This is a genomic window from Acidobacteriota bacterium (genome assembly GCA_038040445.1).
Lineage (GTDB): Bacteria > Acidobacteriota > Blastocatellia > UBA7656 > UBA7656 > Onstottus_A > Onstottus_A frigus.
This window is the reverse complement of record JBBPIG010000019.1, coordinates 57,672-115,342: the sequence shown is the minus strand read 5'-3', so window position 1 is coordinate 115,342 and position 57,671 is coordinate 57,672. Positions and strand designations below refer to the sequence as shown.

The window sequence follows — 57,671 nt, the reverse complement described above, 5'->3', positions numbered from 1 at the left end:
TTTAAGCGCTCGCAGATCGCGCCAGCTAGTCAGGTAGCGTGAGAACATCAGCACGGCGGTGCCGGTAAACGCCAAGCCCGGCTGCCAGCATAGGCACGAGAGCATGGAGAAGAGCCCGGCCCAAAACGGTCTGTCTTTGGCAATCAATAGGAGGGTCACCATTCCGCATAGAATCATCGGCAGCTTCGGGCGCGTTCCCTCTATCATCATCTCCGCAAAGTGCTCTGACACTAGCGGGATTAAGAATGCGATGACTGCTGCCAGGCGGCTGCGAAGATAAGCTTCGGCGACCAGGTACGTGATCGTACACAACAAGCCGGTGAGCACAACGTAAAACAGCCGCACCGCCAGGATGTCTTGCACTCCAACGGCTTTGCCGATCAACATCACCAACGCGCTCAGATAAAGGCTGCCGGGCCCCTTACTGTCTATTGCATCCCGATAGGGAATCTGACCGCGCACGATGCTTTGCGCCATGTAATCGTAAACGGCGGAATCGCCAGCTTCCATATGGCGCAGCGGGCTGTACATCAGCATCACGCCAGCGCCAGCGAGGAAGGCAACAAGCGCGAGCACGACGCCCAATTTCATCTTCTTGAGCCGCGATCCCAGCTGCTCAAGCCGACTCTTACGGCTTGGTTCGGCGAGCAACGTCTGATGTGATGCTTCTTGTATCATTCCGCCTTATCTTGCCCTCGACGTTCAATAGCGGCCCATTCTATCGATAAGCACGATCGCCGGAGCTCCGAAGCCGGGCGTTCGCTTTCATCGGGACTCTTTCTCGACCAGTGCAATCGCCGATAACCCGAAAGGGAACCCTACGCGGCCCAGCATGCGCGCTTCTAGCCTGAGTGCTGCGCAGAGAACGCTGTTCAACAATTGCGGAACTTGCTTTACATCGGACTCGGTGCTGCCCCGAAGCCGTGACAACAAGCGATGAGGAGCGGCCAGCCAGAACAACAGCGTGTTCGCATAAGTAGATCGCCGCGGCTTGAACCCGTGTGCGCGCAGCAACCGCCGCAAGTCGGTCAGCGTGTAGCGCCGGTGCGTGCCAACCGCGACGTCGTGAGCGCCGCGCATCCACTGGTAAGCCGGCTCGCGAATAAACAGCAACCCGCCGGGCTTAAGCACCCGATGCATCTCGGAGACGGCAGCGCTGGCCCGCTCATCGTTCAGTTGATAAATCACATCGAAGCACGTTACCAGGTCAAACTCGCATTCGCCGAACGGCAGCTTGTCCACAGATGCCAACGCTACAGTGTCAAGCTCGCGCGCCCGCCAGAACGCGGCGGCGTGCGGAGACAGATCGACTCCGTAAACTTCGGCGAGTCTGAAGCGATCACGCAACCAGACAAGCGAGTAACCGGTGCCGCAGCCTACATCCAACAGCCGCAGATCTTCCTTGTCTCCGAGCCCTGGGCCCAGCAACGAAGCGGTGATCGCGCGCATGCCCTCGTACCACCACAGGCGTTCCTCCAGCTCAAACATCGCGCGGTACTCTTCATCTCGCATATGAATTACGGATGACCAGCCAGGAATGAATGTCGTCCTGAAAGAAGAGGCATCCCTGCCTGCCTCTTCTCCCGCAACGCCAAGCAGGCAAGGATGCCTGCGCTCCCAGGACTGATTTACTTTTCCCGGGCTTCTTCAGACGCAGAAATGGCTTGGGCAGTCACTTCTGCGGGATGTACGATCTGCGCTTTTCGCATTATCACCAGCCGCCACCACAGAACGCTCAAGTCTCGAAAGGTCTTGAACAAGCGCCTGAAGTTGAAGAATTGCGACTTGCCGTAGGCTCGATGATAGTGATTAACCGGCGCTTCCGCGAAACGAAGCCCTGCATGCTGAAAACTCTTTATCATCTCGACGCAGATTGTTCCGCTCGTCGATGAGAGCCGAACGCGGTTATAGCTTGCGCGGCGCACCAGCCTGAAATCGCAGTCAACGTCCCGGATCTTTATTCCAAATGCGAACCTGACCAGCCAGCGATAAATACCCCCGATTATGATCCGGTGCAGCGGGTCGGAGCGGCTGATCTTGTAGCCGTTGACCACCTCGACCTCGCCGGTCATAAGCGGCACAAGTTTTTCTAACTCGCGCACGTCGTACTGGGCGTCGCCGTCGGTGTAAAAGATCAACTCCTTGGACGCGCTGGCAAAGCCGGTCCGCAGCGCACTGCCATATCCTCTGTTCGCCGGGTGATGAATCACTCGAAGCCTGGGATACAGCGATTCCATCTCGGACAGCACTTGCGCGGTATGATCACCGCTCCCATCGTTTACCACGATCACTTCATAGTCGTCAGTCAGCTTTCTGAGTGTCCGATCCGCGAGCACCACCATGCTGGCGATCGTTCCAGCATCGTTGTAGGCTGGAAAGAAAACGCTGATGCTTGGATGGTTACTCATTTGTGCTTCCCACGGGAGCGCAGGCATCCTTGCCTGCCTGCATCTTGCGCAACGCCAAGCAGGCAGGGATGCCTGCGCTCCCAGGTTCATTGTTCTGCTGCCGCCGTTGCACCCAACTGCGCCCGCCTTGTCTTCCAGATTATCTGATTCGCGGTGTTGGTCACATCCTCGGTCGCATAGAACGGATCACGCAGGGCTTCGTCGAGAGATATGAATCGCACACCCATTGCCTTGTACGAGCGCAGCAGCTCGGCCAACAAATCGCTCGTAAGCTGGTTCGCCTGTATCATCAATATCTGCTTCACGTCTCGGCCTGCGATATCCCGAGCCGCCGCCCGCGCCTTCATCGTTTTATCAAGCAAACACGACTTGAACGTTGCGGCAATGAAGTTGGCGCACACCTGATCCCCTCGAGCCAGCGCGGCGCAATAAGGTTGACTGAAATAGTCGTCTCGCGAATCGATCGTCGCCGGCACTTCAACGTAGCCGTTCTGGATTAAGAAAGCGCGTATCTCGCGCGGCCTTTGATCGTCCATCCCCAGCTTCAGACCCGGATAACGAAAGTACTTGTGCTTTCTTTCGAACTTGCTCCATAGCGGCGCGAGCGCTTGTTCGTTCCTGGTCAGGGCGGTTATGAACTCCTGCGCGGTCCTCTTCTTAACGCTCCAGCCCGCGTAGGTCATACTGCCGATGAGGTTGCCGCTGGCCAGCCATTCTTCCTGCACGGCCGGATCAAGCGACTCGCCGGCAAGGAAGTCCACCGTCGGCGGGAGATCATTATCTTTGAGCGCGTGCACCAGCTTCTGGAAGTTCTCAACCGTGTTTTCGGTGTAGCACCAGTCATCCTGATCTCGGTCAGGTTCGACTTTGGTTCGGACCATGCGATTTATTGTCAGCGCGATTTCCATGCCTTCAACCGACTCTTCGGCGTCACCCGGCTTCTTGCTTCGCGCTTTCATTAACGCCGCCGCCACCTCTGGAATGGTGCTCAACTCGCTCTGGCAGCGCGTCATTTCCGGCTTTGCCGCGTGAGCACTCTTCGAAGGCGCGCAGCCGCCGGAAAGAAGAACCGGCATCACAATCAGCGCTATTATTGGGAAATATTTCATTATGAATTCAAAAGGCTGAACATACCCTCCAGGAAAAGAACAACGGTTCAGAGTTCCGGGTTCGTAGTTCAGGGTTTGAGGAACCAGGAACCCTGAACTCGGGACCCTGAAATTTCTTGAAGGGCTGTTCAGCGATTTAATCCGAACCTAATACCCAATCTCGTTCTACCACCATCTGTCAAAAGTCCGTAATTCTACAGGCCACCTAGAGCGGCGAGCAAGCGTCATTGGGTGTGGGCGGCTGCGATCAGACCTCGCAAGAACCATTCAACCGCTGAGCACGATGTTGACTCTCGAGTTGCGAAGCGCATACCCGCTTCCCTCGTCCCAAATGCGAGCGATCGCTCTAAAGACCTCTTCGGGCGCGATGGTCATCAGGCAATCGTGATGAGAACACGCATGCACCTGATCATCGCCTTCGAGCTTGAAGCAAGGGCTGCACGGCAGCTCGTGCCGAATCACGGTGTGTTGGTCCCCAAGCGGCGCCGTGCGCCGAATGTCCGTCGGACCGTAGATCGCGACCACCGGCGTTCCCACGGCTACCGCCGCGTGCATCAGTCCGCTGTCGTTGCACACGAGCAAATCGCATTGCTCGATCAAAGCCGCCACCTGCTTTACTGAAGTCTTTCCAGCAGCCAACGAGATTCGGCCCTCCAGTCCCCGGATCAACTCACGGATCATTTCTTCTTCCGAGGCTGAGCCGAAAAGCACGATCTGCGAGTCCGGCTTTTCCGTCACGACTCTCGCGATCACCTGGCGATAGCGTTCGATTGGCCACTGCTTCCATCGCATCGCCGGCGACGTTCCCGGCTGGAATCCGATGATCGTGCGTGCGCCGCTTATGCCGCCGTCCTGCAGAAAGCGCCGCGCGAACTCCCGGTCTTCATTCGTGAGGTGGATGAACGTGTTCGCTTCCGAAGCGGCGATCCTGCGCGTTCCAACCGCCGCGACCAGGTCGAGGTATCGGTCGATCTCGTGCTCGTCCTCGCGCATCGCAACCGGGAGGTTGAAGACGAAACTGTAGCGGCTGAAGCGAGGCGACCATCCTGGGCTGGTGACGTGTCCCAGTCTGTAGGGAGCGCCGCTCGCCGCTATCAACAAGGTCAGCGGCCACGAATGACTGTGAAACTCGCTGACGGTCAAGTCGTACTCCGCGTCGCGAATCTCTGTCGCGCGTCTCAGCCACGAACCGAGACCTGCGTCATAAGGAAGATTGTAGATGTTGTCGAACAGATCAGCTCCGGCGAGCACCTCATCGCTGCCGGTATTATTTCCAACTTGAAGGTCTATGCGCGCGGTTGGATAGCGCTCTCGCAGCAGCCGCAGCGCCGAGGTGAACATTATGAAGTTGCCCAGCCCGTGATACGCGAAGACCAGGATGCGGCTTATCTTCTCCGGATCGAAATCGTTTCCTGTCAGGCTATCGAAGTAGACCTTTAGGACGGACTCCGCGGGAATTCGTATCGCCTCTTTGAGTCGTTGCTTTACTCCCATGTTCGCAATCGTCCGCCGTAAGCCGATGTCAGCCGATGTAGCCCAGTTGCTTTAGCCTCTCGATGACTTCCGCGTTCTCTTCGGGCGAGAATTCCATTTCGCCGGGTTGCCGCTCGCTCGCGCCCTGAGCGCTTAGCCTTACTGGATTGGCATTCAGGTGTTCTTCCGAGATCGCTTCGCGAAGCACGCGCCCGTCCATGTCATCCGGAACATTCTGGTCCATCAAGTAAAGCAGCGTCGGCGCGATGTCGTAGATGCTTGCAGCGTCAAAGCAGAAGCCGGGCCTGATAGCCTGGCCGCGCGCGATCATCACGCCGTTCATTCGGTGACATCCCGATATGCCGAATGCGTCAACCATAAACTTGTTGGAAGTGAAGTCGGCGTTTCCCAAAGGCAAGTGGCGCATATCGGCCGGCAAGAAAGCGATGTCGGGAGCATCGCCTACGAGCGGCCCGTTGTAGATCTCCTCGCGGTTCCAGACTTGCCCGACCCAGCCCTCGCCGGTCAGCGGGTCTTCGAGCGCACGCAGACGGCCGATGATCGCCTCGCGAACAGATTCATAGTCTTCTTCAGCCACCACGCCGTCCGGCTCGCGCCCTTTCAGGTTCACATATATCTGGCCGTAGTTGCCTTTTGAAAAAGCTACCGAGCGGCTCCAGTCCACATCGTTGAAAGACAAGAAGAGTCTGTTTATAAGCGTCGAAGCGCCCGGCTTCGAGCTCACGCCGCGCGCAGGCCGGAGTGCGCCGGGAATCTTCCTTGTCATTGTAAACGCCCACTCAGGGGTCAGCCCGAGCGAGAACATCAGATGCTTTACGCGAGTCAGGGCATCGCGCTTTAGTTTTAGAAAACCTTGCTGAAGCAACCAGATGTTGAGCGAGCAATATTTGTGCACGGGACCGAACCCGTGATCGGACGCGATCAAAACCAGCGGGTCGTCGCCGGCCAGCTCGATCAAACGCCCGACAATCTCATCAACTCGCCTGAAATACTCATACACCCGATCGCGGTAGGCGGCGGCCTCTGCCTTGTTGTGCCTCGGATGAGCCTCATCGATTATGTGCCAGAGCTCGTGTTGAATGCGATCGGTCCCCCAAAAATATTGAAAGAAGCCATCCCAGTCGTAGCAGGTCATCAAGTACGTGGCTACCCTTGCTTTGTACTCGATCTCGTCAAACAGCTCGTCGAGCACCGCGTCGACATTGCCCTCTGCGTAAGTCTGAGACAGATGCAGCCTATAGGGTCCGAACGCCGCTTCGATTTCAGTGAGCAGTGATGCGGGATAGGTGAAGTCTTTCCGGCCGCGCGGCGTCATGAAATCGGCAATCATCAGGCCGTTGATTTCATGCGGTGGATAGGTGCAAGGAAAATTGTGAACGATGACTCGTTTGCCGGCATCGCCCAGCAAATCCCAGATAGCGCGGCCCTGACGAAACGACGCGTTAACGGCGAGCTCGCGCTTCGAGTGATGCTCGCGCCTTACGAACTCGAAGATGCCGTGCTTGCCGGGATTCTTGCCGGTCATGAAGGAGGACCACGCGACTGCGGTGATAGGCGGAAAGGTAGTTTCGAGATCCGAGCGCGAGCCCCGCGCGATCAGGCTCGCGATGTGAGGGAGGTAGCCCTTCTCAATCAGCGGATCGAGCACATCGAAGGAAGCGCCGTCGAGTCCAATGACCAGGAGTTTATTGCTCATACACTTGGTTAACTAAGGTATCAATATACTTTGCGGTGGTGGTTTGTTCAACCAAGCGATTGTTGGGAAGTGTGAATCAGGTTTTCGCGCGAACCCACCTCGTGAGAGGTGGGTTCCTGATGTTACAGCGACAAAACAATCCGCTGCGTCCGAGATGCCCACGTGCGTCAGCAGTGGGAGGTTTCACGTTGTAGCCTCACTGGATCTGACGGGGGCGAGGCTACCGGGAAGGCCACAACGTGAGCGACCCACTGCTGAGTTACCGCTTCCGAAGAGCTAGCAGTTCGTGGTAAAAACGTGACTAAGCCGAGGACGTAGACGATGTCGAGCCAAGCATTAGAGCACATCATCGAAGAAGTGAACACTTTGACGCCCGAGGAGCGGCGGCAACTCCTCGCGCACCTCGAGAGAGTCAATCGAACCGCTGACCTCAGACGCATTCAGGACAAGTACGCAGGAATGAAGACAAGCAGCGAAACTTTCGCTGCGCGCAAGGCGGAGGAGATTGAGATGGAAGGTCGACCGCGCCGATGATCTACATCCTCGATGCGTGCGCGATGCCTGGAATTGGTGTATGACGAAGAAGAAATCCCCAGGAGAATCCCGTGACCAGATTCTCCACGCAGTGCGTGGAGAATTCTACAAATCAATCGCGGACCTCCTGCGGACCGCCCGTTCCAATGCTTACCGCGCCGTCAACTTCGTCATGGTGGAAGCCTACTGGAATGTCGGGCGGATGATCGTAGAAGAGGAGCAGCAGGGTAAGGAACGGGCGGGCTATGGAGAAGCCCTGCTCCGGGGTCTGTCACAGCGCTTGAATGAGGATTTCGGGAAGGGCTTCGGTGTCTCCAACCTGTTCGCGTTCAGGCAGTTCTACCTTGCGATGCCAGTATTCCGCGCACTGCGCGGAATATCTTCCAACCACGAAGACCGCTCTCAGGGGCCGTCATTAATTCCCTCCGCACTGCGTAGAGAATTGACTTGGACACATTACCGCCTCTTGATCCGGGTCGAAAAACCCGAGGCCCGAGAATGGTACATGAACGAGGCCGCTGACCAGAACTGGAGCACGCGAGCACTGGAACGGCAGATCAACTCTCTCTATTACGAGCGCCTGCTGATCAGTCGAGACAAGGCGCCGGTCACGGAGGAGATGCGGAGAAGACCGAGTCCCTCGCGCCGCTCCCGGAGGACTTCATCAAAGACCCCTACGTCCTGGAGTTTCTCGGAATGCCGGATGCACACCAATTCCGCGAGGCCGACCTCGAACAGGCCATCATCGGAAAGCTCCAGGCCTTCATGCTCGAACTTGGCAAGGGCTTTGCGTTTGTAGCCCGTCAGCAGCGCATCAGCACCGAGACGAAGGATTTCTTCATCGATCTGGTCTTTTTACAACTTCATACTCAAATGCTTCTTACTGATCGACCTGAAAACCAGTGAGCTGACGCATGAGGACATCGGGAAAATGGATATGTACGTTCGGGTGTTCGAAGACACGGTGAAGGGCAAGGACGACAACCCCACCGTTGGTCTGATCCTCTGCACCGACAGAGATCATACGGTGGTCAAGTACTCGGTGCTGAACGAGAGTCACCAACTCTTCGCTTCCAAATACCGGCTGTATCTGCCAACCGAAGAAGAACTGCGCATAGAGATCGAACGGGAACGGGCATTAGCGGTGCGGGAACAGCGGGCGATGTACAAAACGGGTGGTTGAAGGACGAAACTGAAGAATCAACCTTTCTAGTTGCCGCGCACACTGCGCCACAAGAACAGCAACAGGAGTGCTCCCAGAACCGAAAAGCAACAACCCACTTGGACGGAAGGCGCCGGTCTCATTCTTCCAGATCAGGCTCGCTATGAATCTGCCAGCAACAGAGCCGGCGATTCCCAGGATGATGGTTATGATGATGCCCATCCGGTCTTTGCCGGGCATCAGCCGCCGCGCAAGCGCGCCGGCAATAAGCCCAATCACGATCGCGACAACCAGGGCGGGCCACTTCAACTTTTGGGTCGTGTCCCACCGCGAGAAGTCTTCGGTTCCGCTTGAAGCTCCCCTGTCTCTCGCACCCTGGAGCAGGAAGAAAGCGAGCTTGTTGCCCGCCAGCCAGGTGTTTGTTAGAAGGAGTAGCACTGTTAGAAACCCTCCAGAGTCAATTTAGGATGAATCACCATTCCGACAATGTGCATGAACTGTCTCTTCTCGCACTCTCTCGATTCCATCATTGAGGCTACCACCGATGCGCATGCCAAGAATCGAATGCTGGGTAAGTCCGGTTTACGCTTCATCATTGACGCTTTCAAGTTGACTTCGGCCTTGGCACGGTTGCTACTCACGCGATAATCTTAGCGACGCATGCTCGGGACGATGGGAGCCATCTGGCGAGAGAGAGAAGAAGAGAATCGCGCCGCCTCAGACCGATCGAACACAAAACCGACCAGACGATGAAGAACGAACCTCAATCCCCAGTGCTCCTCTATCAAGCGAGTGACGGAGCGACCCGGCTCGAAGTCCGCATGGAGGATGAGACGGTCTGGCTGTCGCAGAACCAGATGGCCGAGTTGTTTCAAACCTCCATTCCGAACGTAAGCATGCACATTCGGAATGTATTCGCGGAAGGCGAGTTGCAGCCGGCTTCAGTTGTTAAGGAATTCTTAATAGCTGCCGCCGATGGCAAGAACTACCAGACCAAGTTTTACAACTTGGACGTCATTATCTCCGTAGGCTACCGCGTGAAGTCGCATCGCGGTACCCAGTTTCGCATCTGGGCTACTCAAAGGCTTCGCGAATACATCGTCAAGGGATTTGCGCTGGATGACGAGCGGTTCAAGCGAGCTGGAGGCGGGAATTACTTCGAGGAGCTGCTCTCTCGCATCCGCGACATCAGGTCGACTGAGAAGGTTTCTGGCGTAAGGTGCTGCAAATTTACGCTACGAGTATTGACTACGACTCGCGCGAAGAGGCGTCGCAGCTTTTTTTCGCTACAGTGCAAAACAAGATGCACTGGGCGGCGCACGGACACACAGCGGCTGAGATTGTCCATCGTCGGGCCGACGCCACGAGCCAGAACATGGGATTGACGAGTTGGATCGGCTCTAAGCCGACCAAGTCAGAAGTCGCCATCGCGAAGAACTATTTGACTGCGAGGAACTCGAAGCGCTCAACCGCATCGTCAACGCCTATCTTGAATTCGCTGAACTCCAGGCGCTGAACCGCAAGCCGATGTACATGCGTGACTGGATCGCCAAGCTGGAGGATTTTCTGCGGCTCGGTGATCGTGAGATCCTCACCCATGCCGGAACCATTTCCCACGAACGGGCTCTACGGAAGGCAGAGCTTGAGTTTGAGAAGTTCCGAGCCCGTCAGCTTGCCGAGTCCTCGCAAGTGGAAAAGGACTTCGACGAAGCGGTGAGAAAACTGCCCAAGCCAAGCAAACCACGGAAACCAAGGAAAGCCGACTGATGCCCATTTCCGAATTCGGTATTCATAAGCTGAATCGGCGTGGGAAGCCCCGTGAACTGGGCTAGCCTAATCCATCTCCACACGCAACCCAGGCGTAAACGCGCTGGGCTAGAGAAAAAAATTCGGTAGTCTGCCAGGTCTCGTTTATGAAGCCGGCTTCTTTCGTTTGAATTCGACTGCCGGAGATATCTGGCCAGTCCTTGGTATGTGGATCTCAAACTTCACCCACGTGCGATCAGGGATGCGCTTGGTCAGCTTCTTGTCGACGCTGGAGACCCGCTTGTACGCGCCGTTGCCGGTGAAATACCTGTCCTCGTATTGGAGCTTCCTTAACGCGATGTCGCCTACCCATATCTCGGTTTCACCGGGCCGGAAGTTCCTCCCAGCCAGTTCGACCGAAGGCTTGTCTCCTTCGGTGAAGGTCACGCCGTTGATTATCGGCATCGGCCAGATTTCGAAGTTGGCATTGGATCGCGCCGTCGCCGAATTGCCCGCGCCGTCGTAGATCGTGATTCGCACCTTTGCCTTGCCGACAAAAATGTCCGCCGGCACTTGCCAATCGTAACTCTGCAGGTCTCCGCTGCTGGGCGCCGTCATCGAGACCAAGTGCTGGAACGTGTTGCCGTTGTCTGTCGAGACATCTATCACTCGCGTAAGCACGCCAACGTTGTCGGATTCTCTCCACCTGATCGAGCTCGCCAAACCGCCGCCCACCGCGCCGCCGCCAAGGTGTGAAAGCAACGTCACGGCCGGAGGGGTCGTGTCAGGCGGGCCGTTCACTATCTCGAAGGGCGACGCATTGACGGACGAGACCGGAAGATTGACGCCATCAAGCGCGGTGACTCTGATCCTTGCCGATGTAGTCGGAAAGCCGGGGACTCGCCAGTCGAAGTTGCGAGCCTTGCCTTCAAGCGAGGCAATCTGATTGAAGGAAATGCCATCCGAAGAGAACTCGACTCGCTGGCTTTGAATTCCTTTGTCGTCGTTCGCGGTCCATTGAATTCGAATCGTGCTCCCGACGAGGAAGCGCTCGCCGCCGGCGGGAGCTGTCAGACTTACATTCGGAGGGAGATCGACCGGGCCGCTACCGCCGGTTGGCGATTGCGTGTTGTAGACAACCAGCGCGAAGTCTTGATCGGTGAGGTCGGTATTGCCGGGCACGCCGTCACCGGTGATGTTTGCCGCAACCACGCGAACGGTGAAATCCCCCGTCGCTCCAGTCGGGGCCCAGACGGCTTCGAGGTTGTTGAGGGGGTCAGGGCTGCTGCCTTCGACCGACACCTCGCCTGAAAACCGATTTCCGAGATAAGTCTTGCCCGCGATGTCTACTTGCAGATCGAGGTTGTTAACGACCGGATTAGCGGCAAGACTGCCAGGCGCGTCCGTCCACGCCAGCGTCACTCGGAACGGCTTGGTTGGATCGCCGACTCGTCCTCGCAGGGTGAATACCTGTCCGGTATTCGAGAGCATCTGGTCTTGATCGACAATTGTTCTTGGAACGCCGTCCATTGCGCGAGCGAGGCTCATGAGGCCCCAGCCTTGATTGCGGCCCGGCAAAGCGTCTCCGGCCATGAATCCCGTCAGGTAAGACGCCGAATTCGCGAGATAGGCCTTGATCAACGCGGGGCTGGGTCCGTGCCCCACCGACTGCTGGAATAGCTGGCGAATGATCGCCGCGCCGCCGGCTACGGCCGGGGCTGCGTGGCTGGTTCCCGAAGACCAGGTATAAAGCGACTGGTTAGCGGGAAAGCTATCTGAACACACACCGGCTCCGTTGTAGCCGCGCGCTTGAGACCTTGCACCCTGAACATGAGTTCCGGGCGCAACGATGTCGGGTTTGATGCGCCCGTCGGCCGTCGGCCCGCCTGAGGAAAAAGAGATCATCGAAGTGACGTCATCGGCGCCCAACGTGTCTATCCCGCAGCGATCGACTCCGGGCCTGAGATTTTCGCTGGCCCCGACGTCGATCAAGTTCTTTGCGCTGCCCGGCGAAGTCAGGTTGCCGCCCTGGCCTTTGTTGCCCGATGAGAAGACAATCGTCATCTCTTGATTAGCAGGAACCGCGGGCTGCGCGTCTCTCACCATAGAATCGTAGAGCTGACACTCCGCGGAATAGGCGTTGTTGTACGAGCCCCAACTGTTGCTCGAGATGCGAGCGCCGTCGCGATACATCATCCCAACCATCGCTGCAAAGTCAGGATTGGTATAGTCGGGCGCGAAGATCTGCGAGACCCCGAGCCGCGCGAATGGATGAATGCCAAGACCGTACCTGTAGCCGTCGGCGTCGACATAGGGAACGCTCGAGTCAACGTTGTAGCCGCCCACGATCGATGCGTTGATGGTTCCGTGTCCGGTGGAGTCCAGAGGGATACCGCCTTCATCGAAGCTTCCGACATAGCGCGCGTAGGCGATCCGCGCCAACCCCGCGGAGTTCAAGAAGTCCTTGTGCAGCAATTGAGGATCAAGGGAACCCTGATCGATTCCGCTATCGGACACGTCTACTATGAAGTCGGGGGACGAGGTAATTCCTTTTGACTGAAGCCAGGCAAGATAACTCGACGCCGGCTCGACGCCGGTCAGCTTACCCGCGAGGATCAGACCCTGCTTCTCATCGTGCGGCACCGGCTCGATCCAGGGCTCGATCCAGACAACGTTGCTCATTCGCGCGATGTCCGGTAGCTGCCGCCGTCCAACCTTGATGCGAATGTTGGTGTAGTTCAGAACATTTTTGGGTTCATCGACGATTGAAGCTGACGAGCGAGAGATCAAGTCGTGAATCTCCTGAGATGTGGCACTGCTGGACACGAGCTGGACCGTGGAGGTGAGTTCTTCGTCTGAGTCGAGAGAGATTTCGGGCGCGATCTTGTAACCCGGTTTGTAGACACCGGTCCATTGCACAAATTTCCGGCCGTCCGACTGGAGGTTTTTGATCGACGACAATCCGTCGGCGGTCGCGCGAACGAGGTACGCATTGTTCGGAATGTAGGAGACGATTTCGGCAACCGATCTCATCTCGGCGACCCAATGCTTCTTGATCGGTCCGACAAACTGCACAAGATAGAGTTGCTCGCCTGCGGGGTCCGGTTCACCCAGAGAGCTCGCTTCGACGGTCTCGCCCTCAGTCGTGTCAAACGCGCCGGCGCGCAGCAACAGCACATTCATGTCGTCGCGTACACTCGAGCCGGAAACGGATTGACTGCTGACTTGATCGGCAGCGGCGCGAGGCGCGTTCAACAGCGTGAATGCGCCGTAGTCTTCGAGGATCGAACCGCCTTCGGAAAGGATTGCGTCGCGCAGCTCCGGCTCGTTGGCTTGAATTAGCACTTTGTGGGTCGATGAATGACCACGATAGGAAGCGTCGAAAACGGGACGATTGGTGCGTTGGGTTGACGAATCGGAGTGCGCGCCGAATCTCCCCGCGAACGTCAAAGCAAAGACGAAGAGTGCGATAGTAGTTATGCGAAGGAAGTGTCGAGCCATTGTCGCGTGCTCCAGGGTGCGCAGCCTCCGGTTCGATTCGGAAGGTTGGCGATGAACGAGAGACAAAAAAGACCGGCGATGCCCTAGTCCGAATGTGCGAGCCTTTGGTTGCGCTTGATGAGACTCAGACGGAAGGGGCAAAAACTGGTTGAAGATACGAAGGGGCAAGCGTGAAAGTGGGGCGCTAACTTGTTTCGATGGTACGGGAGGGCTAAAGGAGAGTCAATAGTTTTTGCCCGTCGCGCATTGACCGAAACGCCGGTCGAGGCCGTTGAGACTGCCGTCGGCGGATGTTATGGTTAGTCGGCGGCCATTTGTCGTATCGCCCGCGCGCATGGGATCCCAAAACCAATGACAAACTCGTTGTTGACCATTGCATCCTCAATATCGTCTCCGGTAGAGAAGCGGCTGTTTGCCGAATATGGGGCCGTATTCGCTACCACCGCAACGCCCCCGCCTGCGATCATCTTTGCTGAAGCCGGCCAGGTGGAAGCGTTTCAATCTTCATTAGTCTTGGGCCGAGGGTTCTTCGGCGAACATGAGATTTTGCTTCAGGCCGAAGCGCTCGATGCGCTGTCCGCCGCAGCGTCTGAAGCGGCCGTGCGAGGTGGCAGCATCACCGCACGGTCGGCGGACGCGGGAGGCCGGTCTTATGAGGACACGGTTAGCCTGTGGACGCGAAACGTGACGCGCGGACTCGAACACTGGCGGCGCATGGGACGAATAACTTTAGAACGGGAGCGATCCATTCTCGAGATGACTCCCGCCGAACAAGTAGCCGCGATTCTCAATCTTGAAGACACCGAGCAGCTCTTTTTCGGGACTTTCTTTGATAAGTCGATTCTCTATTCCGTGGCGGCCCCTGGCGCATCTCAGCACTTGTCGATGTTGGCATTTGACGTTGCCGAGTACGAGGATCGCGAGGTTGACGGCTTGCTCGGCCGCCACGGCTGGTACCGGACTGTTCCCAATGACCTGCCGCACTTCACTTACCTTGGGCACGACCAGGACGCGCTGGCGGATCTCGGGCTACAACGTATCGACCGTACTCATAGAGAGCGCGTGTACGGTTTTTGGACTCCCGATCTCGACCGGCTTTAGGACGCCGCTGATTGGATACCGTTCATTCGTGTCTCACCGCTGTGATATGAATGTGCCTGATTCGTCTAAGAGCGCAGGGAGGGATCCCGAGCCTTGGAGGGTTCAAACTTCGAGTAAGCAGTAGTTTTCTTAGGCAATATCTCAGATTGAGAACTTGGTGTAGAAAAACGTGCGAGCGTTCTAAGCTTTGGCACAAGGGTTGTTGTTGGCTACCGCGAGTTCGGATATTAAATCTCGAACACTCACAAGCGTCCACAGCTCGCACGCTCGCTTATTGAATAATTTTACAAAAGACGCGTGGCAGCTACAGACGGTTGTTTTAGGAGAGAGGAGGGAGAATTCGTTCTCCCTCCTCTTCGTTTATGCCGGGTAGTCGTTGCAGTGATCAGCCAGTCTGTCCCTTGCGTTGGGCTCGCGAGCAAGCTGATTAGCAGCAGCATCGTCGTCTGTTTGATCAGGCAGTGGAGCGAAAAATGCTAGCTAGAGCAGAAATGAGTGAAACGATCGAGCATCTCTATCGAAGGAAAGAGGATGGCGCAATGAAGAAGGCGGCGGGGATATCCAGACCGGGCAGGATTCTGGTGGTCGAGGATAACGCCGATTCGCGCGATCTTCTGAGCAAGCTGCTGAGCATGAGTGGGTACGAGGTTACGTCCGCGCCCGACGGGGAAAGCGGATATGCTGCGGCGCTCAAACAGCTCCCCGACCTGATCATCACCGACATCAACATGCCGCGAATGGATGGGATCGAGTTATTGAAGAAAGTCCGAGTCGACAAGCAGCTCACCGGAACAGCCGTTCTGGTGGTGACTGCGTTTGGGGGCGAGTCTGCGCGCGTAGCCATCGAGGCAGGAGCGGATGCAGCTACCGCGAAGCCTTTTGACTTTGACGGGTTTATCGACACGGTGAAGGCATTGATTTTCACGCGCCGGCAACCCGTCGGAGGCTGATGCCGTTATCTGGCGTGAAAGGTAGCCGGATCCCGTTGATTTGAAGGAAGCGTGTACTATTGCATGCCAGGTTTGATGCCTGCTTTGGCATTTTGCACCTGCGACAGGATTTTTAGAAGCAGCGCTGAAGGCTCTTTCTTGCTGCCCCGAATGATTTCTCCGGCTTCCGCGGTCAGCTTCCCGTGAAGAGTAATCAGCGAAACGTAGAAGCGGCTCTGGTTGCCCTTCTTCGACACATCGACAAACAAGGACCATTCATGCTGCTCCATTAGCCGTGTAATTATGGGCTCGCCGGACCCAACCTTTTCGTCTGTTAGCGCGAATGCCTTTGCAGCTTCCAGGACCGCTTCGAAGACATCGATCTGTTGAAGGGTGAATGAGCCTGACACTGTCTTGCCGTTCCCGTCCGACAGCAAAACGCTAAACAGTCGATTGTCGCCTTCAAAGGCAGCGATGTAGAAGCTGGGCCCGCGCGTCACTCTTTGCGCACTCTGCTCAGGTACTTGGTGTTCGTTCCGAGTGACTTCCTTCTTCCCGGTCTTAGCCCTTTCTTGTCCAAACCCGGTGCCCGATGCCAACACCGTGAACAACCCTAACGCAATAAGGCTTGTTATGAACTTCCTGTACATCCCGGTCCTCACGCTTCAATCCGGTTCTTGCCGGTTGGCTCGCATCGAGTTTCAGATCGTCGACGCCGGTTCTTCTTCGCGCGACTCATTGATCGGAGCGCCGACCTTGAGAGCTTCGCCAACGCCGTCGTTACTCAAGGGCCGATTCTGTTTATCCTGCCGGCCTTGCGCAAGATAGATGATCCCCCCTGGCAAACTTGTTACCACCATGACGCCCAGCCACAATAGAGACAGCGTTGCGGCCTCGTGCCCCTCGGCGCCGACAGACTTAAACAACAAGATGTAGGATGCCTCGCGCCACCCGGCCCCGTTAACCGACAGCGGTATCATTCCTATAAGCCCAATCGCCGGGATGAACACGAAGTAATCTATCCATCCGTGCTGAGTGCGCATTCCGATTGCGCCGGCCGCAAGCATGTTGACGACCGCGCAGCCGACTTGCACACCCAGCGACATCATCAGTGCAATAGTAGCGAGACCCCATTTTCCCCGGTATGAGTTGACTGATTCGAAGAGGTGCTCAACTCGTTCATCGGCTTTCTTCATCTTGAATACGCGGAGTAATCTGTGAAGCAGGTTGTAAGTCGGCCGATAAAAAAGCGCGAGGTTAACTAAGACGAAAGCGAGTCCGATCAAGGCGAAAATGGGAGCCAGCAGAACACCATTCCCCGGGGGCACCCTTGTCCCGCCCCAGGCCGCCGCCGCGAACGCAATCAATAGCAGTCCGCCCATCCCGATGTCGCGGTCGACGAAAACCGAGGCGGTAGACGCGCTTAGCCTGCCGGTCTCCTTATTGAGGTAGTAGACCTTGAAGAAGTCCCCGCCGATCGAGGATGGCAGGAAGAAGTTGAAATACATTCCCAGATAGAACAGACCGAGAATCCGCGGGAAACTGGTCTCGATGTTCACAGGCTTGAGCAGCAGGTACCATCTGTAAGCGCTCAGAGTCTGAACTGCGAAAAAGACTGCCACCGCCCCAAGGAAATAAGATACCTTCGCCTCTCTTAGGTTCGCCCATAGATCGTCGATCTTCACGACCCTGGTGAACAAGTACACCAATATGCCGAGGCTGACGAAAACCTTTAGCGCTACCAGGCCACCCTTCTTCATTGCGTGACGTTTGTTCCGCCTTTGTTGGATATTAGCACCACCTGAGGAAGCTCGACTCTATTAAGAATAGTTTTCAACTTTACTTGAAAGATCGGACGGCTGGCAAGCACGCGAGTTTGCGGGGGGAGCTGCGATTTTGTCGCTTCATACTCAACCGCGGTCATAATGCAAAAGACCTCCCTGCCGGAAGCGAACGCGGCTTCGATTTCAACTTGTTCGTAGTACTCGAAGATCGGCCTCCGGAGATAAAAGACCATACTCGGATAAGCCGTCCGGTAGTAGCCCACGAGCGCATCCGGGCGCGCCTCGGTGGCTATGGCTTCACAAAGTGAACGCACCGGCTTATAGCGCTCGAAATCCGGAAGCGTCCAAAGCACGAAGACCCAGTTGCACGCCGCTACAGACAGCGCTGTGGTGACGATGGCTGAACGCGTTTTTTTAAGCAGCGCCAAGCCCGTTGCCAACAGGCCGCCAAGAATCGCGGCGTAGCCGATAAAGTTCGCGCCGGCCATCTCGTAGGGTTGGGTCCCCTTACCAAACAAGTACAGGATGACAGCGCCCGCCGCCACGATGACTGCACCTAGCGCAACCGCGAGCCAGCGCATGAAACCGTTCTTCGGGTATCGTTCGCTGCCGAGGAAGCCCGCGAGCCAGCCTCCGACTAACGCGGCAGCCGCTGGATAGATCGGCAGGATGTACAAGTCCTCCTTGCTTCTCGAGAAGGAGAAGAACACCACGATCACGGCGATCCATATGACGAGCAGCGCTGATTTGGCCGGTGAAGCCGGCTGACCCTTGCCGCGCCAAACTTCCCGTGCGGCGAGCACCAGACCGGGAATCAGGAATAGCGACCACGGAAAAAGATCACCGATCATGACGGGGATGTAAAACAAGAAGCCCCGCCGAGGGCCCCAAACCGGCTGGGTGTATCGCGACAGATTGTCCTTGAGGATGAACGTCTCGATATGGGTCCAGCCGTGTTGATAGTAGATCGCGAGGTACCACGGCAAAACTATTGCCGCGACAATAATCAACCCCATCGGCAGCATCATCTCGCTAAGCCTGTTGAGTTGGCGATAAGCCGCCAGGTAGATAACAAGCGTCGCGGCGGGCAACGCGATCGCTACCGGGCCTTTGGTGATGACGCCGAGACCTAACGAGACGTACATCAGAACTAGATATAGCCGGCGCCTCACGGGTGTTCTCTCGGCGAGCATGAACAACAACAGCGCGAGAGCCATGAACGTTGCCAGGCTGACATCGATCATTATCCGCCTCGAAAACATCAGAAACCGCGGGGCTATCGCCATTGCGATCGCCGCTAAAAGGCCTGCGTCTACCGAGAACACTACGCGGCCCAATCCGTAGGCCGTGCCAATCATAGTCATCGCAGCCAGAGCGATGGCCAGCCGCTCGGCTGTTTCCGATACGCCGAGCAGCTTGTAAAAAGGGATGACCAGCCAGTAGCTAAGAGGCGGCTTGTTGAGACGAGCGTGAAAGTTAAACGCCGGGTTGACGTAGTCCCCAGACTCGATCATTTCGCGCGGCGTTTCGGCATAGAACGCTTCGTTAGAGTCCCACAAAGACGACGCACCTAGACGAATGAAATAGGGCGCTGCGGCGAGAGTCAGGACGACGATTAAGACCCACTGCGTGCGGGTTAAAGAAGTTTTCATTGGCGAGTGAAGGTAAGTATCACAGACACGAAGCAAAGGGCAAAGAGCGAAGGGCGAAAGGGCGAAGGGCGAAGGGGAAAGGGCAAAGGGCAAAGGGCGAAGAGCGAAGGGCAAGGAGCAAGGAGCAAAGAGACTCTTCGCCCTTTGCTCCTTGCTCTTCTACTGGAGATTGAGACTCACAATGATCGGCTCCTTGTTTCGCACCACCCTCAGTGTGATTGTCCCGTGCTGTGAGGAGAGAAGAACCTGGAGTTGAGCGGTGCCCAGCAGCACTCGCTCCTGTGTACCCACGATGACGTCGCCGGCTTTGAGTCCCGCGCGCTCTGCCGGGCTGCCTTTTGCAACGCTCGAGACAAGAACCCCTCCCCTCGCCTGCAGGATTGCGGCGAGCTGAGACGTCACATCGCGAGCAGTAAACCCGGCGGGAAAATCGAAGTCCGCAGTGAGCCTCTCGCCGGTCAGGTTGACATCGCCGTAATCCGGGCGAGAAGAAGGCTGCACTGGGCGAGGACGCGGATCGGTGTTGTCGAGCGCCCGGAGGTTGTCCTGGATCTGTCTGATCTCAAGCGCAAGCTCGCGCACTGCCTCGTTGGTCTCTCGCGTCGGCGGGCTCTTCTTATAGGCTCGGAAAATGTCTGCCAGTTCCTTGAGCCGCTTTTCCAGTTGAGCGCGCACGGAAAGCGCCGGCTCGAAGGTCTGATCGAATAGCGCCGCCAGATATCCCGGCTCGTTGTAGGGCCGCGGACCCAGCACTGCCTTGAGCTCTAACGGTTGATGATCTCTGATTGCTTGCAGCTTGACCGCCTGTCCGGCCGGCAACGATGACAGCGAGGCTTTGAGATCAGCCGTCCCCGCGATCTCAGAATCGTCCACTCGCGTGATGATGTCACTGAGCATGAGGCCGGCTTGCGCCGCCGCGCTTTCAGGCGTGATCTGCCGCACGATTACCCCTGCCTTGCGTTGCAGCCCCAACGCTCCGAAGTCGGCGTCCGAAAGCTGGGCCACGCTGTCGCCCATGATTCCGAGCCAGCCGGCGGGCACATTGTCTTTTTTCTCGAGCACCCGCTTCGCAACCGTATCGCGAATGAACTGGATCGGATAGAGGTACGCTCGCCCGTAGCCCGCGTATTGCGCGATCCCAATCAACTGATTTTCAGGCGTCACAACCACGCTGCTATCACTGCGAGCAAGCAAGTTGCCAGATAGCAACGTTAACGCGCCTCGCGCTTTCGAGTAGAGGCTGTCGACCCGAACCTGGCCTTGAGAGACGGTGATCGACGGCGCCAGGTAGACTTTGTCGGTGACCGACTTCGGCACGACGTCGCTGCTCAAAATCTTTACTGTTGCGCCGTTCAATAAACTGGCGGGGCCGGCAACGTTGGGCAGAGCGGTTTTTAGCAATGCTACCTCGAGCACCGCGAACCCAGTCGCGAAGTCAACCCCAATCAACTTCGCCGCCAATGTTGCTCCGTCACTGGTCGTGACTGCGAGCTTATGCTCCTTTTCCTGCGGGTCCAGATTGCTAAGCCGGGTGACGACGTGGCCCTGGTCGTCTACGACAATGCCGGTCGTGATGTTGTAAATGTAGCGCGGGGCGGTTCCAGCTACGCCAACCCTGAGCTTTTGTTGTTCGCGCATCAGATCGACCATTTTTTGAAGGTCGATCGTGTGAACAACAGACACCGCCCACTGCACACGCGACTCGTTCGCCGCTGTTTGCGGTGGCTGAGGCGATTGCGCTCGCGCCGCTGACGCGAGAATCAGAACTACGATTGCTGCTGCACTTCTACTCATGAAACCTAGTTTCCTCACAACGTTGATTCAAAATGAGGTGCCGATATCGCGCACGGCTCTCTGACCGGCGCGCACGAACAAGAGCGGCTGCGCTCCCACGCTCACCGTAGGCATCTGAACGTCCATATCTCCATTCTGCCCGCGTACCAAAACGACTCCGCCGTCTTCGGCTGTCACATAGGCGGACGGTGTGATCCTGCTGACCGCGACGTCGCCCCGTCGAGTTCTAACGTTTCCCCCCGGGCTCGCATAAGCGACTGTCTCCTCACGCCCGCCGTGATTGCTCAAATCGCGATTAGGACCCGTGTTGATTTCGGGCGGTGGCGCCGATGGGGGTAATGCTTTCTCGAGAGTTGGCGAGACGCCAGCGCCGTTTTGAGCTTGTTGTCCGCGGTTAGACTGGTCGGAGAACAGACCGGTGTACTGCGCTGCGAAGATCATGATTACCAGGCCGGCTGTTGCCGCGCCGAGCCTGAGCAAGCCTGGCGAACCAAGCCACCAAAACGAGCGTCGAGCCTTCACTTCAGCGAGCCGCGAATTGAGCATCGCGTCGAAATTTATCGGCGCGTTCACTCGAGCGCCCGATGCCACCAGCTCTCTTAGTGCTGTTCGCTCTCTCGCAAAGCGATCGCAGTCATCGCATTGGGCAATGTGCTCGGTCACCTCGAAGGAAAGCAGATTTGGTTTGTCCGCTTCGTCGATACGTTCCTTTATGTAGTTACAGCCCTTCATAGTTTTCACCTGTTTCACATGTAGGCGGTCAGTTTCTCCTTAAGAAGATTGCGCGCCCGGTTGATGCGTGACTTCACCGTACCCTCGGATAACTTCAACGTCTCGGCTATCTGGTCGTAGCTCAATCCTTCAACGTCGCGCAGGACGATGGCCGTCCGGTATTTCTGAGGCAAAGAAGTTATCGCGCGTGCGACTGCCCGGCGGCGTTCATTCGCAATCAGCGCTTCGTCCTGAAGCATGTTCAGATCAGGCGGATCGATCTCAATTGCTTCTCCGTCATCATTCGTAAAGGGTGAAAAGAGCGAGACCGTCTTCCGCCGTTTTCGCCTTCGAAGCTCGCTGATTGCCAGGTTCGTGGCAATGCGATAGATGTAGGTCGAGAAGCTGTAGTTCGCCTGGTAGCGCGATGCGCTCGTGTACACGCGTATGAAGGTTTCCTGCGCCAGCTCCACGGACCTGTCGTAATCGTCAAGCATCCGATAGACGAAATTGGTTATCGGGTTGCGGTACCGGCGCACGAGCTCCTGAAACGCGAGTTCATCGCCGTCGCGAATCGCGGCCAGCAGTTCGTGATCATTTGATGCTTCTACCGACCGGCTGCCGCTCAGTTCAATCGCTTGCGCCTGGTGAGTGACTGCTGCCATTCGGCCCGTGTCTTCCTTGGGGGTGTATTACGGCTCCATAATTATACCCAGAATGATCACGTCTGAGTAAGCGTAAAGTTCCGAAATGTTCGCATTAATAAGAGTTGAAGGCGTCAGTGCGGCTCGAAGGCAGCGTCTTTACAATGTGTGAGTGTCAGATCTAGCGACCTTAGTCTGCGGCAGCCATAAGCTCGATTTCTTCCAACAGCTTTATGTGATCTTGTGTCTGAACCGGGGCTGTACAGAAAAAGCGATTTGTATCAAAGGCGGCTCCGAGTTTTCTGTCTATGCCGAAGGACGATAGTTGATTTAAGGGCGCCGTAAGATATGTGCGGTCGTAGTTGAAGAAGAGCCCAGCGAAATCGATTTGTTGGTTAGAATTATAACTTCTGTTGAATACGTTTTGGAACATTCCAGAAAGGGCTTCAAGTTTGCGAATTAATTTCCCCATAGGCGCATCAAACTCCACTGTGATCTGACTCAAGAACACTAAGCTCTCAAAGAGAGTTGGTGTGACACGCCACCCCTGAGAACTGGCTCCCCAGTTAAGGAGGTCTTGCATGAACTCTTTAGCAACATCTGTGGGTGTGGCCCAACCCACAACCATCTCGCCCGTGATCACTAGCTTATCTATTGCTCCGTGGCTACCTGATTTAAGTTTGCCGACTTCAAAGACTAATCCATTCTCCCGTGTCGATTGGAGCCCTTCGGAGAAATCGGGCTCATCCGCAAACGAGTATCTTTCAGCTATCGCGTCGCAGATATCGCGCGGATCTACGCCTGTTAAGGGCAGTATCTCCGCAAAGGGAATTACAAGACCGGCCCTTGCGCTGTCGATACTAATTATCCTCATCCTACTTTCCCCATAAGGCCCACAGGTTCTGGAGCATCTCCCCCCATCGCGCCGTGGCCTCGCGTTGTGCCGCGCTTAGGCGCGCCCAGAAGCGTTTCTTCGCCTTGTTCCTGACGCACCAAGGGAAGTGTCGGGAATTCTAAGATGGTGGATATTGTCCGATTCCCAAATTCCTCTTGGAAACTCAGCACTAATCGTGCGTCATGTGATAAGCCGGGGATTCGCTGAGTCCTGCCTTCGGTCCAGTTAACTAAAAAGCTGAAGGGAACAAAGCGGACGAATAGAGCAACATCAAGAGCGGACGCTAACCGAAGAAGAGTTCTAAGGGTCAGCTTTCCGTAGTCGGGGTCTTCTATGCGAGACATGTTCGTCTGAGTTATGCCTGTCCGTTCCGCAAGCTCCTTTTGCGACCAGCCACGCTGCTCGCGCAAAGCTTGAGTCTGGAAAGGCAGGCTTGTCTGAATATGCTCGACAACAAAGAGATCCCTATACTCTTTGTCTTGCAGTTCTACTAGTAGCGTATCGTCGTTGCCGGCTAGAGTGTTGATTTCAGTATTCATAAATCTCCGACCGCCTCCTGTCTGCCAAGACTTTGATTCTCCGCCCATCCGCTACCTCTTCCGCCTGCCTGTTCTCAAACTTGTTACCCCGCTCTTTAACGCCGAGCAACAGCGTATATTCGCCTCCACTGGGTCCAAAGAAACCAATCGGCCTATGCTGAATCTTGTTGGCCTTGAACCTAATTTCGCCTATGTCAGAATACCCAGTCAATACGCGCTAGTGGGGCATCTTCCAGCCAAGACGCGGCGTTACTGCTAGCTCTTTGAGCATCTGTCGAAACTTGACCCTGCCCGCCACTTCCAACTCTTTCCTACACCACTCGGTAATACAGCGTCTTTTTCCTATCTCGGAGACGAACTCCCTAAAGAGCCACAGTTGCTGCGACCCTTGGTCAGAAACACTTTCGCCGAAACTCATCATAGCTCAATCGCGGCGCAGCATCAATTTTGAAGACGAGTAGGCTAATTCTCAGCAACGCAGAATTAAGACACTACCTGTTCGAAGCGTTAGTTGACAACCGAGTTGTCAACTATATAATGAATATCTTTTGCGCAAAGCAGAATTCTTGTGACTATGATAGTAAGGTCGGGTCGAGCGCGAGTCCTGGCTCGATCCAGATTCGGGGATGAACATCGTAGTAGCCCAGATAAGTGAGGATGAGGGACTCAGTGTCCACCATCGTTATCCGGCCGGGGAGCTTGGTCTGTCAGGCGAAGATGGTTATGCAATCGGGCAAACCGAGGTAAGCCTCCGGGCAAACCGCGACGCCAAAAAGGTGGCGCTGGTTGGCAGCGTAAGTGCTTTGGTGGAGTTCGAATGCGACCGGTGTCTCGCTACTTTGTCCGTGCCCGTAGTTGAATCGTTCGACCTTGTTTACGTGCCCCCCCACGGAACGGGAGAGGAACATGAGTTGGGTGAAGACGATCTCTCGCTTGGGTTCTATCAGGACGGGATCATTAGTGTCGATGATCTTACGCGAGAACAAATCGAGTTGGCTTTGCCGATGGCTCGTTTATGCACCGAAGAATGCCGCGGCCTGTGCCCTGAGTGCGGTGCGAATCTGAATCATGCCGAGTGTGCTTGCAACGGGGAAGTGGACACGCGTTGGGCTGCGCTCAAGGAATTGAAATCTAACTGAGTTGATAGAGTCAGGAGTACATTAATGCCAAATCCTAAACGAAAGCATTCAAAATCGCGTACCGGCAAGCGCAGGGCGCACGATCATCTAACGCCGGCCGCGGTGGGGAACTGTCCCCATTGCGGAGAGCCTCGCCCGCCGCACCGCGTGTGCCCCAAGTGTGGTTTCTATCGTGGGCGCATTGCCATCGAGATGAAAGAAGAAGAGTAAGAGAATCGCGGATCGATGATCGAGAATCGAGGATCGCGACTATTCATTTCGATCTTCAATCCTCGATCCTCAATCTTCGATCCCTTTTAGGTCTTTATGCTAAAGATCGCTGTGGACGCAATGGGTGGCGATTTCGCTCCAGCCAGCGAGGTCGAGGGCGCCATAGAAGCTGCGCGCGATCTCGGAGTCGGCGTCATCCTGGTCGGGCGATCCGAGCAGATTCAGGCTGAACTCGATAAGCATCGCAGGACTCGGACGCTGAGCGGCAGTCGCCGCTCCTGGCGGAGCTCGAGCATCGAGATCGTAGACGCGCAAGAGGTCATCACCATGGATGACCCGGTGGCGCTCGCAGTTCGACGCAAGAAGAACAGCTCAATTCGCGTAGCCGCCAAGCTGGTGCGCGACGGACAAGCTCAGGCACTTGTAAGCGCGGGCAACACCGGCGCGGTTATGATGACCTCGAAGCTGGTCATCGGCGCGCTTCCTAAGGTAGATCGCCCCGCTCTGGCGGCAGTGCTTCCCACTCTGACCGGACATGGAACGGTCATTCTCGACGTCGGCGCAAACGCGGAGTGCAAACCCGCCCACCTTTATGATTTTGGCGTGATGGGATCACTCTACTCGAGCGTCGTCGTCGGCGTGGCCAACCCGCGAGTTGGGTTGCTATCGATCGGTGAAGAAGAGATCAAGGGCAACGATCTGACTAAAGAAGCGTTCAAGCTGCTCAAGAACTCAACGCTTAACTTCGTAGGAAACGTAGAAGGACGCGACATGTACACGGGGCAGGTAGACGTGGTCGTCTGTGACGGCTTCACCGGCAACGTCGCGCTCAAGGTCAGCGAGGGTGTCTTCGAGTTCATAATGCGGCTGCTCAAGCACGAGCTTCAAGCTACCATTCAGACGAAGGCCGGCGCGATGCTGACGCGGCCCGCGTTTCAGAAATTCAAAGAGAAGCTGGACTATGCCGAGTACGGCGGAGCGCCGCTGTTGGGCATAAAGGGCGTCGCGGTCATATGTCATGGCCGATCGAACGCCAAGGCTATTCGTAATGCGATCGCTGTCGCGCGCACCTATTGCCTCGGCGAGGTCAACGGGAGAATTGAAGCTGAGTTGGGCGCGGCTATTGTGGCGAGCCGCGACGGACACCGTTAGACGGAAGTCCGTAGTCCGTAGTCACTGGCTATGGGTTCGATTTAACCACGGGCTACGGACCACGGACTACTGACCACTACTATGCGAACAGCCTTCATATTTCCAGGTCAGGGCTCGCAGCAAGTGGGAATGGGGACGGAACTGGCGGAGAAACAGCCGGTGGCCCGTCAGGTGTTCGAAGAAGCAGATCGCGCGCTCGGTATGAGATTGTCGAGCCTGTGCTTCGAAGGGCCCGATGAAGAGTTGAGGCTCACGGTAAACACTCAGCCGGCAATCCTGACTACGTCAATTGCGGTGCTGCGAGTTCTCGAAGCTCGAGGGGCGAAAGCCGACTTTGTCGCCGGCCATTCCCTTGGTGAGTACAGCGCGCTTGTGGCTGCGGGATCTTTGAAGTTTGATGACGCGTTAAGGGCAGTGCGAAAGCGTGGCCTGTATATGCAAGAGGCCGTGCCGCCTGGTGAGGGTGCGATGGCGGCGTTGATCGGCATAGGTATTGAAATCGTCCAGTCTATTTGCGTCGAAGCTTCAAGTCTGGGCGTTTGCGCGCCGGCGAATATCAACTCGCCGAATCAGACGGTGATCGGCGGACACAGACCGGCCGTCGAACGCGCGGTTGAGTTGGCGAAAGCTAAGGGCGCAAAGCGAGCGGTGATGCTTGCAGTCAGCGCGCCCTTTCACTGCGAGTTGATGAAGCCTGCCGCCGAAAGGCTCGAGGTGGTGTTCAACGAAACCGAGTTCGCTGATTTGCGGGTGCCGCTTGTAACAAACGTCGATGGGGCGCTTATAGCAACCGGCGTCCAAGCGCGAGACGCGCTGCTTCGACAGGTCGCATCGCCAGTCCGCTGGAGCGATTCCGTCAACCGGCTGCTCGATGAAGGCGTGACGCGGTTCATCGAGGTGGGACCGGGGAAGGTCCTTTCGGGGCTTGTCAGGCAGATCAACCGGCAGTGTCAGATACTGAACGTCGAGGACGCTCAGTCGCTCGACGCTACGGTGGCTGCTTTAGGACTCTGAAGTACCCTGGGAGCGCAGGCATCCCTGCCTGCCTCTTCTAGCGCAGCGCCAAGCAGGCAGGGGTGCCTGCGCTCCCAGGAATGAGGGGAAAGATGAAAGGTGAGCTTGGGCATTCCCGGTTCATCGTTCATAATCAACTTTGAAAACGATGCGATGTCCGACGAACTTCAGGTTGTCGCTGACTCGTTGATACGCCGCATTGAAACCACGACAAACTGAGGTTTGTCGGACATTTTGATAGGAGGGGCTACGAAATGGCTGAAGGTTCCGTTGAGGAGAGGGTGAAAACGATAATCGTCGATGAGCTCGGTGTTGACGAGGGCGAAGTGACTCCGAACGCGCGCTTCATTGATGATCTTGGCGCCGACTCGCTCGATACAGTTGAGCTGGTGATGAGGTTCGAGGAAGAGTTCAACATCGAGATTCCCGACGAAGACGCCGAGAAGATTCAAAGCGTGCGTGACGCGATCGACTACATAAGTAAGCATTCCAAGTAAGCCGAGCGTCGCTCGCTTCTAAGCCCGGAGGTTGAGGATTGAACCGTCGTGTCGTAATTACAGGCATGGGCCTCATCTGTGGCTCAGGCAATACCAAGGAAGAGGTTTGGTCGAACCTGCTCGCCGGCCGCAATGCGGTTGGTCCCATCACCCGTTTCGACATTTCTGCTTTTCCGGTCCGCATCGCGAGCGAAGTAAAAAACTTCGATCCCCTGAAGTTCATCGAGAAAAAAGAAGTCAAAAAGATGGACCCGTTCATTCACTACGCCGTCGCGGCCTCGCAAGAAGCGATGGACGACTCCGGCCTTCGAGTGAATGGAGACGACGATGCCACGCGGATCGGAGTGTTTATCGGATCGGGGATCGGCGGGTTTGGCGTGATCGAGCGCGAGCACGAGAAGTTTTTAAAGGGCGGACCCGGCAAGATATCGCCTTTCTTTATTCCGGCCGCCATAGTCAATCTCGCGGCGGGGCAAGTGTCGATTCGCTTCGGGCTCAAGGGGCCGAACTCGGCGACGTGCACCGCGTGTTCGACTGGGTCTCATGCTGTTGGCGACAGCTTCAAGATCATTCAGCGTGGGGACGCCGACGCAATGCTGTGCGGAGGCGCTGAAGCCGCAATCACGCCGATGGGTGTGGGCGGCTTTGCTGCGATGCGCGCGTTGTCGACTCGGAACGACGACCCCGGGCACGCGAGCCGCCCGTTCGACGCGGACCGCGATGGCTTCGTGATCGGTGAAGGCGCGGGCGTTCTGCTACTTGAGGAGCTCGAAAGAGCGCGCGCGCGAGGCGCAAAAATCTACGCAGAGTTGGTTGGATATGGCATGTCGAGCGACGCGTTCCACATCACGCAGCCTTCAGAAGACGGAGACGGAGCGGTACGAGTCATGACGAATGCCATCAAAGACGCAGGCATTCAGCCGCACGACATTGACTATATCAACGCGCATGGCACGTCGACTCACTACAATGACAAGCTCGAGACGCTGGCGATCAAGAAGGTGTTCGGGGATTCCGCCTATTCAATTCCCGTCAGTTCGACCAAGTCGATGATGGGCCACCTTCTCGGAGCGGCCGGGGGCGTCGAGGCGGGAGTCTGCGCGCTGGCGCTCCACGACCAGATCGTGCCGCCAACCGCCAACTACGAAAAGCCCGATCCCGAATGCGATCTTGACTATGTACCGAACGCCGCGCGCCGTGCTCCGTTGCGATACGCGCTGTCGAACTCCTTCGGGTTCGGCGGCACAAACGCGGCTCTACTCCTGAAGCGATACGACGGTGACTAGGAATCATGGCCGTACACGGGTTGTTTCGCCTTTGAAAAATGTCCGGCACACGACAGTCTGTCGCGGCGCCCGAGAATGGAGCATCAATGACTCGGCGCCAAACTGATGTTCGCGGGACATTCATCACGCCCAAATCTAGCTGGAAAGTAATAAACCGGAGGGCAGGGAGTCAGATCTGCCCGTGCAATTTACATAAGGGACTCGTATGAACATAGTCGTCTGTTTGAAGCAGGTGCCCAAGAAAGATTCCATCTTGCGAATCGGCGCCGATCAAAAGTGGATCGATGAGCGCGACATCAGCTACGAGATGAGCGAAGCGGATGCATACGCGCTAGAGGAGGCGCTTCGCCAGAAAGAGCAGCACGGCGGCGAGGTCATAGTCGTCTCGCTGGGCCCCGAGCGTGTGCGCCAGTCAATCAAGGAAGCGCTCGCGAAGGGCGCGGACCGAGCCATTCACCTGCACGATCCGATCTTCGACACCGCAACCGACTCGGCCGCGATTGCCCGCTCCTTGGCGGCGGCGCTCAAGGACGAGAAGTGCGATCTGATATTCACCGGGTTGCAGTCGGATGATTACGGATTCGCACAGGTCGGATTGATCCTTGCCGAGCATCTGGCTTTGCCGAGCGCGACCATCGTAATGGAAGTCCAGCCCGAGGACGGTTCCGTGCGGGTGAAACGCGAGCTTGAGAGCGGATGGTTTCAGTGGGTGCGGCTTCCGATGCCGGCGCTGTTGACCATCCAGTCGGGTATCAATCAGCTTCGGTACGCTACGCTGAAGGGGATCATGGCGGCGAAGAAGAAAGAGATTCGGGAAGTGAAAGCAGCCGACCTCGGCCTGACCGCCGATGACTTGAAGCCAACCCAGGTAATCGAGCGCGCTTATCTGCCCGAGAAGACGAAGCGGACCGAGTTCATCGAAGGCAAACCGGCTGAGGCTGCCGCTAAGCTGGTCGAAAAACTGCGCTTCGACGCAAGAGTGATCTGATTGCCGATTGGTATTCGTTTCTGTATGAATGTGAAATCTGCAATCTGAAATCGACAATCTGAAATCGGCAATCGGCAATCGGCAATCGGAAATCGCAAATCACTTTGGGGGAAGAAATGAGCCAGGGAATACTTCTTTTCATAGAGCAGCGAGACGGGGTGCTCAATCGCACTTCGTTGGAGGCAATGGTCGCGGCGCAAGGCATCGCTTCGGCCACCGGAGAAAAACTATCAGCGGTCGTGCTTGGAAAGTCCATCGCCGGCGTTGCCTCTGAAGTGGCTTCCAGGAAACTGGATGCCGTTCATACCGTCGAGGACGACAAGCTCGCGGAATACACTCCCGACGGTTATGTGCCGGCGCTGAAGCAAGTGATCGAGAAACTCGATCCCCGCCTGGTGATCCTGAGCCACACTTATCAGGTTCGCGACTTCGCGCCGAAGCTGGCAGCGACTCTCGGCAAGACCTTCGTCACCGACTGCGTTGGCTTCCGGGTTGAAGGCAGCGACGTTGTTTTCACTCGGCAAATCTTTCAGGGCAAGATCAATACCGATGTTCGAGTCACGGGCGCGCCGCCGATGCTGGCCTCGTTTCAAGCCGGGTCCTATCGAGCTGATAAGGCCGAAGCCGCCGAATCGCCCGCTCCCATAGCGCCACTTGAAATCAACATGGCGGACGTGCAAATCAGGAGTCAGTCCGAGCCTAAGTTCCAGGAAGCAAAACAAGCAGTCGATCTGAGCCAGGCGCCGCTGATCGTCGCCGTCGGCCGGGGCATCAAGAGTCAAGAGAACATCGAGATGGTCCAGAAGCTCGCCGACGCCATGGGCGCTGAAATCGCTGCCTCGCGGCCGATATGCGACAACGAATGGCTGCCGATGGATCGCCAGATTGGAAGCTCGGGGCAAACTGTTTCGCCAAAGTTATACCTGGCTATCGGAATCTCCGGGGCGATTCAACATGTGGTTGGCATGAAGAACTCGCAGACGATTGTCGCCATCAACAAAGACGCCGAAGCACCGATCTTCGACATCGCCGACTACGGCATCGTCGGCGACCTCTTTGAGATTGTCCCCTTGCTGACCGCGGAGATCACGAGAGTGAAAAGCGAAGGGTAAGAATAGACCGCGGATTCGACGGATGTCCGGGGATCTGATCCGTGTAAATCCGCCAGATCCGCCGGATACGTGGTCTATTCCCGTTGTCCATGGTGATAGAAAGAGAGATTCTCGAAATGGACGTGCTGCTGGTCGGGGCGGGACCGGCCAACCTTGCGTGCGCGCTTCACCTCACCAGGTTGATCTCGGCGCACAATGAACGCGCAAAGCAATCAGGCGCCAACCAACTCGAGGAAATCAATATCGCGGTCATCGAGAAGGCTGCAGAGATCGGGGCGCACCAACTCTCCGGGGCCGTGCTCGACCCAATCAGCCTGCGCGAGCTGATTCCGGATTTCGAGAAAGAAGGCGCGCCGTTCGAAGCGCCCGTTGGTGAAGAGCGCGTCTACTTTCTTTCAGGAAGCGCCAAAATCCCGTTGCCCATACTTCCGCCCCCGCTTCGCAATCATGGCAATTATGTGGTCTCGCTAAACAAGCTGGTGCGATGGCTGGGCGAGAAGTGCGAAGAAGCGGGGGTCAATATCTTCCCGGAGTTCCCCGGCGCGGAAATGCTCTACGACGGTGACGCGGTTATCGGGGTTCGCACCGGTGACAAGGGCATAGACAAGTCGGGCAAGTCGAAAGCGAATTTCGAACCAGGCGTCGATATCTCCGCCAAAGTCACGGTTCTCGGCGAAGGAGTTCGCGGCTCGCTTTCCAAGCAGTTGATCAATTGCTTAAAGCTCGACCGCGATACCGATCCGCAGGTTTATTCGGTCGGCATCAAGGAACTGTGGGAAGTGCCCGATGATCGCTTCGCGCCCGGCTCGGTGATTCACACGATGGGCTGGCCGCTCGACTCACACACGTTCGGCGGATCGTGGGTCTACGGCATGCGCGACCGGATAATCGACATCGGGCTGGCGGTTGGGCTCGACTATCGCGATCCGAATATCGATCCGCATCATGAGTTTCAACGCTTCAAGACGCACCCGCTGATCGGCGACTTGCTCAAGGGCGGCAAGCTGATTCGCTACGGCGCCAAAGCGATGCCCGTCGGCGGATGGTACACGATGCCGCAAATGACGGCAGATGGCGTGATGATAATCGGCGACTCGGCGGGCATGCTCAACGGCGAGCGGCTGAAGGGAATACACACCGCGATCAAGGCCGGGATGCTTGCCGCCGATACCATTCTCGACGCTATTGTAACGAATGATTTCTCACGCAATACACTCGCGTCTTTCGATACCAAGTTGAAGGAGAGTTATGTCGGCCGCGAGCTCTACAAGGCCCGCAATTTCCATCAAGCGTTTGATCGCGGGCGGATGTTCGGGCTGATGACTGAAGGAATCTCGATCCTTACGGGCGGCCGCATTCCGTCGAAGCTGCCGATCAAAGCAGGCCATGAGCACATGCAGAAGCTGAAGGATGACGGCCGCGAGGATCGGTACGCGGGACTGAAGTACGACAATCAGCTCACATTCGATAAACTTACCGATGTCTACCACTCAGGCACTCATCACAATGAAGACCAGCCCTCGCACCTGAAGGTATTGGATTTCAGTATCTGCGCCGGCCGTTGCGTCGAGGAGTACGGCAACCCTTGCCAGAACTTCTGCCCGGCGAATGTCTATGAAGTGGTTGACGCCGGAGAAGGGAAGCGACGCCTTCAGATCAACTTTTCAAACTGCGTGCATTGCAAGACATGCGACATCATGGATCCCTATCAAATCATCAACTGGGTGCCTCCCGAGGGCGGCGGCGGCCCGAACTACCGCAATATGTAAGGCGAGTATCAGCGCCTGATTTCCAGAAACATTCTCTCACTTTCAAGCAACCCAGGGCCGCTGGCGAGGTGTCTGTGTGTTCCGGCATCGGATATTACAAAGAATAATGAGTGAGAAGCAATCGCAGAAAGAAATCTACGCCTGGCTTCCGAACACAAGCTGAAGGCTCAATCTGGCCCCATCGCTCTCGAGCGAATGAAGGCGACTGCTTGCAGGTGACTTTCACCAACTGGCTCGAGCCAGATTCCGAATCACGCGGCGGCCGTTCCGCACAGGCTTTGGTTCAAATTCGCTGAGAATTACGCGGTGAGCGTAGCGTGTTTGGGTGGTTTAACCCACGCTGGTGCGAGAATGTCCGCAGAGCCTGGACCGGCTGGTTGCGCATCCAACTGTTTCTTTACTGTACCGCAACAAGTGCAGATCGTGGTTTGAAAGGAAAATCACCTGTGGGCGTGATCTTGGGCTCACAATATGTGACCGAGGGCACATGGTTTGCTCTTGTGGCTGTTGCGGCTCGACGCCATCAAGTGAGGGCGCCGGGACGCGCTAAAGGTTTGCTTCGTCTGTGATCCATCGCCCCGTACGCCGTTTATCCGCAATCATGACTTCGGGGCCCCGCAGATAGCCACTCTGATGGCTCAGCCAGAGCAAGCCTGCATATCTCGAGTTCAATCACTGCCTGAAGGTTGGCGGAGTTCTGCTTTGCTTCACCGCCGGCCGACGGGATCAGTCAACAATCATTGATTTCGGCGCTCATGGCCCTGGGTGCACAGGAATAGTCTGCCCTTATGGAAGGGAGGAGGAATGCTCATGAGTAGAAAACATCGCTTATTGCGATTCGTGCTGGGTAGCCTTGCCGCCCTGGCACTTCTTGCCATTCCTGATCCTGCCAACGCACAAGAGGGAATTGATGCGGCGCCAGGCGCAGCTGCTTGCAGCCGCACGGTCACGGCGAAAGTCGTTGCATTGGATCAGGTGTTCTTTTGGAATCGTCTCGGAGCGGTGGAGCCGCAAGGGATGATTTTCGCACTGGCTGGGGACGTCGTTGCCGCCAGATCGAGTCAGCCTCTGGGCGCTGGAAACGCCAGGCTCCGAGACGGCAAGCGTCCGCGACCGATAGTGCTTCGAATGAATGTGGGCGATTGCTTGCAAGTCACCCTCTTCAACTATTTGAACCCTACTCCGGTTGATCAGGAACAAGTAGTCACTCGCGTCGTGTCTCTGCGGGCGCACGGACTCCAACTCAGGAACAGCATCGCAGATGACGGTTCGTTTGTCGGCAAAAACGCCAGCAGCCTCGTTGCAGTTGGGGGCAACCGGACCTTTACGTTCTATGCGGAGCGTGAAGGCGGCTACATGCTCTACAGCATGGGCTCGACGACCGGCGGCGAGGGAGATGGCGGGCAGCTCAACGCCGGACTCTTTGGCGCGGTCAACGTTCAGCCCGCCGGAGCAGAATGGTATCGCAGCCAGGTGACTGCCAATGACCTGAAGCTTGCCACAAAGGCCACAACCACTGATGGCCACCCGATCATTAACTACAATGCCTGCTATCCCTACGGGCAGGATTGTGCTCTCACTCCTGATGCCAAGCCCATTTTGAAGATGCTCAGGGGCACTGAGATCGTGCACACTGATTTGACGGCGATCATCTCGGGTCCGAAGGCCGGAAGGTTCCCGACGGGAACTTATCCGGCTGTTCAGGTCGAACCTGATCGCGATCAGCCGTTCCGCGAATTCACCATCATCTACCACGACGAAGTCGGGGCGGTTCAGGCGTTCCCTCAATTCGAGGATCCTCCGAAGCCCGCTCCTGAAAACCCGCTCAAGTTCACCCTCCACAGTGTCAGAGATGCGTTTGCCATCAATTATGGCACTGGAGGAATTGGAGCTGAGATTCTTGCGAACCGCCTCGGGGTAGGTCCGATGGCAAATTGCACCGAGTGCAGGTATGAAGAGTTCTTCCTTACGTCCTGGGCGGTGGGCGATCCGGCGATGGTAGTGGATATTCCGGCCAACGTTCCCTGCACGATCGAAGACATAAGGAAAGGCAATTTGAACTGCGGCCCGAAGCTCGGATTCAAAGCAACAAAGGCCTTTTATCCTGATGACCCGTCAAACGTCTATCACACGTACATTGGAGATCACACCAAGTTCCGTGTTATGCACGGCGGGTCGAAGGAGCATCACATCCATCACCTGCACGCTCACCAGTGGGTTCACACGCCCGACGATCCTAACTCAGCATACTTAGACAGTCAGGCGCTTGGACCGGGCAGCGCGTTCACAACGGAGATAACCTACAACGGCAGCGGCAATCGCAATAAGGTCGTCGGCGATTCGATTTTCCATTGCCACTTCTATCCGCACTTCGCAATGGGGATGTGGTCGCTTTGGCGCAGCCACGATGTATTCGAATCGGGGACGGTTCTCGATGCGGAGGGACGTCCTGCATTCGGGTCGCGCGCATTGCCGGATGCTGAAATACTGGCGGGCACGCCGATCCCGGCGCTTGTGCCGCTTCCGACCAGACCGATGGCACCGCTGCCTGAAGCGCAGGCATCCATCGTCAACGGTCAGGTTAAGATCACGGGAACGGGCAATCCCGGATTCCCATTCTTCATTCCTGCCGTGGCCGGCCATCGTCCTCCGACTCCACCGCTTGACGTAGTGGATGACGGCGGACTGCCGCGTCACATCATTACAGGTGGGACGTTCACCGAAGTCCACAACCGGCTGGACTTCAGCAAGAACCTTATTACCGCCAATGCCGTGGCTCGCAAAGAAGAAGGGGAGCCTGTTGAAAAGGCTGCGATGGCGTATCACGGCCAGCGGTCACACGCGACGTTCACACCCGAAGGCCTGGAGGCCAAGTTCATCACCAACGGCTTGCCCAGGAAAACTCCGGCTAATCCTTCAGGCGCGCAGCAAGGAGCTCCCTATGCAGATCCCTGCATCAATGACGAGGGACAGGCTGTCGGAGTCGAGCGCTTCTACAAGGCGGCCGGTATTCAGTTGGACGTGAGACTGAACAAGGCCGGCTGGCATTTCCCGCAGCAACGCATTCTGGCGCTGTGGGGTGATGTTGCCGACCTCAGAGGAACAGCCGGAGGGTTCGCGAAACCGCCGGAGCCGTTCTTCTTCCGTGCCAATACCAACGACTGCATAACCTTCCACCACACTAACCTGTTGCCTGCCGTGTATGAACTGGACGACTTTCAGGTTAGAACTCCAACCGACATCATCGGGCAGCACATTCACCTGGTGAAGTTCGACGTCACCTCGTCGGACGGTTCTGGAAATGGATGGAACTACGAAGACGGGACCCTTGCTCCCGATGAGGTGATCGAGCGCATAAAGGCGATCAACGCTACGGGCGGATTGATAATTCCTCCCATAGGTGACGGGCCGACAATCCAGCTAATACTCGATCCCAAGGAGCATCCCTTTTTCCACGTCAAGGGCGCTCAGACAACCATTCAGCGCTGGTACGCGGACAATACGCTCAACAACAACAAAGTCGATCGTACGCTGCGCACTGTCTTCACACACGACCACTTCGGTCCATCAACTCACCAGCAGGTCGGCTTGTATGCCGGTCTGGTGATCGAGCCTGAAGGCTCAACGTGGCGCGATCCTGACACCGGCGTGATTCTCGGCGGTCAGGGCGTGACGCCGCCTCGACTCCTCGATGGAGGCCCGACCAGTTGGCGCGTCGACGTTTGGACCAAGGACACGGCCTTCAGCTACCGCGAGTTCATGCTTGAATTCGCAGACTTCCAACATGCATACCTGCCCGGCACTGGCGGCGGTGTTGATAACCCGCATCCGGATCCGGCAGGGGCGATCAATCCACCCGCCAAGGAAGAGGCCCCTCTGCCGATTAATATCCAGAAGCTGGCTATCTGCCATGGCGGCGATCCGGCACCCTGCCCGGAAGCCATCTCGGCTGCTGAGCCTGGCACGTTCGTGGTCAACTATCGCAACGAGCCGATCCCGCTCCGGATTCGCGATCCCCACACGAACAAGCAGGTGGTGGGTGAACAGGGAGACCTTTCGCACGTTTTCCGGTCCATCAAAAGAGTTGATGAGGATCTGAATCAGCACAATGCGTATCCGCCGTTCTACCAGGTGGACAAAGACGTAGACGCATTCGACCCTTTCACGCGGCTATTGAGAGCGTATGAGCACGACAGGGTTCAAATCCGCATTCTCGTAGGCGCGCACGAAGAAGGTCACAACTTCACCGTGCACGGAATCAAGTGGCTGTTTGAGCCGGGCACGCCCGAGGATCCGCTGTCGGTCAATAACTCCGGGTACCGGAATTCTCAGATGATGGGAATATCGGAGCACTTCGAGTTCATAGTTCCCAACATGCCGAATAAGATGACTGAAAAATCAGCCGACTACCTCTACAGACCGGGCGCGGCGGTGGACGGTGGGTGGAATGGACTGTGGGGAATCATGCGCGTGTTCAAAGGAGCAAAGGGCGACCTGCAAGTGCTGCCCAACAACGTCAATGCTCGCGCACCAATCCTCAGCAACCAGGGCGACTTCGACGGGGTGTGCTTGAAGGCGCAGGCACCGAGGCAGTTAAACGTCACGGCTGTGCTGGCCAAGAACATCCTGCCGCAGAAGACTCTGGTCTACAATCCTCGCCTAACCGTTTTGAAAGACCCGAACCACCCGCTCGTCTCTCACAAGGGACCGCTGCACGATCCAACGGCGATCATGTATGTGAGAAGCGAGGACCTCGATCCGCTAACGGGCAAGTTGAAGGCGGGCGTTCCAATTGAGCCTTTGATTCTCAGGGCCAACGTGGGCGACTGCATCGATTTAACGCTCACAAACAAACTGCCCGCGACGGCGCCGGATCTGGCCGGCTGGAATACGATGCCGATGCTGATTGAGAAGTTCAACGCCAATCAGGTGCTGCCGTCGACTAATGTTGGATTGCATCCGCAGTTGTTGTTCTACGATGTGACCAACAGTGACGGCTTCAACGTCGGCTTCAATCCGGTTCAAACCGCGGCGCCGGGATTCAGCGTCAAGTACCGGTGGTACGCCGGCGAGCTCAAGATCGACAAGACGACCTCGTTTGGCAGTCTCGTTCCGATTGAGTTTGGCGGGACCAATCTGATCTCGTCAGACCCGATCAAGCACAGCAACAAGGGAGCATTCGGTTCCCTGATAATCCTGCCGAAGGGCAAGATCCCCCTCGGCGCGAAGAATAACTGGGTGGAAGACACCAATTCCAGGGCGCGTGCCAATGTGTACGATCTGCTTGGCAATGTCGCTTTCCGCGACTTCGTGCTGATGCACCAAACCGATGTCAACCTGAGGTTCGGTGAAGGCTCGACTCTCGGAGACGGCACTGCTGTGCCCAGTGTGGCCGAGAAGGACGATGTGGAGGACACAGCACAGAAAGCGTTCAACTATCGAACTGAGCCGCTCTGGTTCCGACTTGGCTTTATGCCCGACATACCATTCACCGGGGGAGAAGCTGGGCCGGGTGGATTCTCAACCCGCGACATCGACTTCAGCAATGCGGTGTCGAATTCGGTGATTCCTGCGTGCCTTTCAATCAAGCCAATGGATTGCAAAGATCCGGTAACGCCGATCTTCACTGCCACGGCAGGACAACAAGCACGAATCCACGTGCTGAATGCAGGCGGACACGGACGCAACAACGTGTTCGTACTTCACGGTCATGTGTGGCGCGAGGAACCGTACCTCGGCGGCTCGAAGACAATCGGCGCCAACCCGCTATCTGAGTGGTCAGGCGCTCAGTTCGGAGTCGGCGCGACATTCCACTTCGATGCCGTTTTGAGAAATGGAGCGGGCGGAAGGTTCAAGGTGCCGGGTGATTACCTGTACCGCACTTTCCAATCGTTCCAATTCCACAATGGTCTCTGGGGAATCTTCAGAGTCTTCTCACCATTGCTGGTAACCGATCCGGCTCTACTTGATCCGGCGCCGGTCCAATAGCGGTGATTTAACGGCGGGCGCGGCCTGACTCAGGTCAGGCCGCGTTCCGCCCCGTTTGAAAATTAAGCAGGAGTCGACACCCCCAGATGAAGCCTGATGAAGGTCGATGAAGCAAAGGATGAATCGGAGATGAACCCTCCTGAAACAAATCGCCCATACGAGACCTCCGACCTGAATCTGGCCAGCTTCCTGCGCTGTCGCAATCTCCCGATTCTTGACATACGGCGCCAGAACGGCAAGACGACGTTCGCCTTCGCGGATTCATCCGAGCTGCGCCTCGCAATCCTTGATTACGCCAACGACGGACCGGTAGGAGTGCGGTCGTTTTACAACACGGTCAGAGATATGAAGGGCATAACACGGTAAGCAGTAGTATCGGACAACTAAGAAAAAAGGAGCGACGAGATGAAGACAAGTCAAACACGACATACGGCGGGAAACCGGGACCCCTTGGGCAGCGCCGCCCGCACGGTTTGCTCATTGACTTTGTTGTTGGCATACGCGCTGGTGGTGATCGCCGGAACAGCGCAGGTGAGCACGAAGCCGGAGGCTCAAACACAGACCAATGCGGGCGCGGCCGCCCAGAAGAAAGAGCCCGCGGAGGGTGCGAAGAACACCGGCGTCAATGGAGCGAAGCCGGATGCTAAATCGCCCGCGAACGGCTCGTCCACTCGCGCGCCGCAGAAAATCGTCCACGAAGGCATAGAGGTTGAGTTCACCATTGATCCGCTTGGCGACAAAGACGCGAAGTCCAGAGACCTGATGGAAGGCCAGGATGCGGTAGTGAATTTCAAGATAACCGAGTCGCGGAACGGCACGCCGCTGGTAAATCTGCATCCGTCAGCGTGGATGGACCTTCGCGCGCCTGGCAAGCTCACCGAGTCGAAGGATTGCCGTCAGAAGATTCAGTCATTTCTGCAGTCGGCGCTCAGCAGCCGGCCTGAAATCGATTTGAATACTTACTTCATTCTTACGCTAAACCAGGAAGCTAACATCTCGGTGATTGATCCTCTGATGGGATACGGCAGCAGCAAACTGTTTACGCTCGTCTTCCTGAATAGTCCCGGCGAGGATTGGGTCCTGAGCAGCGATAAGAAGAGGCTCTTCGTGACGATGCCTCTGGTGAATCAGGTTGCGGTCATCGATACGGCACTCTGGAGAGTCGCCGCGAATATCGACGTGGGAGCCAAACCAACGCGGGTTGCATTTCAGCCAGACGAGAAATACCTGTGGGTGGGAAGCGACGCCGGCGGCAGCGAGAGCGGAGTAACGGTGATCGACGCTGTAGAACTCAAGGTGGCGGCACGAATCAAGACGGGAGCCGGACATCACGAGATCGCATTGAGGGGCGACAATCGGTACGCGTACGTAACAAACAGGCAGGATGGCACGCTCTCGGTGATCGACGTGCAAAAGCTCACCAAAGTAAAAGACATAAAAACAGGCGGGCTTCCGGTGTCGCTGGCGTTGTCTCCGCTGAGCAAAGCAGCGTACGTAGCCAATGAAGAAGACGGAACGATTGTCGTAATCGGAGGCGTTGACCAGGAGGTGCTCGCGCGGATTACGACCAAACCCGGCGTGAAAGCAATTCGCTTTTTCGCTGATGGAAGGTATGGGTTTGCGGTGAACGGCAAAGAGAATAACGTTCAGGTGATTGATGCGTCGACAAACCGCCTTGTGAACACGATTAAGGTGGGAAAGAATCCCGACAAAATAAGCTTCACGCAAAACTACGCATACGTGCGGGCGCTTGGAAGTGATCAGGTCAGCCTGATCCAGTTGGACGGGATTGGAAAGAAGGCAGACGTGCCGGTGCTCGAATTCCCCGCCGGACAGTTGCCTGCGGAAAAGGCGCCGGGCGCCTCAACGGCCGATGTGATAGTACCCGCACCCGAGGGCGGCTCGGTGCTGGTAGTGAATCCGGCGGACAAGATGATCTATTACTACACTGAGGGGATGGCAGCGCCGATGGGAAGCTTTCAAAACTATCGCAGGGAACCGCGAGCGGTGATGGTGTGGGACAAGAGCCTTCGTGAAGTGAGGGCGGGCGTTTATACGACCAACATCAAGCTGCCGACAAATGGAGAATACGATGTAGCGTTCCTTCTCGACTCCCCGCGAATCGCCCATTGTTTCAGCACGACAGCAAAGACAGATCCGGCGCTCAAGAAACAACCCGCGCTTCCGATTGATGTCGAGCCGCTGATCGAGAATTCCGCAGTTAAAGTGGGCGAGAACGTCAAGCTGCAGTTCCGGGTGACGGATTCGACAACCCGGCTTCCGAGACCCGACCTGAAGGACTTTGGCATTCTTGTGTTCCGGCCCCCAGGCGAATGGCAAGACCGTCAGTGGGGGCAATCACTGGGCAACGGGATATACGAGGTGACCTTCAAGCCGGAGCAGCCCGGGGCGTATTATGTGTTTGTCCACTGTCCTTCGCTAAGGGTTAATTACAACCAGACCCCTCACTTCATCCTGCGCGCCGGCATGGAAAAGGCGGCGATGCCCGCGAAACCGTAGGAAAGCTATGAGTTGGAGAACAAATCGAGGTGACCAGATGAACATGAAAGATGAATTATTCAAGCGACAATCATACGGGCAGGCGGGCAATCGAGCCTTGTTGCTCCTGCTTGCCATTGCCGCGTGCGCCGGCCTCCTGGCCCTGCCCGGCGCGGCGCAATCAAAAGGCACGCAGCCTGACGACAAAGATTCTCCAGCGCGGAATTACTTCACCGACGTTCAACTGATCAATCAGGACGGCAAGCCGATGCGGTTCTACAGCGACCTGCTCAAGGACAAAGTGGTTATCATCAACACTTTTTTTACGACCTGCACGAGCGTGTGTCCTCCGATGAGCAGGAACCTCGAACGAGTTCAAGGCTGGCTGGGCGACCGGCTCGGCAAAGACGTTCACATCATATCGATCAGCGTCGATCCGGCTATGGACACGCCGCCGCGCCTTAAGGACTATGCCCAGAAATACAAAGCAAGGCCGGGGTGGTTCTTCGTCACCGGTAAGAAAGAGAACGCCGAATTCGCTTTGCGCAAGATCGGCTCGTTCGTCGAATCAAGAGACGATCACTCGACGGTGATTATCATTGGGAACCTGCGTACCGGACTCTGGAAGAAAGCGATGGGGATGGCTAAGCCAGAGGATTTGATCAAGGTTGTAGAGAGTGTCGTTGATGACAAGCCCGGAGATGTGAAGTGAGTCCGGCGGGGAGACGAGGATGAACATCAGGCGCATTGTGTTTGTAGTTGGGCTGATGCTGATGCTCTTGCTTATCGGCACTACGACTGCGAGCGGACCCGGAGCCGGTCAGCTCACCGAACAGGAGAAGCGCGGGAAATTCATCTACCTGCGAGGCAGCAGTCCGTCAGGCAAAGAGATAACCTGCTACCTGGGCGACGGGACGATGGAGGTGCCGGCGGCGGCGATGCTCTGCGCAAACTGTCACGGATTTGATGGCCGCGGAAATCCTGAAGGCGGGGTCGTCCCCTCGGACATAACCTGGGAAGCGCTCACCAAGTCTTATGGAGTCACGCACGCGAGTGGGCGCAAGCATCCTGCCTACACGGACCGCGCGCTTGGGATGGCCGTGACCAAAGGAACAGATCCGGCGGGAAACAAACTGCCCGACACGATGCCCAGGTACTGGATGGCGCCGGAAGATCTCGCGGACCTCGTCGCCTACATGAAGCGTCTTGGAAAGGAGAATGATCCGGGACTGACTGAGACAAGCATAAGAGTTGGGACTATCGTTGCGGGACCGGGGCCCATGGCTGAAATGGGCCAGGCCATGAAGGCGGCTCTGACAGCCTATTTCGAGGAGGTCAACGCTCAGGGTGGGATTTACAATCGCAAGATCGAGCTGCGGGTCGCCCAGTCGCCATCCGATCCACGGGCTGCAAGATTAAACGCCGAGCGGTTCATTGATACCGAGCAGGTCTTCGCGATGGCGGGCGCCTTCATTGCGGGAGCGGACAAGGAAATCGCTTCGCTTATCGAGGACAAAGAGGTGGTGCTCGTGGGTCCCTCGACGCTTTATCCCGAGGTCGGGTTTCCTTTCAATCGGCACACATTCTATCTGTTCTCGGGCTTGAAAGAGCAAGCCACCGCCCTGGTCAACTTCATCGGCGACAAGCTGCAAAAACAAAATCCTCGGCTTGCGATTGTCTCGCCTGACAGCGGCGCTCCTGAGGGAGTCAGCGAGGCGATTGAAGAGCACGCCAGGGAGCGCGCATACAAACTGGTTTCTAAGATCACCTATTCGCGCAAGCAATATGACGCCGGCCAACTGGCTAAGAAATTGAGCGAAGGCGGCGCCGATGCCATTTTCTTCCTGGGTTCGGGTGGCGAAGAGGTGGCGATGATGAAAGAGGCCGCGAAGCTCAAATGGACGCCGTACGTCTTGATTCCCGGCTCGCTGGCCAGCAAAGAGATTCTAGACGCTCCGCCCGAGTTCAAGGACAAGATTTTCTTCTCGTTCCCGACTCTCCCGTCGGATCAAACAAAGGACGGGATCGCGGAGTTTATGGCGCTTGCGCAAAAGCACAACCTTCAGCCCAAGCAGATTACAGCCCAGATCTCGGCATACTGCGCGGCCAAGATTTTAGTGGAGGGTTTGAAGCTCACGGGGAAAGAACTGAGCCGCGAGAAGCTGATCAAAACGCTGGAAGGGCTCTACAACTTCAACACCGGATTGAGCCCGCGAATCTCGTACGGCCCGAATCGCCGAATCGGAGCGCTCGGTGCTTACATTGTGTCTGTCGATACGGATAAGAAACAGTTCATTCCCGTAGGCGGATGGATTACGGCGGAGTAATGATGGAATGCAGAATCGAACTCTATTCACAGGAGGAGATCATGAAAACAAGAATGTTTCTGTTGTTCATAGCAATGATAATCAGCGCGGTTGTGGCCAGGGCCCAGTCTGGGTCTCCTGCATCTCCCAGCCCGCGGGAGCCGGCAAAAAGCGGGAAGCAAACTGCATCACAGCCTGCCGCAAAGGCAACCGATATTAAGAACGAGGACTGCGGCTGCGAGGCAAAGAACATCATCCCAGCCGATGTGGCAGGCATCGCAAACGGCATCAAGATCACGGCAAAAGAGATCGCGGACCATATCAAAGATGAAAGAGATGGTCTCCAAAAAAAGGTTATCGAGTCACGCCGCCGCGAGTTGAACCTGCAGATCAATTCACGGTTGCTTGAAGCTGAAGCCATGAAGAAAGGCACCACCCCCACCAAGCTGATCGAGCAAGAGATTGTGGGCAAGGCGCAAGAGCCGACTGACGCGGAAGCGCGGGCCTTCTACGAACAGAACAAGGCCCGGATCCCCGGGGCGTTCAAAGATTTCAAACCGCAGATAGTGGCTTACCTGAAGGCCCAGCGGCAGGAGTCGGCAGCCAAAGCGTACGCCGATAAGCTCAGAGCGGAAGCGGATGTAAAAGTCCTGGTGGAGAAGGTGACTGCTCCGGAGAAGGAGTCAGATCGCGCAAACGTGCTGGCCACCATCAACGGAGCGAAGATCACCTCCGGAGACTTGGAAGAATCGCTTAAGCCTTTGATCTACGATGTGCAACTCCGCGTGTACGCGCTCATGAAGAATGAGCTGGAGCTGAGGGTCAACGACATATTGCTGGAGCAGGAAGCCCAGAAGCGGAAGACAACCGCGAAGGCGCTGGTGGAAGCGGAATTGACGCCGAACGTGAAGAAGATTAGCGAGCAGGACGCCGCGAAGTTCTACGAGGAAAACAAGGACCGGATCGATGGCGGCGACTTTGATATGTTAAAGGATCAGCTAATCGATCACCTTCAAAAGAACGAACAACGAAGAGCGGAGCTTGTGTTTGCGGAACGACTGAGGCAAGGGGCGAAGATCGAAATAAATCTCAAGGAGCCCGAGCCGCCGGTCCTTCAGATAGCGACCGATGAGCAGCCGTCAAAAGGAAACGCCAACGCGCCGGTTACCATTGTCGAGTTCACTGACTTCGAGTGCTCGACTTGCCAACAGTCTCAACCGGTTCTTGAAAGGCTAGCCAAGGAGTATTCGGACAAAGTGCGGCTGGTGGTCAGGGATTACCCGCTGGAGAAACACAAGAATGCCTTCAAAGCGGCGGAGGCCGCGGAAGCAGCGCGCGAGCAAGCCAAGTACTGGGAATACGTGGCAGTGCTGTTTGCAAATCAAAAAGAGCTGGGAGTTGAGAAGCTCAAAGAGTATGCAAGCAAGGTTGGCCTCGACCGCAAGAAGTTCGACGCGGAGTTGCAGGCAAGCAAGTATGCCGGGCGCGTGCAGCGTGATATGCAAGACGGAATGAAAGCGGGTGTGAGCGGGACCCCGACGATCTTCATCAACGGAAAGCGGGCTGCGGATACAACCTACGCAGCCTTGAGAGCGGCCATCGAAGAGGCCTTGACGAAACCGGCAATGAATTGAAACCGGCAACGTTGTATGAAAAGAGCCGGCGTCCGAACCGATATGCCTGCGGCTGCGACAACTACCGCAAGCATGTGCGAGGGGCCCAACCGGGGCCAAGGGTAAGCCCCTCGCGAGATTCTTGGGATTGAAGCCGGATCATCGACAAAACCCGAACAACGGCGAAAAGACCAGGAACAAGGAGCAGGAATATGAAGGTCGGAATCACAGCTACACTCATGCTTTCCATCATGCTGGTAATCGGCGGGCTCGCCGGCACGAGCCTGGCGCTGGCACAAAAACCTCAAGCCAAACAGACGGCAGCCCGCTACTACTGCGTGATGGACCCTGATGTGAAATCCAACAAGCCAGGAAAGTGTCCGAAATGCGGGATGGATTTGAGACTAACTAAGAGCGATAGCGATTCAGCTCGGAAAGATAACAGCTCGCCGACTTCTAATGCGGAGCCCGGCTCGGACATCAAGCTCCAGATTCCGGACGTGACTGTATACGATCAGGATGGCAAGAAGCTGAAGTTCTTCACGGACATAGTGAAAGACAAAACGGTCGCGATCAATTTCATCTTTACGACTTGCACGACGATCTGCCCGCCGCTGGCTGCTACGTTTCGCCGGGTTCAGCAAGAAATGGGTGATCGCGTAGGCCGCGACGTAATATTGATCTCGATAAGCGTCGATCCGGTGATCGACGTGCCGGAGAGGCTGAAGGCATTTGCCGCGAAGTTCAAAGCTGGGCCGGGATGGATCTTCGTCACCGGCAACAAGCACGAGATCGACCTCGTATTGAAAGCGCTCGGCGCGGCAGTCTCAGATAAGACCGATCACACGCCGATGGTGCTCGTGGGTAAGGAGGCGGCCGGCTATTGGACCCGGACCTATGGGCTCGCGCCCGCGTCGGTCCTTGTTAAGGTGATAACCGATGCGGCGAGCAAAAGCGGCGAGCGCTTCTAGTAAGTGAAGTATGGGCTATAGTGTACGGGCGGTCCTGGCCCCCCCCCGACAGCGACTTTGATCAGGATGCGCTTGCGGTCTCGCGGTATCAGTCGAAGATCTACTCAATGCACATGTGAAGATGGCTGTCGCATCTGCCAAAATCAAAGCCATCATCTTGCCGGATCGACAAAGAGGCTGGGCTCGATTGAGCGGAAGCCGGGGTGGGACGAGACGGACTTAGCTCCCTTGATTCTCTTTCAGCTCCACACCCTCCAGGATTATCAGCGCCCCGACCAACTGATCGTCACCTACGCGGTCATCGCCGATTAGTTTCATGATCCTCAGCAGCTTTTCCCTTGTCGTCAGCTTCGCCAGTTCCATAAGCCTGGCCCGTTTCTCTTCGTCTGTCGTTAACCCGGTAGTCATTGCATCCTGAGGATCACCATTCGATTGTTTGGGCATTTTGTTCTTCCACTCTTGCAAACTGAGCACGCGCGCCGGTTGGCTGGCCGGAGACGACTGGACAGCGAAGCTATCGCCTCGCTCGGGCACAGGGAGGCGCACAAGGTTATTAGCTTCGGGTATCTTCTGTCTAAAAACTACCACGGATCGAGGCGCGCGCCATCCCGTGAGTTCTATCTCATCACGAGTCTCGCGGCACTCAGGATACGCACTCGCAAAAGGCGATGCAAGCACAATTTGAGAAACGCTCCTGGCCTCTTCGAGCCTCCCACTTCACAGAGCTCTAAAGACTGCATCGCTCGAGCTCTATATCTCGGCGAGGGCGGGTAAGATCTCAGCAAACCCTACAAACCTGTCGCCTCTAGATCTGCACTAAGAACTGAATTGTCGATGTGTTCTTGACAACGCTAGTCTCGAACGATGAGTTACTCGTGGTCAACTACACTCAGATGAGAGTCACCGGCGTCCGTTTTGACGGCTGCGCGCGGGGGCTGCCAATCCGGGAGTAACATCCAGGCTCTGGGCGGGCTCTGGGCGCTTGCCAGGTAGCTGGCACAACTGCAAAACTCTAAGATCAGCATGACAGTGAACCAGGGGTTATGAGTCAATGGGCTACGGTTCGGTTGGGTTCGTAGCTGTTCTTCAGCCGCCGCGAGTTCAAAGCTATCGTCACCCGTTTATTTGGAGGCTCGATGAGAAGCGTCTCACTATTACTGGCCGTTGGAGCGATGCTCGTTGTGGTTGTGCGACCGAGCGCGGCGTTCCCAGACGCCCGGCAGGCCGCTAGCCAATCAGTTCCCGCCACGCAGTCCAAGCCTGCTGAGAAGAAAGAGGATTGCGGGTGTGAAGTGAAGGCCCCGCCGGACGTGCTCGCCGTAGTCAACGGAGTGAAAGTCGCGGCCAAGGATGTGGATGAGCGACTCAAGGACCGAATTCAGGAGCTACAGAATCAGGTGATCGAAGCGCGAAGGCGGCAGCTTGATCTGGAGATCAATAGCCGCCTGCTGGAGGGAGAAGCGAAGCGACTTGGTATTACGCCTGACGCCCTGCTCGAGCGCGAAGTCTCTCAAAAGATCAAGGAGCCGACAGACGCTGAAGCGCGAGCCTTCTACGAGCAGAACAGGAGCCGGATTCAAGGTGAGTTCAACGAAATCAAAGACCAGGTCATAAGCTACCTTCGAACCCAGCGGCAGCAGGCCGAAGCGAAAAAGCTTGCGGACCGTTTGCGCGCCGGGACGCAGGTGAAGGTGCTCGCCGTTAGCGTTACCCCGCCGGAAACCGATGCCGGCCGCGCGCGTGTATTTGCGACCGTCAACGGCAAACGTATCACATCGGGTGATGTGGAGGACGCGTTGAAACCGCTGATATTCAGCGTTCAGGAACAAGTCTACTACCTGCGCAAGACCGCGCTTGACGTGAAGATCAACGACCTGCTTCTAGCCGAGGAAGCCAAGAAAAGAAATATTACCAGCGAGGCTTTGTTCGAGGCCGATGTGCTGCCCAGGCTCAAGCCGGTGACTGAGGAGGTCGCTCTCAAATTCTACGAAGAGAATAAGAGCAGGTTGGAAGGCGGCTTCGACAAATTGCGGCCGCAGATCATGGAGTACTTGCAGAACCGCGAGCAGGCCAGGGCGGCGGACGCTTATGCTGAACTGCTAAGAAAGGGAGCTACGCTACAAGTATATCTGAAGCTGCCCGAGTCTCCGGTGTTCGACATTGCGATCGAGGATCGGCCGTGGAGGGGAGGAGTCAATGCCGCGGTCACGATAGTAGAGTTCACGGATTACGAATGCCCAAGTTGCGCGGCAACACAAGCAGTGTTGGAAGAAGTGGCGAAGGAGTACGGCGACAAGGTAAAACTTGTGGCGCGCCACTTCCCTCTTGATATGCACAAACATGCCTTCAAAGCTGCCGAGGCCGCTGAGGCTGCGAGAGAACAGGGCAAGTACTGGGAGTACGTGACAATCCTGTTTACGAATCAGAGGGCCCTCGAAGTCGAGAAGCTCAAGGAGTACGCCAGCCAGTCAGGGCTCGATCGAAAAAAGTTTGATGCCGCGCTGGATTCGGGGAAGTTCTCCGACCGGGTGAAGCGCGATATGGCCGACGGGGACAAGATCGGAGTGGATTCGACACCTACTGTGTTCATCAACGGGAAGCTTGCACGGGAGAAAACCCGCGAAGCCTTGAAACAAGCCATAGAGGCCGCTCTCAAGGATGCGGTCAAAAAGTAAAGGTTCAGAGTTCAGGGTTCAGAGTTCAGGGTTCAGGGTTCAGGGTTCAGAGTTCAGGGTTCAGAGTTTCTGGTTTCTCATTTCTCGGTTCAGGTTCGGCTTCAGTTTCGCGATTGGGCTATTGGTAGTACAGAGCCCTGAAATCTAATCGGACCAAGACCAGAAACCAGAAACCCTGAACCCTGAACCCTGAGCCCGAAACTCTTAACCCGTTCAGCTTTGCGGCGATTGGGTTTGCAACCGCGCGCGCATATCTTGAACATCCTTACTCACCTTTAAGGCGTCGGGCGCGTTCGGCTGACGCTGCAAATAGATGCTTAGCTCATCAATCGCTTCTTTGATCTGTCCCCTGGCTTCGTAGATGTGTGCCAGGAACTTATGGGCGTCGATGATGTTGGGCTCCAGCTCGAGCGCAGTTTTCAGAAACCTCATACCCTCGTTGTCGTTGCCTTTCTTGACGAGCGTCGCGCCGAGGTGAAAGTTAATCATAGCGTTGTTTGCGTTGTAGCTCAGCCCACGCTGAAAGCACGCGATGGCTCGGTCGTAGTTCTTCAGCCCGGTGTCGAAGGTATGTATGCTGCCGAGCGTGTCCCACAACGGCGGAAAGTCCTTATTGATAAGCAAGCCCTTCTCACAAAGCGCCAGCGCTCGGTCGAGGGGAGCGCGGTCAACAGCGGTCGGGCTTGCCGACGCCTGTTGCTGGCACAACAGCACGTAGACTGCCGCGAGGTTGCCTATGACGATCAGGTTTTCGGGATTCAGCTTCATATAAGCTTCGAGTTCCTCTCTGGCCTTTGCGTAATCGCCCCGGGCGATGAGCTTGTGGGCAAGAATGTAGTGCGGCATCTCCTGCTCCGGAGCTGTCTCGACTCCACTAAACCAGATCGTCAGATCATCCTTCCAAGCCGTGTTTTGGGCCAGGCTTTTTCCACCAAGCAAGGCAATCAATAGAGCCGCCCCAGCGGTTTGCGCCGTCCGGCGATTTCCGAGCGGAAGCCATTTCTCGATGGGGATCTTTGTCAGCGCCATAGCCACGAGCAGCGAAAATCCGATTGACGGAAGGTAAACGTAGCGCTCCTGCACCAAAAAGTCTTCGACAAACGCGCTCAGGTTCAGCACCGGGAGCAGATTGATGCCGAACCACAGAATGCCGAATCGCGCGACCGTTGACCTTCGCAATTGCCATAGCCCAAATGCCAGACCGATCAGCCCCACGAAAGGCAAGATAAACTTAAGCTCGAGCGGGCTGTTGACCATATAGGTCGCGTGGAAGAGCGTCAGATCAACGGGCCAGATCAGAAGCCCGATGTATTTCCAAATGACCAACGGGATCGTCAGCAGGATCTGGTAAACGGGATATGACTTGAAACCGCTGTTATTGAGCGCAAACCCCAGCGCGTAGTATCTCGCCCCGAAGTAAGCCGCCGAGACAACGAGAAAACACACCGTGTATTTGGCGGCAGGTTTGATCCTGGCGCGCACGCTCTGGTCCTGATTGATTATGAACAGCTCATAGGCGCCGATGAAGATCGGCAGCGCGACCGCGGGCTCCTTGGTGAATGCTGCAAGAAGAAAGAGCCCAAGCGAACCCGCAAGAAGCTTCGTGTTCCGCTCCTCGCGGTAACGCATGTAGAGATACAAGGACGGCAAGACAAAGACAGCCAGCAGCGGGTCAGTCACTCCGCTCACCCAGGCTACAGATTCACTGCGAAACGGGTGCACCGCAAACAGCAACGAGGCGATCGCTGAAAGCCGCAAGTCCCTGGTGACTTTTTCGAACAACAAAAACACGAAGTACGCGGCCAGTGTATGCAGCATTATGCTAAACAAATGCCATCCTGGGGCTGAGGTCCCGAAGAGCTTCCACAGAATCATCAGGTAGACCATTACAACCGGGCGATAGTATGGGGTCGACGGTTTGTCTTGCTGGTTTGGATCCTGGTCTTGCTGCGATCGCCAATACCAGGCTTCGGTGACCAGGGCTTTCGGAACGTTTCCGAGGTCGCGAATGAAGGGGTTGTTCAATATCTGAGTGGTGTCGTCGTAGGCGAAGCCATTCAATATCGAATTGGAAAAGGCTAAGAAGGTTACTCCCAGGATCAACCCGATAATCCAATTGCGGGTCAACGTCGTCGCTGATTTGGACTGCTGCCGTTCGGCTTTCTTAGGGCGAGTGCGATTCTTCTTGCTCATTGAGGAAGCTCGAGATTCCTTGCATTGTGATCGGGTGAATTTGACTAGCAATGATCTAAAGTGCAGAAAATGTTATCGTGCGCAGTATTCACTGTCAACCAACGCCTACCTCAGAAAGAACGCCGGCGAAATAGTTTGGCTCGTCCAGCCAACACCTTTGAGTGCCGGGGCGCCAGGCTTGACGAACTCGCCACCTCCCAATAAGGTTCCAGCGATGCCTAAAGATTCCGGCTCACCGCGCGAAGCGTTCATCCCACTGGACCCTCAGCACAACCACGATCGCAGTAGTTTCGAATCGAGCCCTGTCCGGTAGCCGGCGAGGGCTTGTAACAGAACTCTTACGGGAGCATCGGAGAATAATCGATAGATGAACATCGCCGAATACGCTGAGATGCATAAGATCGAGAGCTTCTACTGGTGGTTCGTCGCCCGGAGGCGCTTGCTTGAATCGCTCGTCGAGGAGCTCTCACGCGAGTTCAAGCAGAGCACTATCCTCGACGTCGGATGTGGAACCGGCATGAATTTTTCAGTGCTGGCGAAGTACGGCGACACGTTCAGCAGCGATGCTTCAGAAGAGGCGCTCGGTTTCAGCAAAAGCCGTGGGATCGACGGGCTGGTCCGGTCTCACGTTGAATCGCTGCCGTTTGTGGCTTCGACTTTCGATCTGGTCACTGCCCTGGACATGTTGGAGCACGTAGACGACGATCTTCGAGCGCTCGATGAGCTGTTGCGGGTCATGAAAGAAGGCGGCGTGCTGGTAATCACGGTCCCCGCTTATGGCTTTCTCTGGAGCGAGCATGACGAAGCGCTGCATCATCGCCGCCGTTACGCCGCTTCAGAGCTGCGCAACAAACTCACGAACGCGGGCTTCTCGGTGGAGCGAATCACCTACTACATAACCTTTCTTTTTTTCCCGATCTTGTTTATGCGATTTGCGCAGAGCGTGTCGAAGAAATCGATTCACGCAAAGACCTCACACGTCGTCCTCCCTGGATGGCTCAACTCGCTTCTTATTGCGATCCTGGGGTTCGAGCGCTTCCTTCTGCGATGGATGAATTTTCCGTTCGGAGTATCGATTGTGTGTCTCGCTCGAAAGCCGCCACCCGCGAGCTCGCGGCAGGTCTAGCCCGGGCGCTCGCAGCGTCGATCGAGCGAGATCAGCCGGTCACTGAGCCGGGCTTTGCTTTTCGGGTTTTTCGGAAGAGCGCAGGTCTACCCGCTTGATTCGCAGCGCCCACCAGACGCGCAACACATCTTTGACGGCTTCAGTAACCGCCCAGAAGCTAACGCCTCGCGCGTGGCCGGCCCCGCGCTCTTCAACTTCCACCGGGTAGCTGGCGATGCGATAGCCTGCCCGCGCGGCGCGTATCAGGCGCTCCGCCTCGGAAAAAGGAGAACGCGACACAAGCGCGAAGCGCTCGACTATTTCGCGGCTGACAAGCTTCACTGCGCCAGCGTCGTAGGTCCTTACCCCGAACAGAACCGTGGGCACGATGTTGAACACCCAGGATACAAAACGCCGGGCGGGTCCATAGTGCTTATCTTTTCGGGAGGCGATGACGATGTCGAAGTCTCGGGTGAGTGGGAGCATATCGAACAGAACACTGGTCTCCCACTGCCGATCAGTTGAGTTGAGGAACACGAAGTCTTTGGTGGCTTCGCGGTACAATCGCTCGAAGGTTGCGCGAATTCCAAGGTTGCGCGGATTGTGGAGTACTCGGATTTGCGGCAGACGGCCAGCCACCTCTTCGGCGATGCGTCCAGTACCGTCTGTGCACCCGTCATTGCAGACCAGGATTTCGTACTCCAGCCCGGACGCGCGCAGAAGTTCGTGCGCCTCATTCAACACACGTTCGATTGTGGCTTCCTCATTGTAGGCTGGAAAGCAAACAGAGACGCTGCGCAATCTGAAGTTACTCCTTCGTCCGAGCTTTGCGAGAATCAGTGCGAAGAGCCTTGAGAAAGACCCTGCGAGAATGACAGCCGCCATGCGTTAGCGCTAAGGAATCACTCTGCTTGCTCCGAACGTGGAAGCTCCACAAGCTGGCCGCGTGCGCTCATAGACTTCTCGGCAGCCTCGAGCAGGCGCACTACTCTCAGGCCGGCATCCCCATCGGTTACCGGGCGCTTATTGTTCTCGATGCAATCGATGAAATGCCGCGCTTCTGTTTGAAGGCCCTCCGTCTGGTCCAGCTTCGGGGCCCACATGTCGCCGGAGCGATAGCTAACCAGCAGCTCATAAACTTCTTCATGCAAGGGCGAAACGCTCACACCCTTGTCGTAGATCTTGATCTTCTCGCTGGGCTCCAGGTCGTCATAGACAATCATCCTCTCGCTGCCGCCGATGAGCGTACGTCTGATCTTAACCGGCGCAAGCCAGTTCACATGAAGATGCGCGATCTTGGTATCAGCGAAAAACAGCGTTAAGTACGCAACGTTTTCCGGTTGGCCCGGGATGTGACTGATGCCGGTAGCCGAAACTGCGACCGGCTTACTCGGCAACACGAAGTCCAGTATCGACAGATCGTGCACGGCCAGATCCCAGATTACGTTCACGTCGTGCTGAAACAGGCCGAGGTTCACGCGAACGGAATCGTAGTAGTAGATGTCTCCAAGCGCGCCGGAATTGACCATCTCGCGTATCTTGCGGACGGCGCCGGTGTAGACGAAGGTGTGATCGACCATCAACACCAGATTGCGGCTGGCTGCTTCTTCGATCAACTGCGCCGCTTGTTCGGACGTCGAAGCAAGCGGTTTTTCAACCAACACGTGCTTATCGGATCTGAGAGCTTCAATCGCCAGTTCGAAGTGAGACGAGACCGGCGTGGCGATGGCGACGGCATCAATCGCGGGATCAGCCAGCAACTCAGCATAATGCTCCGTTACTCGCGCCGAGGAATAGCGGCGGCGCGCTTCCGCGAGCCGCTCTTCGCGTTTGTCGCATATGCCTACGAGCGACGCGCCTGGGGCTTCAGCAAAGTTGCGGACCAGATTCGGCCCCCAGTATCCGTAGCCGATGACTCCAATGCCGATCATGCTGTACCTCGTAGGGCAGAAGGCGGAAGGCAGAAGGCAGAAGGCAGGAGGCGTAGTTCAATGAACAATAGTGTAGCTCCTGCTCTCTCTCTTTGGCGGGGTTCAGTGCAAGCCTCTGACCTCAGCCTGTTTGCTTGGCCAACCCTATTCTGACCTCCGGCTTCTGCCTTCTGTTTTCTGCCTTTTGCCTTCTGCCTTCTGCCTACTGCCTACTGGGTTCTCCCCTCTGGTATCACCCACAGTCCGAGCAGGAACTCCCGCGACGATAGCGTAGTCGGCAACGTCCCGCGTCACGACCGCGCCTGCGCCGACCAAAGCGCCTACGCCGATCGTCACCCCCGCCAGTATGGTCGCGTTGCTGCCTATCGACGCGCGACGCCTGACCGTCGTGGCGACCAACTGCCAATCAGCGTCCGTCTGGAGGCTGCCGTCTGAATTGGTCGCGCGAGGATACGGATCGTTGGTGAACATCACCCCGTGCCCGATGAAGACCTCATCTTCGATGATCACGCCTTCGCAGATAAAAGTGTGAGACGAAACCTTGCAGCGCGCGCCGACCACCGCATTCTTCTGAATCTCTACAAACGCTCCGATCCTGGTGTCGCGGCCGACTCTGCAGCCGTAGAGATTCACCAGCTCGGGCTGAAATATCTTGACGCCTTCCTCCAGGCGAACATCTGGCGCAATCGGCATATCTGTCCCCTCATAAGAATTCTCAAAGACTTGTAACAGCCGTTTTGCTAGCGATCAAATGGGCACGAATCGGTGCGAATCCGTCAAAGCCGTGTCATCCGTGGTCGATGGTTCGTAAGAATCGCATTGCCGGCGACGCATAGACCACGAATGACACTGATTCGGCGGATTTGCGCAGATACCCCTCTTTCACTAGAACCGAAGTTTAGAATGCGAACCAGAGCACGTCAATCAAAGGGGAAGAACCGCCGGCTCGGTGAGCTATTGTCATCTGATCCATCTCTCGGGCACCCAGCCGTCAAGTGTTACACTGTCGCCTTCAAGGATTCGCACTTTGAGCTTCCCTGAGCCGGCTTCAAGAATGCGAACCCGCGTGTTCTTCTCGACCCGGAATAGTTTGCGCGCTTGAATCAATTCTTCCACGCGTTCGTTATTCCGCATCGCCAGCGCGCTCATCAATTCATCCAATGCTCTTTCATCAACTGCAACGGGTATCGGATTCATGGCGCCGACAAACAATCTCACTTCCGAGTTCGGAGCGATAGCGCGACTTGCACTCTCGGTGGGAGCCTCTCCAGCCGTGAGACCGTCTTCGGACGAAGGTTTGCTCAATTGTTTAACCGCAACGCCGACAACGATGACTGCAAGGACGACGAAGCCGGCCGCGATGAGTCTTGTTTTTTGTCGGGCCACTCGAGGCGAGGTTTGTCCTTCTGTTGTTTCATCGCCGATCACCGGTTCATGGCTTCTTGTCTTGATCCGTGTGAGGTGATCCGCCAAGGCCAACCCGACGATCAGCGCAAGCCCCAGGCCGAAGACGCCCGCGCCAAGCTTCCGGGGAAGAGTGTCGCCAAACCTTGTCTCGATCTTATGCCGGCCCGGCGGCACCGAGATAACCTGGACTCCGTCCTTGTCGCTCGACAGGGGTGCTTCTTCACCGTCGATGCGAGCCGTCCAGCCCGGAAAGTTGTAGCTCTTGAGTCGAAGCTCGGTCGGTTGATCGACTCGAACAGCTATCACACGGTATTGCGGGTCCCAGCGAACTATTTCCGCGGCTCCGCCCTCAGGTGTAATCATCACGCGTTCGGTGTCGGGCAGATATGTTATGAAGGTGGCGTCTCGAGGCGTGTAGTTGCCTTCGAGCAAGCCGACTGTTGACTTGATAGTTGGTTTTGAGATTGGCGGGATGATTCCAAACTTAACTGTTATCCAGAGGTTCACGATCACCACGGCTATGAGTGCCGCGGAGCCAGCCCACCGCGTCTTGCTGCCAATCGCCTTGTATCTCACCAGCCGCTCGGCGGCCGCTCCGGCCAACAGCGATGTGAAAACGCTGGCGACGGCGATCCATCGCCACGGGAAAGCTGCAACTTCTATTTTGGGAATCAGCATCGACGGATAAAGCGACAACGAAGTCACCATGAAAGTTGTAGCAATTCCCAGGATGATCATCAGGCGAGTCTGTTTCTGCGAAGTCGTCTTGTCATCGCGTTGGCCGGTCGAACGCAAGATCACGATGGCAACCGCCAACAGCAGGGCTTGTACCAGGAACAAGTGATTCAGAACGTAGTTGAAAGGATCGCCTGGCGGGAGGAGAAGCAGGTAGCCGCTGTGATATGGAAACAGACCTGAGGTGTTCTCGAAAGCGTACTTCGACTCGACAAGAGCCGGCAGCCAATAGATCGCGCTCAGCAAAAGCCCAATAGCCATCCCGCCTGCTATCCGCAACGTGATTCTCCAATCTCTTTCGCTCACAGCCCAAATGATCGCGTAAAGCGCGAGGGCATAACTCATCAAATAGCTGACCGGCAAATGGGTCAGCACGTAGAGTCCATAGGCCAATCCCATCCCTGCATAGTGACGCGCTCGCCCATCGTTCCCCAACCTGAACGCGAAGTAGAGCACGAGCGGTAGAAAGAGGAACCCCGTAAACTGAGGCATCGCTCCCTGCCAATAGAGATTCAGCAGATGGAAGGGAAGCAGCATGTACAACAAGCCGGCAATACCGCTGGCAAGGCGCCCGTAGAACGCTCGCGATAGCGCGTACATCGCGATGCCCGAGCCGGCGAGCGCCAGAACAGATGCTATGAAAAGAGTAGTCAGCCAATCGAAACCCACCGAATGAATCAGCGAAGCGAGGTAGTAGAAACCGGGCGGGTAAAAATTCGTCCAGGCGTTGCCATAGCCATTGTTCATATCCGACAACCAGCGCGGATAAATGACCCCGGACCGCAGCACCTTATCAAAGTGCTCCATCACAACGAAATGTTCGACCAGATCGTGATACGAAATCACGTTTATGACTTCATTGCCTGGGGAAAACTTGCGCTGAGCGAAATGGAACGGCGCGATCGCGCACGCAGCTACCGCGAGGGCGGCAAATATCAGGAGCGCCCTTCGTGCGAACGCCCGATGTAGTAGCCCCTGGCGTGAATGGTGCGGCGCCGAGTTCGACGCTATTAGATGATCCGTTGTCACTGATAACCCAACTGTATTTCGGTTTTTCAGGTTAACACTCGCCAACAGCGTTCACAATGTTATGGAGTGGAATCGAAATTAAGGAAGCGCGAAACGCTCAACTGAGAATGGCATCAGTTCACCGGGCGCCCGTCCCAGCGACAAGGCAATCTGCGATAAGGTTGGCGGTGATGGGCGCAAGTAATATCCCGTTTCTAAAATGCCCGGTGGCTAGCAAGAGATTCTCGATGCCGCTTGGCCCAATGATCGGCAGATGGTCGATTGTATCGGGCCTGAGCCCCGACCATGTATCTACTATCTCGAGTTCTCTTAGCGAAGGGACCAATTCCACTGCGGCACTCAGCAAGTTTTTG

Annotated in this window: 44 protein-coding genes and 2 pseudogenes (2 of these 46 cut by a window edge); 23 read left to right on the top strand and 23 right to left on the bottom strand. The window is 56.4% G+C overall.

The genetic code is table 11. The features are described from left to right. From AABO57_19775 to AABO57_19750, 6 genes are all read right to left on the bottom strand, one after another. Nucleotides 1–678, bottom strand: the start of a protein-coding gene (locus AABO57_19775; GenBank protein ID MEK6287964.1) for a DolP-mannose mannosyltransferase. Its footprint begins 918 nt before the window's first position; the window shows 678 of its 1,596 coding nt (coding positions 1–678); the start codon lies at nt 676–678; its stop codon lies off the left edge, out of view. An 87-nt stretch (nt 679–765) separates the two neighbouring features. Next, the gene (locus tag AABO57_19770) at nt 766–1,488 is read right to left on the bottom strand and encodes a methyltransferase domain-containing protein (protein ID MEK6287963.1); all 723 of its coding nucleotides are present in this window, start codon (nt 1,486–1,488) and stop codon (nt 766–768) included. Nucleotides 1,489–1,628: 140 nt separating this feature from the next. Then, nucleotides 1,629–2,408 carry a glycosyltransferase family 2 protein gene (locus AABO57_19765; protein ID MEK6287962.1) on the bottom strand — a complete coding sequence of 260 codons (780 nt, stop codon included), beginning with the start codon at nt 2,406–2,408 and terminating at the stop codon, nt 1,629–1,631. An 86-nt stretch (nt 2,409–2,494) separates the two neighbouring features. Then, the gene (locus AABO57_19760) at nt 2,495–3,517 is read right to left on the bottom strand and encodes a polysaccharide deacetylase family protein (GenBank protein ID MEK6287961.1); all 1,023 of its coding nucleotides are present in this window, start codon (nt 3,515–3,517) and stop codon (nt 2,495–2,497) included. A gap of 267 nt (nt 3,518–3,784) precedes the next feature. Next, complete coding sequence (gene waaF, locus AABO57_19755) at nt 3,785–5,011, bottom strand: lipopolysaccharide heptosyltransferase II (protein MEK6287960.1); 1,227 nt, start codon at nt 5,009–5,011, stop codon at nt 3,785–3,787. Between the two features lie 28 nt (nt 5,012–5,039). Next, on the bottom strand, nt 5,040–6,707 hold the full coding sequence (locus tag AABO57_19750) for an alkaline phosphatase family protein (protein MEK6287959.1): 1,668 nt from the start codon (nt 6,705–6,707) through the stop codon (nt 5,040–5,042). 321 nt (nt 6,708–7,028) lie between these two features. Between AABO57_19750 and AABO57_19745 the strand changes: the two genes are divergently transcribed. Beyond that, the gene (locus AABO57_19745; GenBank protein MEK6287958.1) at nt 7,029–7,241 is read left to right on the top strand and encodes a hypothetical protein; all 213 of its coding nucleotides are present in this window, start codon (nt 7,029–7,031) and stop codon (nt 7,239–7,241) included. A 40-nt stretch (nt 7,242–7,281) separates the two neighbouring features. Further along, a pseudogene (locus tag AABO57_19740) lies at nt 7,282–8,424 on the top strand (PDDEXK nuclease domain-containing protein). Here AABO57_19740 and AABO57_19735 read toward each other — a convergent pair. After that, nucleotides 8,380–8,841, bottom strand: a complete 462-nt coding sequence (locus AABO57_19735) for a hypothetical protein (GenBank protein ID MEK6287957.1) — start codon at nt 8,839–8,841, stop codon at nt 8,380–8,382. The pseudogene AABO57_19740 and the gene AABO57_19735 overlap by 45 nt on opposite strands. 311 nt (nt 8,842–9,152) lie before the next feature. Here AABO57_19735 and AABO57_19730 point away from each other — a divergent pair. Then, nucleotides 9,153–10,170 (top strand): annotated as a pseudogene (locus AABO57_19730) (virulence RhuM family protein). 144 nt (nt 10,171–10,314) lie between these two features. Here AABO57_19730 and AABO57_19725 read toward each other — a convergent pair. Continuing rightward, nucleotides 10,315–13,650 carry a S8 family serine peptidase gene (locus AABO57_19725; protein MEK6287956.1) on the bottom strand — a complete coding sequence of 1,112 codons (3,336 nt, stop codon included), beginning with the start codon at nt 13,648–13,650 and terminating at the stop codon, nt 10,315–10,317. Between the two features lie 351 nt (nt 13,651–14,001). On the opposite strand from AABO57_19725, the gene AABO57_19720 reads away from it, so the two are divergent. After that, nucleotides 14,002–14,751 (top strand): hypothetical protein, encoded by a 750-nt coding sequence (locus AABO57_19720; protein MEK6287955.1) that lies wholly within the window; start codon nt 14,002–14,004, stop codon nt 14,749–14,751. Between the two features lie 473 nt (nt 14,752–15,224). Continuing rightward, nucleotides 15,225–15,701, top strand: coding sequence for a response regulator (locus AABO57_19715; protein ID MEK6287954.1), 477 nt, complete (start codon nt 15,225–15,227; stop codon nt 15,699–15,701). Between the two features lie 56 nt (nt 15,702–15,757). Here AABO57_19715 and AABO57_19710 read toward each other — a convergent pair whose 3' ends face one another. The 8 genes from AABO57_19710 to AABO57_19675 all read right to left on the bottom strand — a co-directional run bounded on the left by AABO57_19710 (nt 15,758) and on the right by AABO57_19675 (nt 23,699). Further along, nucleotides 15,758–16,330, bottom strand: a complete 573-nt coding sequence (locus tag AABO57_19710) for a hypothetical protein (protein MEK6287953.1) — start codon at nt 16,328–16,330, stop codon at nt 15,758–15,760. 51 nt (nt 16,331–16,381) lie between these two features. After that, nucleotides 16,382–17,440, bottom strand: coding sequence for a lysylphosphatidylglycerol synthase transmembrane domain-containing protein (locus tag AABO57_19705; GenBank protein MEK6287952.1), 1,059 nt, complete (start codon nt 17,438–17,440; stop codon nt 16,382–16,384). Further along, nucleotides 17,437–19,116 (bottom strand): glycosyltransferase family 39 protein, encoded by a 1,680-nt coding sequence (locus tag AABO57_19700; protein MEK6287951.1) that lies wholly within the window; start codon nt 19,114–19,116, stop codon nt 17,437–17,439. The genes AABO57_19705 and AABO57_19700 overlap by 4 nt, the downstream gene beginning before the upstream one ends. A 159-nt stretch (nt 19,117–19,275) precedes the next feature. Beyond that, nucleotides 19,276–20,910 carry a PDZ domain-containing protein gene (locus tag AABO57_19695; GenBank protein ID MEK6287950.1) on the bottom strand — a complete coding sequence of 545 codons (1,635 nt, stop codon included), beginning with the start codon at nt 20,908–20,910 and terminating at the stop codon, nt 19,276–19,278. Between the two features lie 27 nt (nt 20,911–20,937). After that, complete coding sequence (locus tag AABO57_19690) at nt 20,938–21,642, bottom strand: hypothetical protein (GenBank protein MEK6287949.1); 705 nt, start codon at nt 21,640–21,642, stop codon at nt 20,938–20,940. A 14-nt stretch (nt 21,643–21,656) separates the two neighbouring features. Then, nucleotides 21,657–22,286: a sigma-70 family RNA polymerase sigma factor gene (locus AABO57_19685; GenBank protein ID MEK6287948.1), complete on the bottom strand. Its 630-nt coding sequence runs from the start codon at nt 22,284–22,286 to the stop codon at nt 21,657–21,659. Nucleotides 22,287–22,455: 169 nt separating this feature from the next. Continuing rightward, nucleotides 22,456–23,139: a hypothetical protein gene (locus AABO57_19680; GenBank protein ID MEK6287947.1), complete on the bottom strand. Its 684-nt coding sequence runs from the start codon at nt 23,137–23,139 to the stop codon at nt 22,456–22,458. Next, a complete protein-coding gene (locus AABO57_19675; protein ID MEK6287946.1) occupies nt 23,136–23,699 on the bottom strand; it encodes a helix-turn-helix transcriptional regulator in 564 nt (187 codons plus the stop codon). Before AABO57_19675 ends, AABO57_19680 begins: the two co-directional genes overlap by 4 nt. A 626-nt stretch (nt 23,700–24,325) precedes the next feature. Here AABO57_19675 and AABO57_19670 point away from each other — a divergent pair. The 16 genes from AABO57_19670 to AABO57_19595 all read left to right on the top strand — a co-directional run bounded on the left by AABO57_19670 (nt 24,326) and on the right by AABO57_19595 (nt 46,243). Further along, nucleotides 24,326–24,838 (top strand): DUF177 domain-containing protein, encoded by a 513-nt coding sequence (locus tag AABO57_19670; GenBank protein ID MEK6287945.1) that lies wholly within the window; start codon nt 24,326–24,328, stop codon nt 24,836–24,838. Nucleotides 24,839–24,862: 24 nt separating this feature from the next. Further along, a complete protein-coding gene (gene rpmF / locus AABO57_19665; GenBank protein MEK6287944.1) occupies nt 24,863–25,048 on the top strand; it encodes a 50S ribosomal protein L32 in 186 nt (61 codons plus the stop codon). 96 nt (nt 25,049–25,144) lie between these two features. Continuing rightward, entirely contained in the window at nt 25,145–26,200 is a 1,056-nt protein-coding gene (gene plsX / locus AABO57_19660) for a phosphate acyltransferase PlsX (GenBank protein MEK6287943.1), read from the top strand. An 81-nt stretch (nt 26,201–26,281) separates the two neighbouring features. Beyond that, a complete protein-coding gene (gene fabD, locus AABO57_19655) occupies nt 26,282–27,214 on the top strand; it encodes an ACP S-malonyltransferase (protein MEK6287942.1) in 933 nt (310 codons plus the stop codon). Nucleotides 27,215–27,468: 254 nt separating this feature from the next. Continuing rightward, on the top strand, nt 27,469–27,711 hold the full coding sequence (locus tag AABO57_19650; GenBank protein MEK6287941.1) for an acyl carrier protein: 243 nt from the start codon (nt 27,469–27,471) through the stop codon (nt 27,709–27,711). Between the two features lie 38 nt (nt 27,712–27,749). Then, a complete protein-coding gene (gene fabF, locus AABO57_19645; protein MEK6287940.1) occupies nt 27,750–28,997 on the top strand; it encodes a beta-ketoacyl-ACP synthase II in 1,248 nt (415 codons plus the stop codon). Between the two features lie 205 nt (nt 28,998–29,202). Next, nucleotides 29,203–29,985, top strand: a complete 783-nt coding sequence (locus tag AABO57_19640) for an electron transfer flavoprotein subunit beta/FixA family protein (GenBank protein MEK6287939.1) — start codon at nt 29,203–29,205, stop codon at nt 29,983–29,985. A 116-nt stretch (nt 29,986–30,101) separates the two neighbouring features. After that, nucleotides 30,102–31,097 carry an electron transfer flavoprotein subunit alpha/FixB family protein gene (locus AABO57_19635; GenBank protein MEK6287938.1) on the top strand — a complete coding sequence of 332 codons (996 nt, stop codon included), beginning with the start codon at nt 30,102–30,104 and terminating at the stop codon, nt 31,095–31,097. A 116-nt stretch (nt 31,098–31,213) separates the two neighbouring features. Continuing rightward, entirely contained in the window at nt 31,214–32,866 is a 1,653-nt protein-coding gene (locus AABO57_19630; GenBank protein MEK6287937.1) for an electron transfer flavoprotein-ubiquinone oxidoreductase, read from the top strand. An 810-nt stretch (nt 32,867–33,676) separates the two neighbouring features. Further along, nucleotides 33,677–38,854 (top strand): copper oxidase, encoded by a 5,178-nt coding sequence (locus AABO57_19625; protein ID MEK6287936.1) that lies wholly within the window; start codon nt 33,677–33,679, stop codon nt 38,852–38,854. Between the two features lie 96 nt (nt 38,855–38,950). Continuing rightward, the gene (locus AABO57_19620) at nt 38,951–39,220 is read left to right on the top strand and encodes a DUF5659 domain-containing protein (GenBank protein MEK6287935.1); all 270 of its coding nucleotides are present in this window, start codon (nt 38,951–38,953) and stop codon (nt 39,218–39,220) included. Between the two features lie 39 nt (nt 39,221–39,259). Beyond that, nucleotides 39,260–41,374: a cytochrome D1 domain-containing protein gene (locus AABO57_19615; GenBank protein MEK6287934.1), complete on the top strand. Its 2,115-nt coding sequence runs from the start codon at nt 39,260–39,262 to the stop codon at nt 41,372–41,374. A gap of 7 nt (nt 41,375–41,381) precedes the next feature. Then, nucleotides 41,382–42,065 (top strand): SCO family protein, encoded by a 684-nt coding sequence (locus tag AABO57_19610; GenBank protein MEK6287933.1) that lies wholly within the window; start codon nt 41,382–41,384, stop codon nt 42,063–42,065. 19 nt (nt 42,066–42,084) lie between these two features. Then, on the top strand, nt 42,085–43,680 hold the full coding sequence (locus tag AABO57_19605; GenBank protein ID MEK6287932.1) for an ABC transporter substrate-binding protein: 1,596 nt from the start codon (nt 42,085–42,087) through the stop codon (nt 43,678–43,680). A 41-nt stretch (nt 43,681–43,721) separates the two neighbouring features. Beyond that, a complete protein-coding gene (locus tag AABO57_19600) occupies nt 43,722–45,293 on the top strand; it encodes a thioredoxin domain-containing protein (GenBank protein ID MEK6287931.1) in 1,572 nt (523 codons plus the stop codon). A 191-nt stretch (nt 45,294–45,484) separates the two neighbouring features. Then, complete coding sequence (locus AABO57_19595) at nt 45,485–46,243, top strand: SCO family protein (GenBank protein MEK6287930.1); 759 nt, start codon at nt 45,485–45,487, stop codon at nt 46,241–46,243. A 219-nt stretch (nt 46,244–46,462) separates the two neighbouring features. On the opposite strand, the gene AABO57_19590 is transcribed toward AABO57_19595, so the two are convergent. Further along, entirely contained in the window at nt 46,463–46,921 is a 459-nt protein-coding gene (locus AABO57_19590) for a hypothetical protein (protein MEK6287929.1), read from the bottom strand. Nucleotides 46,922–47,379: 458 nt separating this feature from the next. Between AABO57_19590 and AABO57_19585 the strand changes: the two genes are divergently transcribed. Then, entirely contained in the window at nt 47,380–48,918 is a 1,539-nt protein-coding gene (locus tag AABO57_19585; protein ID MEK6287928.1) for a thioredoxin domain-containing protein, read from the top strand. Between the two features lie 213 nt (nt 48,919–49,131). Here the strand turns inward: AABO57_19585 and AABO57_19580 are convergent, their stop codons facing one another. Next, entirely contained in the window at nt 49,132–51,111 is a 1,980-nt protein-coding gene (locus tag AABO57_19580) for a hypothetical protein (GenBank protein ID MEK6287927.1), read from the bottom strand. Nucleotides 51,112–51,478: 367 nt separating this feature from the next. Between AABO57_19580 and AABO57_19575 the strand changes: the two genes are divergently transcribed. Continuing rightward, nucleotides 51,479–52,237, top strand: coding sequence for a class I SAM-dependent methyltransferase (locus AABO57_19575; protein MEK6287926.1), 759 nt, complete (start codon nt 51,479–51,481; stop codon nt 52,235–52,237). Between the two features lie 39 nt (nt 52,238–52,276). On the opposite strand, the gene AABO57_19570 is transcribed toward AABO57_19575, so the two are convergent. The 5 genes from AABO57_19570 to thiO form a co-directional block, all read right to left on the bottom strand. Beyond that, nucleotides 52,277–53,017 (bottom strand): glycosyltransferase family 2 protein, encoded by a 741-nt coding sequence (locus AABO57_19570; GenBank protein MEK6287925.1) that lies wholly within the window; start codon nt 53,015–53,017, stop codon nt 52,277–52,279. A 101-nt stretch (nt 53,018–53,118) separates the two neighbouring features. Further along, entirely contained in the window at nt 53,119–54,147 is a 1,029-nt protein-coding gene (locus tag AABO57_19565; protein ID MEK6287924.1) for a Gfo/Idh/MocA family oxidoreductase, read from the bottom strand. Nucleotides 54,148–54,291: 144 nt separating this feature from the next. Then, entirely contained in the window at nt 54,292–54,840 is a 549-nt protein-coding gene (locus tag AABO57_19560; GenBank protein ID MEK6287923.1) for an acyltransferase, read from the bottom strand. Nucleotides 54,841–55,107: 267 nt separating this feature from the next. Beyond that, nucleotides 55,108–57,135 (bottom strand): 6-pyruvoyl-tetrahydropterin synthase-related protein, encoded by a 2,028-nt coding sequence (locus tag AABO57_19555; GenBank protein MEK6287922.1) that lies wholly within the window; start codon nt 57,133–57,135, stop codon nt 55,108–55,110. A 301-nt stretch (nt 57,136–57,436) separates the two neighbouring features. Next, a protein-coding gene (gene thiO / locus AABO57_19550) for a glycine oxidase ThiO (GenBank protein ID MEK6287921.1) crosses the window boundary here: on the bottom strand, nt 57,437–57,671 show its end. Its footprint extends 836 nt past the window's final position; only the last 235 of its 1,071 coding nucleotides appear in the window; its start codon lies beyond the right edge, outside the window — the gene reads right to left on this strand; it ends in the stop codon at nt 57,437–57,439.

Coding starts and splice junctions, on each gene's coding strand:
- AABO57_19630 (MEK6287937.1), top strand. CDS start 31,214: ATGGACGTGCTGCTGGTCGGGGCGGGACCGGCCAACCTTGCGTGCGCG.
- AABO57_19605 (MEK6287932.1), top strand. CDS start 42,085: ATGAACATCAGGCGCATTGTGTTTGTAGTTGGGCTGATGCTGATGCTC.
- plsX (MEK6287943.1), top strand. CDS start 25,145: ATGCTAAAGATCGCTGTGGACGCAATGGGTGGCGATTTCGCTCCAGCC.
- AABO57_19625 (MEK6287936.1), top strand. CDS start 33,677: ATGAGTAGAAAACATCGCTTATTGCGATTCGTGCTGGGTAGCCTTGCC.
- AABO57_19720 (MEK6287955.1), top strand. CDS start 14,002: ATGACAAACTCGTTGTTGACCATTGCATCCTCAATATCGTCTCCGGTA.
- AABO57_19620 (MEK6287935.1), top strand. CDS start 38,951: ATGAAGGTCGATGAAGCAAAGGATGAATCGGAGATGAACCCTCCTGAA.
- AABO57_19610 (MEK6287933.1), top strand. CDS start 41,382: ATGAGTTGGAGAACAAATCGAGGTGACCAGATGAACATGAAAGATGAA.
- AABO57_19680 (MEK6287947.1), bottom strand. CDS start 23,139: ATGAGGATAATTAGTATCGACAGCGCAAGGGCCGGTCTTGTAATTCCC.
- AABO57_19600 (MEK6287931.1), top strand. CDS start 43,722: ATGAAAACAAGAATGTTTCTGTTGTTCATAGCAATGATAATCAGCGCG.
- AABO57_19765 (MEK6287962.1), bottom strand. CDS start 2,408: ATGAGTAACCATCCAAGCATCAGCGTTTTCTTTCCAGCCTACAACGAT.
- AABO57_19695 (MEK6287950.1), bottom strand. CDS start 20,910: ATGAGTAGAAGTGCAGCAGCAATCGTAGTTCTGATTCTCGCGTCAGCG.
- fabD (MEK6287942.1), top strand. CDS start 26,282: ATGCGAACAGCCTTCATATTTCCAGGTCAGGGCTCGCAGCAAGTGGGA.
- AABO57_19745 (MEK6287958.1), top strand. CDS start 7,029: ATGTCGAGCCAAGCATTAGAGCACATCATCGAAGAAGTGAACACTTTG.
- AABO57_19675 (MEK6287946.1), bottom strand. CDS start 23,699: ATGAATACTGAAATCAACACTCTAGCCGGCAACGACGATACGCTACTA.
- AABO57_19640 (MEK6287939.1), top strand. CDS start 29,203: ATGAACATAGTCGTCTGTTTGAAGCAGGTGCCCAAGAAAGATTCCATC.
- AABO57_19760 (MEK6287961.1), bottom strand. CDS start 3,517: ATGAAATATTTCCCAATAATAGCGCTGATTGTGATGCCGGTTCTTCTT.
- AABO57_19700 (MEK6287951.1), bottom strand. CDS start 19,116: ATGAAAACTTCTTTAACCCGCACGCAGTGGGTCTTAATCGTCGTCCTG.
- AABO57_19710 (MEK6287953.1), bottom strand. CDS start 16,330: ATGTACAGGAAGTTCATAACAAGCCTTATTGCGTTAGGGTTGTTCACG.
- AABO57_19635 (MEK6287938.1), top strand. CDS start 30,102: ATGAGCCAGGGAATACTTCTTTTCATAGAGCAGCGAGACGGGGTGCTC.
- AABO57_19650 (MEK6287941.1), top strand. CDS start 27,469: ATGGCTGAAGGTTCCGTTGAGGAGAGGGTGAAAACGATAATCGTCGAT.
- AABO57_19715 (MEK6287954.1), top strand. CDS start 15,225: ATGCTAGCTAGAGCAGAAATGAGTGAAACGATCGAGCATCTCTATCGA.
- rpmF (MEK6287944.1), top strand. CDS start 24,863: ATGCCAAATCCTAAACGAAAGCATTCAAAATCGCGTACCGGCAAGCGC.
- AABO57_19670 (MEK6287945.1), top strand. CDS start 24,326: ATGAACATCGTAGTAGCCCAGATAAGTGAGGATGAGGGACTCAGTGTC.
- AABO57_19685 (MEK6287948.1), bottom strand. CDS start 22,286: ATGGCAGCAGTCACTCACCAGGCGCAAGCGATTGAACTGAGCGGCAGC.
- AABO57_19770 (MEK6287963.1), bottom strand. CDS start 1,488: ATGTTTGAGCTGGAGGAACGCCTGTGGTGGTACGAGGGCATGCGCGCG.
- AABO57_19615 (MEK6287934.1), top strand. CDS start 39,260: ATGAAGACAAGTCAAACACGACATACGGCGGGAAACCGGGACCCCTTG.
- waaF (MEK6287960.1), bottom strand. CDS start 5,011: ATGGGAGTAAAGCAACGACTCAAAGAGGCGATACGAATTCCCGCGGAG.
- AABO57_19560 (MEK6287923.1), bottom strand. CDS start 54,840: ATGCCGATTGCGCCAGATGTTCGCCTGGAGGAAGGCGTCAAGATATTT.
- AABO57_19575 (MEK6287926.1), top strand. CDS start 51,479: ATGAACATCGCCGAATACGCTGAGATGCATAAGATCGAGAGCTTCTAC.
- AABO57_19690 (MEK6287949.1), bottom strand. CDS start 21,642: ATGAAGGGCTGTAACTACATAAAGGAACGTATCGACGAAGCGGACAAA.
- AABO57_19750 (MEK6287959.1), bottom strand. CDS start 6,707: ATGAGCAATAAACTCCTGGTCATTGGACTCGACGGCGCTTCCTTCGAT.
- AABO57_19595 (MEK6287930.1), top strand. CDS start 45,485: ATGAAGGTCGGAATCACAGCTACACTCATGCTTTCCATCATGCTGGTA.
- AABO57_19565 (MEK6287924.1), bottom strand. CDS start 54,147: ATGATCGGCATTGGAGTCATCGGCTACGGATACTGGGGGCCGAATCTG.
- AABO57_19585 (MEK6287928.1), top strand. CDS start 47,380: ATGAGAAGCGTCTCACTATTACTGGCCGTTGGAGCGATGCTCGTTGTG.
- AABO57_19725 (MEK6287956.1), bottom strand. CDS start 13,650: ATGGCTCGACACTTCCTTCGCATAACTACTATCGCACTCTTCGTCTTT.
- AABO57_19580 (MEK6287927.1), bottom strand. CDS start 51,111: ATGAGCAAGAAGAATCGCACTCGCCCTAAGAAAGCCGAACGGCAGCAG.
- AABO57_19705 (MEK6287952.1), bottom strand. CDS start 17,440: ATGAAGAAGGGTGGCCTGGTAGCGCTAAAGGTTTTCGTCAGCCTCGGC.